This window comes from Pseudoalteromonas sp. H71 (assembly GCF_001468485.1).
Taxonomy (GTDB): Bacteria; Pseudomonadota; Gammaproteobacteria; order Enterobacterales; family Alteromonadaceae; genus Pseudoalteromonas.
In genome coordinates this window covers 200,326-249,442 of sequence record NZ_LODI01000024.1, presented here as the reverse complement: position 1 = coordinate 249,442, position 49,117 = coordinate 200,326, and the positions used below count along the sequence as shown (strand labels likewise).

Sequence of the window (49,117 nt, the reverse complement as noted above, 5' to 3'; positions counted from 1 at the left end):
TTACTTGCTTCATCCTATGTATTAACTCGCTCTAATTCGAGCTGAAGTAATTATGGCTTAAAAAGTTAAGCAAGGATCAGTGTGTTTAACATGACAGTGGGAGTCATACCAACGCCCAAAGCAGCGGCCGAGCGTAGCGAGGTCCAGCCCCGCAGGGGCGATGCTGCCTTTGCTTGTTAGTTGCTTAAACCTCAAGATTAGACACCTGCTCTTTTAGAACTACATTTAATTCTTGTTGACTCATTTTAAACTCTTCATAGGATCTCGATGTTATTTCAAGCATCACATCTTGAAAGCACGCTACATAGTGCGACAGCCCAGAAAACAACGAATCGCTATGTCGGGGATGTACTTTATTTAGTTCAATTTGCTCTTTTATCCATGGAGAGTTTTCAACTTCGTAGAAACCATAAAAACCTAAGCCATACTTAGTCAAAGGATGCCCTCCCCGCGCTTCATCGTTTGGACTGCCATATTTGACCAGCCTAGACCTAAATTTAATACCGTATATGGAGTCATCAGTCCTTTCGATTAGTAGATAAACATCGTGCTGAGTTGCCAGTACAAAGTTTTCATACGAAAAATCATACTCCCGACTCAACTTGATCTCTTTAACTCTAGGATTTTTCTCGAACAATGTACTGAATCCTTATGGGCAACTAACTTTTCAATAACGGTCGCAGGCACGTGGGGCATAATGGGGAAGCCGCCCAGCGTGTATGCGTCCCAGCGAACGAAGTGAGTGAGTTTATTGAGTTGTTAGGCCGTGCTGATAAGTTAGTCATGGCTATTAATAAAACTTTGTAACTCATCTGAGAAGTCACTAATTTGTTTAACTTCTAGAAGGCCGTCTGATTTCATTAATGCAAGTTGCAGCATAGCTTTAGACCTTGCATTGTAATCGAATGTGTTGGCGATACGTTTGTCGCTGTTTTCCATCAATTTATACAAATAAAGATATTTTTCATGATTTGAAAGTTCGGGGTTATCGATTCCTTTACGCACTTCGTCCAAAACTTGCTGGCAGCATTTATCTAATGCATCTGCCTTAACTTGTTTGAAGTGTTTCCAATCTGCCTCTGAAATCATGTTTTACCTCTATAGGCCTGACGCCTCATTAAGAAGCGAGTTAAGGCTTGCTAAACTAAGTGACGAAGGAACTCGAGCAAGCCGTGACGAGTCTTTCTTTAATGACTTATAGTTCGACCAAGCCACTTAATTTAAAAGTAACTGACTATTATATTAAGTGGAATATGCTTCTGTTGGTTACGAATATTGAATGACAAACATCCAATGTTTTTAACAAGACGTTCGAGCCAACAGAGCACCTCGATTTCAAAACGCATACTCAGGGATTGCCGACCAAGACTATCTATAAGACCTGCGAGAAACGAGATTTAAGCACATTCCGTCCTTAACTTTAACCGTAGGCGCTATAAAATGAAAGCATATAACGTTGATAATTTTGCTGCACTCATTGGCATTGATTGGGCCGATAAAAAATATGATATTTGTGAGCATCCAACAAGCACTAATAAATATCATTACACCGTTGTTAAACACAGACCTGAAGCGTTGCATGAATGGGCTATGGATATTAAACAGCGTTATCCAGACCAAAAAATAGCGATTGTTTGCGAACTTAAAAAAGGCCCGCTTATTTATGCATTAGCTAAATACGACCACCTTACTTTATTCACCGTTAATCCTTGTGCTGTTGCTAAATATCGCCAGGCTTTTACGCCCAGTGGCGCAAAAGATGACCCATCAGATGCCTTTCTGCAAGTTGAAATTCTTAAGTTACACATGGATAAGCTCTCTGTCATTGAGCCCGAGTCAGCAGCTATGCGAACGCTGTCTCAGCTTGTTGAATATCGCCGAAGTTTAGTGCAAGACAGTGTCGATTTATCCAATAAAATAACGGCGACATTAAAGAATTATTACCCGCAGGCACTTGAATGGTTTAAAGAAAAGGACACGTATATATTTTGCGACTTCATTCAGAAATGGCCATCGCTCATTGCGGTTAAAAAAGCAAGAAAACAGACCTTACTCGACTTTTTTGAGAGTCATAATTCACACTATTGCACGGTTAATAATGCACGACTAGACAGTATTAAAAATGCGATGCCATTAACTCTTGACGAAGGAGTAATTGTACCTAATCAAATGCTCGTTGAAGTGCTTATCACGCAATTTAAAGTGTTATTAAAGGGCATTGAAAAGCTCGATAAAGCAATAAAATCGGCTTATAAAGCCCAGCAGGATAAAAAGATATTTGATAGCTTACCCGGCGCAGGTCCACAACTCGCCCCACGATTACTTGTTGCTTTTGGGAGTAATCGTGCGCGTTACAATGATGCTGCAGAACTTCAAAAGTACGCAGGTATAGCGCCTGTTATTGAGCGCAGTGGTCAAAAAATGTGGACGCATTGGCGTTATAGTTGCCCCACTTTTTTAAGGCAAACATTTGTAGAATGGGCAGGCTTTTCTATTCGTTATTCATTTTGGGCTAAGGCGTATTATGAGCAACAAAAAGCCAAGGGTAAGCCGCATAATAGCATTATTAGATCACTGGCATTTAAATGGATAAGGATTGTATTTAGGTGTTGGAAAACGAATACACCCTACGATGAATCGACATATTTAGCAGCATTGAAACGCAGAGGCTCACCACTTTTAAAATTTGCAATTAATAGCTAAATTTTACTAGTCGTCCACCTCAGGGCGTGTTGTTATGTAACTATTCCACTATAAACTGAACCGTTACATTTGTACTGTAAGTTATTTTTTCAAATGATGTCTGGGATCGCTCTTCACTGTTAACACTTGAATAATCACTTCTCTTAACTCTACTTCCCGTTACTACAATTCTTTCAATATCGTCATTTGCAAACGAGGCTTGATTAGTAAAAGATATCGGCTTTAGTTTGAGCCCTAAACTTTTAGCGTAAAATTCTTTTTGTTTTAATACTTTATTTAATGCTTTTTCTTTTACTTTTTGTTTATAAAGTTCTTTTTCCGAGTGCCTGTATTCTGTACTTATTAACGTGACTTCATCGTAGGAATCTACAATTTTTGCAATACTTTGTAGGCCTGTTTCATTGTTTATAACAACAGTCACAGTGTTAGCAACTTTATAACTATCAGGTTTATTCCCAAACCAACCATAATCAGGTGAAGTTGAAAACTTTGAGTTTTTAATGTTTTCTAATGGAATTTTATTGGCGGTTAGTGCAGATGATATATCAGCCCTAACTTTAGCGTTTTTACTTAATGATATTGCTAATTTATCATCTTCCGTTGTTACTAACAGACTCAAAACAGCTTCATCTTTGAATGCAATTTCTTCGGCGCTTTCTGTAATAGATATAGTTTTAACTTCAGGGTGTAAAAAGCTTTTAAGCTCCTTAGGGCTACCTTTTAACTCTGTCTCTGCTGAAGCAGAAAGTGTAAAAAGTAATGCAATAGTCATTATTTTAAATTTCAAGAATACACTCCATAGTATAATTAGTTACATAACGCCGAGCTAAGCGGCGTGAAATGGTTGGCTAAATTTTGCGAGGCACGAGCGAAGCCAACCTTTGAACGTCCGTGTTTGAGCGATTTGTTAGGTAACTATTTGAACCAACCAGACAAATTTTCTATGTCTATGAACTCACAACCATTTGACTCTGTTATATGAAGAGTAGAATGCTCTGCATAATCTTTTTTAATTTGAATATGTACACCATGAAATTTAGGACTTAAGAAAGTAACTATATCGCTAGGTGAACGATACTCTTTTTTTGCATATTCTTCATCCCAGTCATAGACAGGAGTTGGAATATATAATTCTGAATCCTCTGTACCTTCAAGATCATAAATTATTGCTGCTGTGTCATATTCCGAAGGGATTCTAATATATAAATCACATAAGCCAGTAAAGCGACCACAGGACAATAGTGCTTCTACCCCAAGCGAATTTTTGTCACCTGCTTTAAGAACAAAGCCTTGCATATCAAAACAACCATTTGAAGCATACGAGCTAAATGCTTGAAGCATTAAAATCCACACTAGATATTTGCGCATGACCTTCCTTAGTTACCTAACGCCCTAATAATGGGCAAAAAATTGTTGGCTAAAATGTTGAGGAACGAAAACAGCCAACTGTTTTTTGTCCTTATTAATTAGCTTGTTAGTTTGCAATTTTAAACTCCGGTGCCCAATCATCGCTTACAGAATGGTGCTTGTAAAATGCATTTATGATCTTTTTAGGGTACTTGGAAAATCGAGCGCTTTTTAAATCACTAAAAAGACTCAGTGACTCAAGTGATAAGTCTTTTGGAACCACACCAAATAGCTCTAGGTACTTTAAATTAGGGAGCATTGATAAGGGACATAGTGAATCAATTATTGTCTTTTTACCCGAGGAGTCCCAGCTTGGCAATGTTTCAAGTGAGATCGTTTCGAGTTGTCTTAAAATAGGGAAAGTTTCAAGGCTTGAAATGTCTGGCAAATGAACAATTGATAACAGCTTTAATTTCGAGCACTTTTCAAGGAAATCAAAATCATCCTCAGGCAATGTCGCTATAGATAGTTGCTCTAAATTCACACAATTAGAGATTTGATTAAGCGACTCAAAGTTACAATGCCAGACCGTCATAGAAATAACCTCCTCAGGTTTTTCTATTTGTGGCATAACTCTACTTTTATCTCTCATGAATTCGATGTGCACGGTGCTTCCTTGCAAACTAACATGTTTATAGCGAGCTAATCGCGCGTATTTCTACCAAAGCGTAGCTCGTTTTCTTATTGGTTTATTTTTAACAAACTTGTCAACTAATTGCCAGTGTTATTAAAATTCATCAGTGCTCGTTTTTCCTCTCAGTATAAAACGAGCGACTGGGTCGTTTTCTTGACTATGCGAGCGACTGAGCTATAACTGTATATGCATACAGTTAAAATTCGACGGATTGAAAATGAAAACTCGCTCTGCGTATTTAAATTACATTGCGGACTATATGCTCACTCGACAATATTCATTAAGAACTATTAATGCTTATTTGAGTTGGATCGCAAATTTTATTCACTTTCACAACAAACGCCACCCAAGCTCAATGGGAGATTCAGAAGTCGAAGCGTTTTTAGACCATATTGTATTAAAACGTAACATGTCAGCTAAAACACAATGTGCAGCTTTAAATGCGTTAGCTTTTTTATATAAACATATTGTCAAAAATGAACTTTCGTTAAACTTGAACTTTGCACGAAGTAAGCGACAGCCCAAATTGCCTGTTGTGATGACCCCTGATGAGGTCAAACAATTGATGGTTCATCTATCTAAGCGATATTACTTAATCGTGGGGTTAATGTATGGTAGTGGCTTGCGAGTGATGGAGGCTGTGCAGCTGCGAGTAAAAGACATTGATTTTGATTATAAATGCATTCAAATTTGGAACGGGAAAGGCAATAAGCATCGTATCGTTACACTTGCAACTGAGTTGCTCCCGTTACTTAGAAATCAAATTATGCAAGTTGAAGAATATTTGCGATTAGATTTACAAAACGAACAATACGCAGGCGTATGGATGCCAAACGCTTTAGCTCGTAAATATCCGTCAGCTAACAAATCACTCGCGTGGCAGTACTTATTTCCTTCCTACAAATTAAGTAGTGATCTAGAAACCGGCGAGATACGGCGTCATCACTTCCATCCAACATGTGTTAGAAAAGCGGTTAAAAAGGCATTAAAGCAAACCAATATTACAAAGATTGTTACGCCTCATACCTTTCGTCATTCTTTTGCAACACACTTGTTACAAAGTGGAGCAGATATAAGAACGGTGCAAGCTCAGTTAGGTCATACAGGTGTTAAAACCACGCAGATTTACACTCATGTTTTACAGCAAGGAGCAAACGGTGTTGTTAGCCCGTTAAGCAAAATTTTCTAGAGTAAGGCCTACTATGAGGCAAACAAATGGGCAAAGCACATATTTTCCAGTAGTAAAAATGTAAATCCATCAATACCACAATATGCATAAAAACATATCACAGAGTATTTCAACATGGCCTTTTAGAGTACTGGAACATTTTTTGGAGGATAGCTATAAAACTTTTTTATCTCACTCTTTTTGTTGCCGCTTACTTTTTCGTGCGTCATAATCTAACGCCTTATTTATTAGCGGACTTTTTATGAACTGGCTTGCGCAATTACCGACTCAACGAACACCTTGGCTTTTATTTTCTGCGATTGTTTTTATGCTAGAAGTAACCGCATTGTTTTTTCAATACAATATGGGGTTAGCGCCTTGTATTATGTGTATATATCAACGAACCGCGGTATTAGGATTACTTGGCGCGGGTATTGTTGGGTCAATTAATCCACAAAGCAAAATAATGCGTATAGTTGCTTATATTGCTTGGGGAGTATCGAGCATTTGGGGGTATTTAATTGCCCGTGAGCACATAGATATGCAAACAACCACCGATCCATTTGCGTTTAGCTGTGAATTTGAGCCTAATTTTCCATCGTTTATGCCGCTGCATGAATGGATACCAAGCTTTTTTGAAGCCACTGGCGATTGCGGTAACATAGATTGGGAGTTTTTATCGCTTAGCATGCCTGCTTGGATGGAAGTTATTTTTGCATTTTTTGCACTGGCATTTTTTATTGTATTGGGTAGTCGATTAATACTAAAAAGAACGGTTTAATAATTATGTTTACATTTTTTTCTAGCCAACTTAAACAGTTACAGCATTTAAAAATACGCGAGAGGCAGCTTGTTATAGCACGGTCTTTATCAATGTTGTCGCCAACAGACCGTGTATTACTCCGTATTATCAAAATATTGCTATTAAGCCCATTATTTTTAATATTTACCCTTTTTGAAGGTTGGTTAATTATTCCCTTTTTACTATTAGGTGGACTTTTTTATCCGTTATTAACCGCCCCTGTTGATATTAATTTTGCACGAAGAAATCTAGACGAAGCACTACAACAACATGAAAAGGGCGCTTAGCGCCCTTTTTTTTAAAGTTTAACTTTACCTTCTAACTTGCTCATTACTTTTTTACCTATCCCCTTCACCTTGGCTAAATCCTCAAGGCTTGTAAATACACCATTTTCATCTCGGTAATTTACTATTGCTTGTGCTTTTTTCTTACCAATTCCAGGCAGTTTAGCTAACATTTTAGCATCTGCATCATTAATGCTCACCGCCTCGATGGGAGCCATAGATTTGCTTACTTCAGGTAATTGCGCGTAAGAGGTCGTAACAGGTAGGATACTTAATAAGCTTGCTATAAGTAAAATTTTAAAGGTTTTCATTTTATCGTCCTTATTGTCCATTTTAGAACATATTTATTTTAATTATTAGGAACCCAAAAATAACAAACGCGAGGCTAGCCACTTTGGAGGTACCTAAATGCATTATCACTTTTCTCCGAAATCCTTAAAATGCAGCTGGTACAACCAAGTGATATATTAAATAAAGTTAAGTTACCGTTTTTTGTCAAATTTAAGACACTTAAAAATTACAACTCTGCGCTTGCATATTTACTTGCAAACCTTTACTGTATATAAAAACAGTAATCTTATGGTTTTTTATAAACCACAGTGCCAAGCAAGTTTGCAGGAGAAATCATGGCTGTTGTTGTTAAATATGTTGTAGAACGAAACGGAGTCGAACGCATGACGTTTACTACTAAAAAAGAAGCTGATGCCTATGACAAAATGCTAGACATAGCAGAATCACTTGAGCTGATGCTAGAAAAAGTAGACGTGCCATTAAGTGAGCAACAAATAGAATCGCTTGCGTTAGAAATAGCAAAAAGCAAAGACGACTTTATGTCGGTACTTAAAGGTGCCAAAGAACCTGCTACTGCTAAAGCGGTAAGTAAAAATAAAAAGTCAGATAACGTTGCATCGATAGACGATAACAACGCCAAACAAGCAAGCTAAATATTTTGCAAAAAGAAAGGGAGCAACTTAGTTGCTCCCTTTTTTACAGCTTTTATAAAAACAAATATTAATTAAAGCTCTTTCTCTACTTCATCAAATAACGTTGTTATATCTGAATTAGGCTCATTGGTTGCTAAACTTACAACTACAATAGCAATACTCGCGAGTATAAAGCCCGGGACAATTTCGTACATTACGCTACTTAAACTTTCACCATTGATTGTGAACGGGCCGTAAATCCATAGTAAAACGGTAACCGCACCCACAACCATCCCCGAAAGCGCACCCGCAAAGTTCATACGTTTCCAGTAAAGGCTAAACAATACAAGCGGCCCAAATGCAGCACCAAAGCCTGCCCACGCATTACTTACTAAATCTAAAATAGAGCTGTCTCTATCGTACGCTAGATAAATAGCGAGTATTGCAACAATAGACACGCTAATGCGCCCTACCAGTACAAGCTCTGCGTCGCTGGCTTCTTTACGTAAAAATGTTTTGTAAAAATCTTCAGTTAGTGAGCTTGAACTTACTAATAGCTGAGATGAAATTGTACTCATAATTGCAGCTAATATTGCAGCAAGTAAAAAGCCAGCAATAAGTGGGTGGAACAGGAGCTCTGAAAGGATCAGGAATATAGTTTCAGGATCATCCACTACTATATTATTCTCGTACGTATAAGCCGCACCAAAAATACCTGTACCTACGGCGCCTATTGCAGCAACAATCATCCAAGACATACCAATACGACGCGCTGTTGGCATATCTTTAACACTGCGCACCGACATAAAACGCACAATTATATGTGGTTGCCCAAAGTAACCCAGGCCCCACGCCATTGCTGAAATAATACCTAGCGCAGACCCTGCACCTATCCAACTAAGCATGTCTGGGTTAACGCTGTTTAAGGTTGACTGCAATGGTTGATCTAATAATGAATAAGCAACAGCGGGCACTAAAATAAGTGCAATAAACATAATACAGCCTTGCACGAAGTCAGTTAAACTAACCGCTAAAAAGCCACCAAAGAGTGTATACAAAACAACAACACCCGTTGTGATATACAGCCCCATTTCGTAGCTTAAGCCAAATGCAATCCATGTGCTACTTAAGCCAGTAACAAACATGGCACCAGGTAAACCCATTAAAATCCAGCCACTCATATCTGAAGCACCCGCTGAAAGTGCTGCAACACTTGGTGACAAGTTTCTACCACCCAGCATATAACCAGAAACATCACTTGTTGACTGCTTATAGGCATATAAACCAATACCTAGCATAACAACAAAATATAGTGACAATGAAATGATCATTCCTGTTTCCAAATTCGCCTCCATAAAACAATTAAAAGTAGCGGGCTTTTGACTCTTAAAATTTTATAATAAAGTCACTATTAGGATAAAAGCATTCTTTCGGACTATATCATGCCTGCCATAAAAATCTCTATTTGTTGTATTTTCTTAGTTTAAAAATAATCATGTTGAAAACGATTGCTAAAAAAAGCGTTTTAACATGTACAAAATAACTAAGCGCATTTATTTAATAATGCTATTTCATTATTTAGCAAAATATACAGCATGCTATTTTGTATGTTTTCTAATATATTATTACAATAGCGACTGACTTGACTGACACGGATTTTTTTATGTATTTTTATGCTGCGCGCCAACCTATTTTAAATCGTGATAAAGAGCTTATTGGCTACGAGCTTTTGTTTCGTGATGGCGTGGATAATGTATTTCCCAATATAGATGGTGACGAAGCAACTACGCGCTTAATTGAAGGCAGTCAGTTTAACTTTGGTTTAGAAGACTTAACCGATAACAAGCCTGCTTATATTAACTTTACACTCGAAACCTTACTTAAGGGTTACCCTACCCTATTGGGTAAAGACACTATTGTTGTAGAAATACTTGAAACAATTCAACCCGGTAAACGCTTACTTGCTATTGTTAAAGACCTAAAAGACAAGGGCTATACCATCGCGCTCGATGATTACATTCACCAGCCGGTATGGCGCCACTTTTATCCGTTTATCGATATTATTAAAATCGACTTTTTAACGTGTGATTTAGCAACAATAAAAACCATTATAAAAGAGCTAAAGGCACAACCGCATATAAAGCTTTTAGCAGAAAAAGTAGAAACATATGAAGCATACAGCTTAGCGTTAGAGCTTGGCTTTGATTACTTTCAAGGATTTTTCTTTTCTAAACCAGAAATGGTTAAAAGCAAAGCGCTACCGCCATCAGAAATGGCCCTTGCAGAATTACTCTACCAAACGTCAAGTGTAGAGATGGATCTTAAAAAAATCACCGATGTATTTGAACGTGATGTAAACCTGTCTTACAAACTACTTAGATACTCAAACTCAGCAGCTTTTACACGACGAGCTGAAATAAGCACAATAAAACAAGCGCTTATTGTTTTAGGTGCTCAAGAAATTAAAAAACTGCTCTCTTTGTTATTTGCTGCACAAGTATCGGCTGATAAACCGGTAGAGTTAATTAGATTATCTCTCACGCGCGCTCGCTTTTGTGAACTATTAGCTATTTCACATGGGCAAATGAAAGATACAGGCATGGCGTTTTTAACCGGTATGATGTCGCTAATGGATGCCATTTTAGATGAAAGTATGCAAAGTGTGATGCAAAAGCTTCCTTTATCTAACGACATTAAAGCGGCATTGTTAGATAACGAAGGATTATTAGCGCAATATTTAAACCTTGTTAAGCATTACGAAAAAGCAGATTGGTCACAAGCAAACGACATTTCTAAGGCACTCAATATTGCCGACCAAGTTCCTGATGCTTATCATGAAGCATTAAGCTGGGTTAACGAGCAAATGAGTTTGATGGTTAATACCTAAATATAACGTAGGGTACTTAGTAAACCTTATTTCATAATAAAAACGCCAGCATTTAGCTGGCGTTTTTACGTTTGATTCACTTATAAACTTTCTAGAAAGTCTTCATCAAAGTCGGCTGGCTCTTCTTTAATTGGCGGATTGCCATCGTAAAGCTCGAATAATTGACGTTGAAAATAAATATCTTTTACAAATAAGTAGGGGTCAAGTGAGTCATTTAAAAGCCCTTCTTGCGCCATTAAAGACGCGCGTGCTTCTACTGCTTTTAAAGCAAAAACTAACACCGTTTGTGGCGTAGTTAGGGCTATTTCTGGTAATACAAAGTTATCTACTACGTCACCGGTTAGGTTTCTTGCTGTTGTTGGCCCCATTGCTGGTAGCATTAAGTATGCACCATCACCAATGCCCCACACGCCCATTGTTTGACCAAAATCTTCATCTACTCGATTTAAACCAAGAGAACTAGCGACATCAAAAATCCCAAAAATACCCACGGTAGAATTCACTAAAAAGCGCGCAAGGCTAACACTTGCATTACCCGGTTTACCCTGTAGGCCCGCGTTTACCATGTCGACAGGTGCCGTAAGGTTATCGGTAAAGTGAACAATACTTTGACGAACAGGCACAGGAGTCACAGCAACATAACCCACTGCTGCTGGGCGAAGTATGTAAGCGTCTAAAACATCCATATTAAAGTCATACAGCGGACGGTTAATACTTTGCAATGGATCTCTTTCATCGACTTTACTTTCTGGTACTTGCGCACAACCGGCAAGTATCAAAAAGCTTAAAAAAGCTAAACTTTGTCTTAACATGTGTCGTCCTTAAGGTATTAATGTATCAATTTGGAGTTGGTATTCACTTACGCTTTCACGCTTTAGTGAAGAAGAATGCCCTTCTAATTCACCTGAACTTGGCATAACAGAGTCATCTAACGAAACACGCGCCGATATAATAATATCTTCTGCGCTAGATAAGTTCATACCTTCAACCATGGCAGTGCTGTCGTTTAATTCAACTGTAATAGGGAATGAATACGAAGTGAGTTTTACAGCAGCAAGTGGCATTGGCGAACCGCTCGCGGCTTTTGCAAATACAAACAAAGTCCCTTCTTGCGGCAATTTACTAATAAGCTCACTGGCAACATTAACGGTAACAGCAATGCTATTGGCCTGAGTAACTGGCATTACAGAACCTTCGCTTTGCATTTGCAGTTCAATATCTGCAATACGCTGAGATATTAAGCCATAACGAGAATCATTTTTTTCCATACTGGCTAGCAATACTTCAAATGCGGCTTTGGCTTGAGGCCAGTCCTTTCGCTCGTAAGCAATCAGCGCTAATAACGAAATAGCATCTAAATTAGTGGGCTCTGCATTTAATACTTTTGACAGCATACCCGCAGCACGTGTCATGTTGGCTTCGCTGCCTTCAAGAAGTAAAATTTGGCTGTAACTTATTAACACCTGTTTGTTCTCAGGGTTCATGCGCAGTGCTTTATCAAATGATTGCTGAGCCATATCAAACTCATTCAGTGACATCGCAACACGACCGAGTAACATCCACGCCATTTCGTCATCGCCTGATCGACTCAACTTAGTGCGCAGTGCCAGTGCAAATGCTTGTAGCTCATTTTGAGTAAGCTGCTCGCCTTTTTGCATCACTGCGCGCTCACCGTATTCAGTCAGATTATCCATGGCATCGTGCCATGCTGATATTTGTTGTTGGCTACCCGTTAAACTATAAAAAATACCGCTTAGTGCAATAACAAATGCCCCCCCTGTCAGGGCAAAAATACGGTTGTTACCTTTACTAATCAATGATTTTTCTGGTGACAGCTCATTAAGTAAGCGGCGTTTTAGTTCAACAATCGATTCAGAGTAGTTAACATCATCAATACGTTGGTTATCTAAATCAGTCTTTAAATCGACTAAACGCTGTTCATAAATACTTATAAGCTCTGCATTTGCGTTATGAGTAATTGTTTTAACACGCTCTTTTTGCAAAAAAGGCAGCATAACAAACGCCAGTGCAATCAGTGTGAGTAAAGCAAAACACGCCCACATTAGAATCATTTAACTTTGCTCCTGACGTTTATTTTGTTCAATTAGCTTATTTAAAAGTACTTCATCTTGGTTGCTCCAGGTCTGCTTTACAGACGCTTTACGCTGACGAATTACAATAAAACCAAAACCAACAATAACAATGAGTACCGGCAATACCCAAAGCACCAGTGTTGCAGGTGTCACAGGTGGGTCGTAATGAACAAAATAACCATAGCGGTCAATCATGTAGTCAATAACTTCATCTTTTGTGTTGCCTTCTTTAACTAGCTCTACCACTCTTTCACGAAGGTCTTTGGCAACAATAGCGTCTGAATCTGCAATATTTTGGTTTTGACACTTAGGACAACGAAGTTCTTTTGTAAGCTCTTCAAAACGAACCGCTTGCTCGTCGGTATCAAATACGTAGCGATCAGCTTGTGCTAATGCGCTTGTCGTTAGTAAAAGGCTGAGTGAAAACAATAGCCACTTCATTATTTAAGCTCCTGCATCATAGGTGCAAATTTAGAACGCCATACTCGTGGATTAATATCACCGGTATGGTGTAGCAAAATGGTGCCGTTTTTATCGATTAAAAATGTTTCTGGCGCACCCGATACGCCCAAATCTAACGACAGCGTGCGGTGTAAATCCAAAATATTAAACTGATAAGGATTACCCGCACGCTCAAGCATGTCTTGTACTTCAGTACGTAGTGCTTGCATGTCAAAAGGACCATCAAAGTCTGCGTCGTAACCTTGCACATAATACAAGCCAATAATTTTAACGCCTTGCTCTCGCAACTTTGTTAAGTAACCCAGCTCAGCTAAACAGGTTGGGCACCACGTGCCCCACACATTCAATAAATAAACCTCGCCTTTTAACGCTTCGTTGGTCCATTGCTTGTTGTCTTGCATTAAATCAGGAAGGGTAAAAGCCGGCATTTCATGGCCAATTCGCCCTGTTTGTATTTCACGTGGGTTTGCAAACAGCCCTTGGTACAAAAATATACAAATAAAAGCAAAGGCTAAAAGAGGCGCTATGGCTAACAATTTACGGTTCATAACACGCTCTCCGCCGCAGCTTTTCGAGCTGTTTTTGCAGATGTACGGTAACGTTTATCAAACAAAATCATAAACCCTGCAAGTGAAATTAATACACCACCAATCCATAACCAACGCACAAACGGCTTATGGTATATGCGAAGCGACCAAGCTCCTTGGCTTAATTGCTCGCCTAGAGCAAGGTATAAATCACGTGTAAAACCAGCATCAATGGCAGCTTCTGTCATGAATTGCATGCCAATGTCGTATTTACGTTTTTCAGCGTACAAACGAGTCACTACGTCATCGTTTTTTAGCACCGTAACAACACCAGCATGGCCACTGTAATTAGGTCCACGAATTGTTTTAACGCCTTCAAAACGGTAGTTATATTGGTTTAGCTGCACTGTATCACCCTGCTTCATTGATACGTCGCGCTCAACCGAGTACGCAGAGGTTAGCGCAACACCCGCAATAACAAATGCCATACCAATGTGGCCCAACACCATGGCCCAATAACTAACACCTAAGCGTTTTAACCCTTCTTTTAATGTGCCATGCACTGCAGCTTTAGTCACTATGTCAATCAAGGTTGAAATGGCAACCCACACACCCAGCGTTGTTGCTAATAGCGTAAGCGGTGTGACTTCATCGTAAGCTGAGAATAACCATACACAAGTAATTGCCACACTGGCCAAAACACCTACCGCGATTTTATTTTGTAAAAACGCCCATTTGTTTTGCTTCCAGCGTAAAAAAGGACCAATACCCATTAAAATAGCAAATGGCACCAGTAGTATTGCAAACATCTTATTAAAAAATGGTTCGCCTATAGAAATACTGCCTAAGCCCATTTCTTTATGCACCATAGGCAATAAAGTACCTAGTAGTACAATTAAAGTTGCCACAACTAAAAAGATATTATTTAGCCATAATGCCACTTCGCGCGATACAAACTTGTATCGACCTTCGCTGTGAACCTGCGATACCCTAAGTGCATAAAGCGCTAAACCACCCCCAACAACTATTCCCAAAAAGGCAAGTATAAACAAACCTCTGTCTGGATCTGTTGCAAACGCATGAACAGATACAATAATGCCTGAACGCACGATAAACGTGCCTAGCAAGCTTAACGAAAATGCAGCAATTGCCAGTAAAACGGTCCACGATTTAAAAATACCGCGCTTTTCTGTCACGCTCAACGAATGAAGCAAAGCGGTTGCAACAAGCCATGGCATTAGCGACGCGTTTTCTACTGGATCCCAAAACCACCAGCCACCCCAGCCAAGTTCTGCATAAGCCCACCAACTGCCAATTGTAATACCTAGGCTTAAAAAGCCCCACGCGGTCATTGTCCACGGGCGTGACCATTTAGCCCATGTATTGTCGAGTTTTCCAGTTAAAAGTGCTGCAATTGCAAACGAAAATGCAACCGATAAGCCAACATAGCCCATGTAAAGTAATGGCGGGTGAATAATCATACCGGGATCTTGTAAAAGCGGATTTAAATCTCGTCCTTCTACCGGAAAGTAAGGAAGTAAACGTTCAAATGGGCTTGATAGAAGTAAGGTATACATCATGAAGCCGACTCCTAAGAAGCCAAGTACACCTAAAACACGGGCACGTAAAACCCAAGGTAATGACTTTGAGCGAGCAGCTACGACAGCAGTCCATCCAGCTTGCATCACTAACCAAAGCAAAATTGCTCCTTCATGGCCGCCCCAAGTCGATGTTATTTTGTAATACCAAGGCAGTGTGCTACTTGAATGATAAGCCACATATGACACGGTAAAATCATCAGTTAAACTTGCGTATATAAGCGCAGCAAACGAAATTAACACAAACGCAAACTGACCAATAGCTAAAGAGGGGGCTGCACGCATTAAGCGAAGATTACCTGTATGTGCGCCCCAAAGTGGAAAAATACATAATAAAACGCTCAGCACCATGGCGAGCGTTAAAGAAAAGTAACCAATTTCTGGGATCATAGCTAATTACCACTATCTAGGTTGTATTTTGGTTTTTCGTGCTTAATGCCTTTAACCGCCTCAGCAACTTCTGCCGGCATGTATTCTTCATCATGCTTGGCCAGTACTTCAAACGCTTCAATGACATTAGGTTCAATTAAAACACCTTGCGCAACAATGCCCTGCCCCTCGCGAAACAGATCAGGTAATATACCTTGGTACTTCACGGTAACTAATGGACCTGTATCAATTAATTTAAAGCTTACTTCTAAGCTTTTCTCGTTTCTATCAACAGACCCTGGGACGACCATGCCACCAATACGCAGTTTTTGGCCGATAAATGGTTTTTCTTTATTCGGGCCTTTGCCGTCAATCAATTCACTTGGGGTATAAAATAAGTTTATGTTTTCTTGTAAAGCGTAAAGCACTAAACCTATCGATGATCCCAAACCGAATAAAATAGCAACAATGACTAATAAGCGTTTTTTACGTCTGGGATTCATGATGCTTGCTCCTGCTTGGCTTGCTTAATACGCTCTTCGCGCACAATTTGTTGCTCTACTGAAGCCATAATACGTTTAGTATCTCTTAAAGAGCCCACTAAAATACCCAGTAAAATAAGTGCACATGTACCAAATGAAAGCCATACATAAAACCCATAGCCTCCCATTGCAATAAAATCAGAAAAAGAGTCAAACTGCATAATTACCCCCTATTAAGCAACTGGCGCACCCATGGGCGATGCTTTTCTCGTTGCAAAATTTCATTTTTAAGACGAATTAAAGTGACGGTGCCAACAAACGCTGCAAAGGCTAAAATATTTACCATTAATGGCCAAAACATGCTTGGGTCAACTGCATTGGTATTGAATTTAGTAATGCTTGCTCCTTGATGAAGGGTATTCCACCATTCAACCGAAAAGTGAATTATTGGTAAGTTAATCACCCCTACAATAGCCAAAATTGAAGCCGCGCGACCTGCCGCCTTTTTATCTTCAAAAGCGTGGTATAACGAAATGACGCCCAAATATAAAAATAATAAAATAAGCTCCGATGTGAGTCGTGCATCCCACACCCACCAAGCGCCCCACATAGGTTTACCCCATGCAGCCCCGGTTATCAGTGCTATTGCCGTCATACATGCGCCAACAGGGGCTATCGCAATTACGGCAAGTTCTGCATTTCTGAGTTGCCATACAAGTGCAACAATAGCTGCAATGGCCATAGAGGAATATGCCCCCATTGATAAAATGGCAGAAGGAACATGAATAAAAATGATACGGTAGCTGTCTTTTTGTTGGTAATCGGCAGGTGCAAAACCAAGCCCCCACACCCAACCAACGAGCATACTAACAACCGTAACTACGGCAAAATAAGGCAAGAACGTATTGCATAACTGGTATGCACGCTCTGCTTTAGCATAGGGATGTAACCACTTCCACATTAACTTATACTCACTTTTAAAGCTGACGATATGGCGATTGGTGCGCTAATAATAGCGATGACTAACATAGCACCAAGGATGGCAAGTTGCCCGCTATAATCCAGCGACATAACACTGGTATCGATAGCCGACGTTGCAAAAATTAGAACAGGAATGTACAAAGGCAGTACGAGTAAACTCATCAAAATACCCCCTTTTTGTAGCCCAACAGTCAGCCCAGCCCCTATTGCACCAATAAAGCTTAATAACGGTGTACCCAGTAATAACGTTAAAACAGTGGCCACCAGCGCATTACTGTCTAAGTTAAGTAACAACGCAAACAGTGGTGTCATGAGCACTAGGGGCAATCCCGTTACCACCCAATGGGCTGCTACTTTCGCAAGCACTGTGAGTGACAAAGGGTACGATGAAGCAATTAACTGCTCAAGAGATCCATCATTAAAATCATCTCTAAACAATTTATCTAAACCCAACATGGTAGAGAGTAAAGCGGCAACCCAAATAATACCGGGCGCCATTCTAGCAAGCAGACCGGGCTCAGGACCTATTGCTAACGGAAACAAAGAAATAACAATTAAAAAAAACAATATTGGGTTTACAATTTCAGCTCGCTGGCGAAAAGCAAGCTTCACATCTTTAATAAAAACCGCGCTAAATAGTAACCAATAAGAGTGTTGACGAGTCATCAGTGACGATACTCCAATGTGACTGTTTGTAAATCACTAAAATGAGCGGTTAAATCTTGGTGAGTAGTTAATAATATGGCGCCATTATTATTTAGATGTTGAGTAAATCGCTGCTGCAAAAATGCAACACCGCTTTTATCGAGTGCGGTAAATGGTTCGTCTAATACCCATAACTTTGCGTCGCTTAGCCACAGCCTAACTAATGCAACTCGTCGTTGCTGGCCTGCCGACAGCATTCTAACAGGCACATCTTCAAGGCCTACCAGACCTAGCTTTGCCAAGATCGGATATAGGTCGGGCTCATTTGAATAGCCGTTGATGCGTAACCAAAAGCGTACATTTTCAACAGCGCTCAACTGTATGTTAACACCCGTTTTATGGCCTATAAAAAGTAAGTCATGAGCAAACTCTTCATAGTATTTATTTATTGAGCGTTCTTGATACAAAACCTCGCCTTCATCAGGCGCAGAAAAACCGGCGATGATACGCAATAGCGATGTTTTACCAGCCCCGTTAGGACCCGCTAATTGCATGATTTGACCGCTTTTAAGGCTAAAATTAAGGTCCGCAAACAAACAACGTTCTTGCTTGATGCAGGAGACGGACTTAATGTGTAACAAGATGACGATTCTCTCTGCCAAAAATTAGGCGTTAGTCTACCATAATGATAGGGTAATACGAATATTGCTTTAAAATCGATTCACTTAAAATAGAGAAAACTTGATTTAAAATAATGAATACGCCAACGCAAATAACATTATCTAATTCATTGGTTATCAATTCATCAACTAATAACCAAACCAATGAGTTACCACAATTACCAGGTGAAGTACTTGCGGCTAAAAACATTCAATTTTCTAAAGACTCCATCACTCTCGATGTACTTATTAATAAGCATTGGCAAACTCTCAGGCTAGGTACAACCCATGCGCCTCAATCTTTAGACAAAATAGCCAGCGCTAATATTCAATTAAGTGCAGATGGTAAACAACTTGCTATTTTACCCAATGTAACAACACTCACAATTAACAAACCCGCTCAATTACAGCGCTTACTCAATTTTATTAGTACCGGTGCCGAGGTTGAAAGCAAACCACTTGCCGTTCAGGTTGCTTTAACGCCGGCACCCAAATTAATTATTGATAAGTTCAATGCCAGTATTGCCATTAATAAAGACGTGGCACAATTGCTCAGCACAGAGCAACCCTTAAAGCTCGTTATGAGCACCAGCAGTAAAGGGGCGCAAATTAATGTTATTAATCGCTTTGCTGATACCGTTCATACACAGCCGCTAAGCCAAACGAAGCTGGTTAAAATGCTAACAAGCTTGTTACCTAATGCACAACTACACGCAACGCCAAAATTAGCCATTTTAACGCACCCTCAAAAATCAGGTTCTTTTACTACACAAGTATCGAACGCGCAGCTAGCTGAACTTCCTCGTTCGCCAGTAAAAGTAAGTCTAACAAATCAAGCAGACAAGCTAGTAATAAAAACACAAGCCGAAAACGCAAAAGTGATGCTAAGTAACTCTTTTTCCAAGCCCTTTAATGAATTACTGACTGCGCAACACGCTAATTTATCAACCTCACCCACACACAATAATAGCAGCATTAAAGTAAGCCCATTGGTGAGTACTCATAGCCCTATAAAATCGTGGCTTCAAACAAGTTTTAGTGATTTAAAAACACGAATTAATGATGCTGTTAGTTATTTTGAAAACAAATCGTTTGCAAACGAAAATAAAGCTCAATTCTCGCCATTACCCACTTTAAACAAGCAGTTAACAGCCGCCCCCCCCTTAACAAATAAAATTAATGTAATTGAGCATGCAGGTATACAAGTTGCTACTAATGCGCAAAAGCCCAGTGGTGATCGTGCTAATATTTTACCTAAGCATTTCTCTCAACTGCCGCCTATTGTGCAGTTAACGCAGTTAATAAAAGCAAATGTCGCTGTTTGGCAATCTCCTAACGACAAAGTTGTGAGTAGTCATTTGCAAATACCTGATGCAAAAACAACAAATACATCAGAAAATAAGCTGCCACAAATCGAAAAAACCACTCAGCAAGGTAAAACAGTGCTAGGTACACAATCAGTTGCACCGTTAAGCACTCAAATAAAAGCAGAACACGCAGCCAAAAATACAGAGCAAGTATTAAAAAGCTCAACAGCCCAAGTTCAAACTACCTTGAATAACGAACCGCAAAAACAAACTAGAGTTAAAGAGCTAAATTCTCTGCCTCTTACAAAAGTGGGGCTTAGTCATGTTCAACAAGCTAACACAGATAATAAACTGGCCACGCTGCCTATCCCCAAGCCTAATAGCCAAACAGCTCAGCAAACACACGTTGTATCTTTAACACCAGCAAATAATAACCTTTTAAGTACAGTTTTTAATAACACAGCGACTATTGCTTCACAAAGCCAAATGCTTCAACCTATTGAAGCTAAAATATTAACACCGCTTTTAAAACTGCCACCATCGCATGACTCAACTCAAAAAATCTCTGAAGAAAAACCCCCATTGAGCAGTCAAATAGCCGATATTCAAGTTAAAGCCACTAAACAAACACCTGACCTAAATGCATTGGTTAATCAGGCTTTTAATCGGATGGTATCAAGCAGTAACGTCAGCCCGACTGCTGTGCAAAGAGAAATACTGGCGACATTGCAACCTCATAGCTTAACGCATGACACCCTGCAAAGTAGCTTCACCAAAGGGCTTGAGCAGCTAGCCGTCAGTATTTTGGCCGCCCCTATTATTAACCAATCTGTAACCCCTATTACTTTTGAGTCAAAAACAGGTATTGATGCATTACTACAGGTGCTTATGCCTACGTTTAAAACTGGCAAAGCAAGTTCAAAAATACTCGAGCAACTGCAACAATCACAAGTTCAAGCGCTTGCTGGAGAGCTTGTTCAGGTTAAAAACACGCTCACACAAGTTAATGTTTCAACACCTAACCAGCAACCTGAGAGTAACCCGCTGGCACAATTTTTATTGCCGATGAAATTACCGCCAGAAGCAGCCCAAACAGAAATAGCTCTTGGGCAATATAAAAAGCCATCGGCAGATAAACTAGAGCCGAAAAACGTATGGTTTGTTAGATTAAATTTTGATTATGCCGAGCTTGGACAACTGCAAATTACAGCCGAGCTAATGGACAAATCACTCGACTGTCAGTTACTCGCGTCAAGCCAAGAAGTGAGTGCTATTGCGCACCCTCACCTTGATAACTTGCGCTCAAAACTTGCTAAACATGGCTTACAAGTTGCCGAGCTAAACCTAAAACGAGGCGAAGCAACCCATGCTGCTTTTTATAAATCTCATGCAATTATTAATATTAAGGTGTAGTTATGAGTGCTCCCCCTAAAAGCAAATCGGCAATTGGCCTTTTATACGAAACCGGAAGCGCCCCCACGGTAAGCGCTAAAGGCTTTGGCGAATTAGCTGAAGAAATCATTGCAGCAGCAAAACAGAAAGGGATCATGATCCACGAAGACCCTGACTTAGCAAAAACCTTATCGCACCTCGAATTAGGTGAGGAAATTCCAAAAGAGCTTTATTTTGTGATTGCAGAACTGATTGCGTTTTCGTATGTATTACGTGGGCAATTTCCACCAGGATGGCAGGACTTTCAGGGTAAGTTGAATATAAAAGCTTAACATTAAGAAAGGCGCTAAGCGCCTTTAACGTTTACTTTGGTAAATTAGTCATTTTTTTCTGCTCAAGCATTTCTTTCCAATGCATTACTTCGCTTGGCAAAATAGGCGCTTTACCTTCAAAGCCAGCCACTTCAAGCATTTCTTCAATACTTATAACGCCTTTTTTGCTTTTAAATACACCACGCACGTAAGCTATAGCATGCAAACCTCGGTCAGAGTGGAATTTTTGCTCTATGTAAAAATACTTATGATCCCACCCTACTAACTTAGTGCTAATGGTGTATTTTTGCATCGGTTTTATATCACGAATATAAGTGATTGCTGTTGCATTAACGATAGGAAACCATCGGCGTTTCATTATTTGCTTAAGTAAACCAACACGCTCGGTCATCCACGTTCGCGACAAGTCCATCATTGCCAAATAACGCGAATTAGTTAAATGCAGATTAATATCACAGTCAGTCGGGAGTGCTTTGTAGTCAATATCTACGGTATCAAGTAAATCTTGATAGTGTTTATTACGCTTAATTTTAAAAAATAATAATAGGAGTCGAATATATAAGTTCACAACAAAGGTCTTACCAGTAAAATTTAATTGAGTGTATCACAAGCACTTGCGAAGACGAATGTTCTCCCTTACTCTTAATTCACTCATATATATAAAAATAAAACGCTTATGAAACCTCTACTACATATAATTACGTTTATTGGATTACTTCTACCAAGCTATTCGGCGCTAGCTGATTTTTCACTGCCAGGAAAAGGGACCATTACCTACTCCACTGGAATACAAAAAAACTTTGAATTTGGTTTTGCATGGCAGCAAAAAGCTGAACAATTTAAAATTGGCGCTAAAAGCTACGCTATGCAAAGCATCCCAAGTTCATACTCAGTGGCTATTACACTATCAAAAGATGAAAGCCAGGTATGGGTGCAAGAGTTTAACAATGGTTTTATTGAAGGGTTTAATTGGCAAATTGGCGAGCATACTGTGTCACTGAAAAAGCAAATGTTTAGTGACCGAGTAAAAGGCGATTACGTTATAGAGTTAAATAACCGTAGTTACTTTTTTACCCGTAACAATGCCAGTATTGTTATAAACTTTAATGAAGACGGTATTGAAACTATTGCTATTGATGGTGTTACAAAAAATATGGGCACTAAAAACTAGTCCCATATTTCTGTTTTAGAAAAATCTAAACCTTAACGGTTTTTCTATTAATACCGTAGTCGCGTAGCTTATTTGCCACTGCGGTATGACTAAGCCCTAAACGTTTAGCGAGCTGCCTTGAACTTGGGTAGGCTGGATAAAGCTTACGTAATAATGTGGCTTCAAAACGTTTTACTGCTTGATCAAGCGATCCCTCAAAGTCTGACTCCAAATACCCTAATTCATGCGTAAACGTAGGCAGTTGTAAATGCTCTAAACGTAACTCACTGTCATCTAACAAAGACACTGCACGGTAAATAGCATTTTCAAGTTGGCGTACATTACCCGGCCATGGGTATTCTTGTAAAAAGCTTAAGCACTCTTGTGATAATAACGGAATGGCGTGGCCATTTTGCTGTGCGTATTTTTGAATAAAGTGCTCTGCGAGAGGCCCTACATCAGCTTTACGATCTCTTAATGGTGCAATTTCGAGTGTTAATACATTAATTCGGTAGTATAAATCTTCTCTAAAAACACCTTCTTGTACCATTGCGGGTAAATCTTTTTGAGTAGCAGCAACAATACGAACATTTACCTTTACTTCGTTCTCATCGCCTACTTTTCTGAAAGTCCCGTCTTGTAAAAAGCGCAAAAGTTTAGTTTGCAATTGGGTCGACATTTCACCCACTTCATCTAAAAATACAGTACCGCCATCGGCTTGTTCTAGTACACCGCGTTTAGGAGCCGCATTTTCTTCATAGCCGGCATAACCAAATAATTCAGACTCCGCTACATCGTCAGGTAACGACGCGCACGAAAGCGCAATAAACGGCTTAACTGATCGATTAGATGCATAATGACACGCTCGCGCAAGTAACTCTTTACCTGTGCCCGTTTCACCCGTAATGAGTATTGGGGCTTCTAGTTGCGCCATTTTTCGAGCTTCACGAACAACACGGCGCATTGCTGTACTAAAGTTATGAATGGTTGCAAAGCTCTCTTGTCCGTAGCGTCTAAATGCACTTACTTGCTGCCCTAAACGACTTTGCGACTTAATATTAATAACGGCACCAGCTAACACATCGCCTTCACTGCCTTGCGGCACGGCAATAGGCAAAATATCAGCAATAAAGTCTTCTCCAGCGACTTCAACCCGAGTGGTTTGGCCTAACACTTCTTTGCCTTCCAACCAACGAGTAAAGTTAAAGCCTTTGAGTAAGTTATTAATATTGGCACCAATCACTTCTTTTTCGCTTAACTGCAGGTCTTTACATGCAGCGTCATTACACAAACGCACCCAGCCCTTAGCGTCAATAGAAATAACCCCATCAGGTAATGCACGTAACAAAGTATTTAATTCGTTATGCTCTCGTTCAGAAGGAAGAAATGCGGTAGTGCGTACATCATGCACACCATCAATAAGACGAATCGAAGGCATGATTTTTTGAAACTGTTCAAACTCAATTTCGGGAAAGCTCACATACATACGGCAATTAACAGAATCAACCTCAATACCTTTTAAATCAACACTGTAGTTAACTAAAATATTAAGGATTTCTTGGGCTATACCGATTCTATCAGCACAGTGAATATCTAGACGCATACATCCTCAAAGCAGGAAAAACTAAATTAGCCGAATAATACGCTAAGTCGCTTTGAGAAGGTAGCTTATTGTAAACATTTTTGGACAAACTTGCATTTTAATTAAGGCATAGGAATAACAGCCTAAATACGCTACGCAGCAGTGCTAGCCTACTGCATAGCTAAATTGTTTTTTAACCTTGAGGATAGGCAGACCATTCTTCGCCATCAAGTTGTATGTAAGGGCGTTTATTAACGTACATCATAATTGTACCCGCATTTTCGGCTACTTTTGATGCTTTAGGTAGGTTTTCTACTAAATTTGCAATGCTGTTGTTGCCACCAAAAACATTTGTTTCAAGTGCTTTAGCAACAATTTCAGACAAGGCAAAGTAGCTAGTCGATTCGTTAATCATAATTTGCGAATAACTTTGAACATCCGGACCAATAAATTTAATAGCCGCCGGCACTGATACAATGCTAGGGCTGGGTATTTCACGAAGGCCAGCAAATTGAACTTTGTCACCCTTTAATGCTGCTCCATGCTCAGGCACTATCATTAACATGACGTTACGACCACGCTTTTCAAGGTTTTTAATAAAGCGGTTAATATCAGACAGTAAATTAGCGTGCCTGATTGGGTAACTTTCAAGGCTATTCATACGTTTTTGATTAGCTAACTGGTTACCATCGTGCAAACTTGTTGTGTTGTAGTACATTGCACATGGCTTACAATCGTCTGCCTCATTTTCAAGCCAGTTGTTCAATACTGCCCCGTCAGAGTATATAGGACTATCGTCAAATCCATATTGGGCCACCGGCATTGAGCTGATATTAAGTGGTTTATTATTCAAACCACCAAATTGATCAATTAAACCTTTAAAGTTATCAAAATGCCCATCATGGTTCATTACCACGCTACTTTGATACCCTAGCTTTTCTAAGTTTTTAAATAAATAGCACTGCTCTGGTGCATCGTTAAATAAAGCGGTTTGACTGGTTTGCCCACAACTTGCTCGAAGCAACCTAATTGCGGCAGGCCCACTGTACGATGTAGCCGAATTAAAGTCTGAAAACAGCACATCGAAGTCACTAAACATATCTTCAACACTGACACCAATGGCATTTAAATCATCAATTGCCATAGAGCAAATATTTAACACAATGACATCAAATAACTCACCATTTACCTGCGAAGGAAAGTGACTCACTAGGTGGCTTTGTTGCTGGTAAAAATCAGTGAGTTTTTGATCAGGTGTTTGAGTGGCGCGAGTAATAACCTGTGTTTGTTGCTCAGGTTGATTATATAGGGTGGTATTCGCTGAGTTGTTACCAGCAACAGTTGACGATTGTTCGCTGTCTCCCTGCCAGCCAATAATGAGTAACCCCACAATGGTGATCGTTGTAAAGCGTAACCACTGCGATGTGTACCAAAAGCAGACTGTGATAACAAATAATGCTAGTAACATATCAACACTAATTACGCGTGCTAAAAGCTCAATAAAATAGCCGAAGCTAAAATCTTGAACATTACCTGCTTGTTTTGTCAGTCTATTTAAAGGCGGTAACCACGAGTCTTGATACAATATAATAATTGCCAAAAAGCCGCCAAATACGTGCTTTGCTTTTTCGATTATTGCTTTTTTAAACTTGATTGCTAAAAGAGCAGCAAGTGCAGCATTGGTCAATACATTAAAATCAATTGCACCGTAGTAAAATAGGGCAAATTTAGCCAGAAAATAAAGGTTCCAAGCTCCTAAACCTGATAATTTCACTGCTCATCCTTTTTTTTGTTATTGGGTGTGTAAGGTTCAAGTACTTCATGTTTAAAAGTAAGCTTGTAATAATATTTTTTTACTCTGGCTAGTATGTAAGTTGCTGACATGCATAGCATAATACCGACGAGCATAGCCAAAATAGCGGTAATAAAAAGCTGATCAATACTCATGGGTTAGGCCTTTAATCTCATCACAAATGATACCGCATCGGGGCGCGCATCATTTGTAAACTCGGGCGTTTCTAATGCCTCTGTAATATTTTTTGACACACTGGGTTCAAATTTATAGCTGTCATTTTCGGTTAACTGCTTAGAATAATCAACAACGGGCTTACCGGCATAAAATCGTCTGAGTTGCTTACACTCTTGCTGTATATGAAAATGGTCTGAAATAACATTTTGCTGCACAAAAAAATCATTGGTTTGTAATTTAAACAAATGCTTAATTGCATTATTTACATCGTTTTCTCTACACGCATGCAAGTACAAATATACTGTGTTATCCGCAAGGCTAAAAACATCTCCTTCACGCTTAATATGGAACAAGTGTAAAGGATGAATCGGATCTATACGTGGCAGTAACTCAAGCTTAACTAACACACCGCTTACCCCTAAATTAACCGCAGAGTCACTATGAACTTCAACCTGGCGTGTAAACTCATCAAAAGGGAGATAGCCTTTTGAGAAGGTGTTTTCAGTAAACTTTAAAACATGTTCAACAGATGGAGGTAATGGCCTCGAAAATTGAAAGCCTTGAATAGACTGGATTTGAGACAATAACCGCGAAGGCTCAGAAAAACTATACAAAATAAGATTTACGCCTAACGTTAAAAATAAGCATTCATCTTGATGACGTATTACGCCATCTACATTTTGTATAACTAATTTTAACCAACGACCACAGCTTTTTCTGAGCTCAAAGCACTGTTTACCTAATTGCGCTAAATCAGTGTAGCGAGTAACAGCAAAAACAAGTGTTGCGGCTTTTAATTTTGGGCCTTTATCGAATAATTCATTATTGTCTTTAGCGGTATAATAGTGTGTGGGTAATTTTGTGCCTATAGGCACCGCACTTTGCACTAACCATACGTCATCTTCATCGGGAAAATGACTGCCATTTGGCATTTTTTGCTCGTTAATATTAGTCTCTGAAACAGCAAACTGATTGTTTTCAATTGCAAGCTGGAATTGTTTTTCAGCAAACACGCCCGTGCTATGCAACCAGTAATCATAATCTAAAACACGTGTGGCAGAGTCATTATCAACAAAAATTAAGCCATCAAAAATAGTATTTAAGCGCCTCATTAAAAATCGGTAATGTGTTACTTCTGGACCCGATATTAAAAACAACAAGGTCACCCCTGATTTTTTAGCAAACTCACTGTAATCACTCAGAATTACACCTATCTTTGCTTCGCTCGTAGCACTGAGTAATTCAGTGCTCAGGTGAATAAACACAAGGGCATTTTTTAAATTTTTGTAGGCGCTAACTTCTTTTATTATACCTTTATTTGTGCGCTCTATTGAGTAGTGTTGGGTTTCAGATGAAAATGAAAACGGGTGAACCTTATTGCGTTTATAAGCGTTGTTAAGTGCAGCCGAATAGGGCGATTCAAAAAATGATTCAACTTCTTGAGAAACAATATAGATATCATTTGAGAGACTTTGGTTAACTGCATGTAAAGCAAGTTCAACAACAAAATTGTCTAAAGGCGCCAAAACAGCATAACTTGAAGCCGATTTTAACTCCTTTGCAGCCGGCTCTAATCCCGGTATGTTAAAGTTATGCACTTAAAAAGTCCTTAAAAAAAATACTTTTTTACTAGTTTTGCCCGCTATTCTATATATAATAGCCAAATATTGTCCACTTTTAATAAAATAAAAATTACGCTTACAAAGGTTGTGATGAACAATTTAGCTACAAAAAGCTCACAAATACTCACATCAAGTGACATAGAAAACCTAGCTCGCCGTTTTGGTGGGAAAAGCGATGACTACATTGAAATTATGAATACACAAAAAAACCAAAAAACAATAAACAAATACGCGCTATTAAAAGAAATTGATGACGCAATAAAAACAACCAATAATAAATAATATAAAGGTAGCGTTCCATTGCAACGGATTTTTGTAAAAGGTATTAAAGGAGGAATTGGCAGCACATCGGTCGTTGCCAATCTTGCGTGCGTCTTAAAAAAATCGGATGTAGATGTTATTGCCATAGACTTAGATGCTAAAAGCGACCTTGGGTTGCATTTTGGTTTAAAGTGGACGAGCACTAAAGGCTGGAGTAACGAAAGTAATTTCGAAGATGCACTACTGCACTTTCGTAAAGACAGCGACGGCGTACTTTTTTTACCCTTTGGTGATAATGAGGTAACGCTAGAAGACATAGTCTCAACCGTTAATCATTGTAAAAAACTGGATTATAACGCATCAAGCTGGTTACTATTTGACTGCCCTGCTCATATTAATATTTCTCACTACCCGTTGAAAGAAGACGATATTGTGATTGAGCTTGTCACCTGCGATGCTATTTGCCATAGCCTTATATATAAACGCCTACAAACGTTAAAAACAGCCGAATCAACTTGGAAGCATTTTTTTGTAGTAAACCGCTACAACTCAGCCTCAGTGTTAGAATTTGATCTATTTTCTCTTTGGCAATCTACATTGCCATTTATGGCGCCGTTTTTCATCAACAGCGATGAAGTTATTAAAGAAGCCACAGCAAACCGAAATGTTGCACTTAATTGTGCACCATACAGCGTTGCTAATGATGACTTTGAAACACTTGCCGGGTGGCTTGTAAGTAAAGCGGCGTTGTAACAATGAGCTTTTCTCTTTTTTACAAAAGACCCATACACAGTACTCTGTATTTACTACTGAGCATATTGTTTACTGATAAGCTTGTTCGCTATATTTTATTTAAATTTCATAGTTACTTTAATCAACACAAAGTTAATGTAATTGAAGCTTTTTTTATGCCTTTTATTACTTTGTTTAGCTCTTTATTTATAAATATAAGCAAAAACAGAGAGCGCTTTGAATTAACCTTATATAATTATTATCCGCACTTAAGGCTTCCTTACAGGACCTACATATACTCTAATATTGTGCGCTTTATAATTCAGACTATTTTTTTATTGTTTACCGTCAACAAACCTAAAAATAAATCTGTATCAATCAAAAAGCATGCAACAAATTATTTTTATGATTCGGTGAGCTACAGCCTAAGACAACTTCGCTGGTACGATCTTAAATTAGGTCGGTTAATAAGGCGCTTTTTTTCTAAAAACAGCAGCAGGCCTAAAAAAAGTGCTTTTAAAACAATGGCTGACGCTCGAATTTGGCAAAATAAGTTAATTAAGTACATTGTAGTTGCGCTTATATTATTTTTGCTCGCAATCTTTGTAACCATTCCATTTAGCCTTGAAGCGCAAGCCGTTTTTATTAGCTTTATATTACTGGTTGCTTACGCGCTCAAACGGGTAAAAGGTCATATGGCCACCATTGTTATGGTCACGCTTTCTGTCACTACATCATCTCGTTACTTATGGTGGCGCTATACCGAAACACTTAACTGGGATGATCCACTCGCATTAACATTGGGTGCAGGTTTATTACTTGCAGAAACATATGCGTGGATGGTGCTTATTTTAGGTTTCTTTCAAACAATTAATCCACTTGAAAGAAAACCCGTGATGCTGCCAAAAAATACTGACTTATGGCCTACGGTAGATATTTACATTCCTACTTACAATGAACCATTAAGTGTTGTAAGGCCCACTACACTTGCTGCGTTAAGTATTGATTGGCCGGCAGATAAATTAAACGTATATATTTTAGATGATGGTAAACGCCCTGAATTTGGTGAATTTGCCAAACAAGTGGGTGCAGGTTATTTAACAAGGCCAGATAATAACCATGCAAAAGCGGGTAACATGAATAGTGCTATGCGCTATACCAACGGTGATTATATCGCTATTTTTGACTGTGATCACGTACCTGCTCGATCATTTTTGCAAATGACCATGGGGCAATTTTTAAAAGACAGTAAAGTATGTTTGGTGCAAACACCTCATCACTTTTTCTCAGCAGATCCATTTGAAAGAAACTTAAATAATCACAGTCAAATTCCAAACGAAAACATGCTGTTTTACGGGCTTATTCAAGACGGTAACGATATGTGGGATGCCACGTTCTTTTGTGGTTCGTGTGCGGTACTAAAAAGAGAAGCGCTTGACGAAATTGGTGGGTTTGCTTTTGAAACCGTAACCGAGGATGCACACACTGCGCTGAGAATGCAACGCGCAGGTTACAAAACGGCTTATATAAATATTCCACAAGCGGCAGGTCTTGCCACTGATAGTTTATCGGCTCATATCGGCCAGCGAATTCGTTGGGCCCGTGGTATGGCGCAAATATTTAGGCTCGATAACCCGCTTTTAGGTAAAGGCTTAAACATTCCTCAGCGACTTTGTTACTTAAACGCTATGCTGCATTTTTTATCAGGTATTCCACGCATTGTGTTTTTAACCGCACCTCTGGCACTCATCTACTTTAATGCGTACATTATTTATGCGCCATTTTTAGCTATTTTTATCTATGTTGTACCGACACTTATTCAAATAAAAGCAACCAACTCGCGAATACAAGGTAAGTATCGCTATTCGTTTTGGGGCGAAGTTTACGAATCTGTGCTTGCTTGGTACATATTAAAGCCAACAACGGTTGCTTTATTTAACCCAAATAAGGGGAAATTTAACGTTACCGAAAAAGGCGGCTTAAACGACGAAGAGCATTATGACTGGGGAATTTCTAAGCCCTACCTTGTTTTACTCGCCATTAATTTATTAGGCATGTTGGTCGGTATTTTGCGCCTGTTTTTTGGCGACCCTACACAGGTTGGTGTGTTACTAATTAGTATGGGGTGGGCGCTTTATAATATTATTATTTTAGGGGCTGCCGTTGCGGTAGCTGCAGAGGCACGCCAAGTTAGGCACTCTCACCGTGTTAAAGCAAATTTTCCAGCGGGCGTTCGTTTAGCAAATGGACATACGTTAAAAGTAAAAATTACAGATTACTCAGACAACGGCGTGGGTATAGAAACCGAGCATGCGCATTCTTGTCGCGTAAACGATAAGATAGAATTATTAATGAGCCGCGGTAATAAGCAGTTTTCCTTCGCTACCCATGTTTGTAACACTCGGGGTAACCAAATTGGCTTAACCATTAAAGATTTGTCTCTTGAAAAACAACGTGCGTTTATACAATGTACATTTTCACGCGCAGATGCGTGGCTTGACTGGCAAAATAACTTTAGACATGATCGCCCATCATACAGTTTTAAAGAAGTGCAAAAAACGAGCCTTAGAGGCTTTAGTAACCTGCTCTTCCACGCGCCAAGAGCGCTTCAACCTACTATTCAGTTCATAACTAATATAGTTGTGTACGTAAACTCATTTACCCCAAAAAGACCAATAGTGCATAATAATTATGATTAAAAAGTTGCTAAATACACTCCTAACATTGTCACTTATTTGTAGTGTGCATATTGCACACGCGGTTGAGCCATTACAAAATAAATCAATGTTTATTAATGGCTATCCTGAAAGTGCTCAGGTATCGAGTTTACGCTTAGAGTTTGAAGCTTTAGGTTTTACTGGCTTTAAGCTCAACGGGGTAAATAACAATTCCCGCGTTGACTTCACAAACCGAATAGATAAATTAAGCACTAATTTAAAGTTGAATTTTTCGTATACAAACTCGCCTTCGTTAATCGCAAATGTATCGCATTTAAAAGTTTACTTTAATGATAATTTAGTGACTGTTTTGCCCATTAATGAGCAGCTAAGTATTGTGAAAAACACAGTGCAACATAGCCTCGATCTAAATGCTAAATATATCCAAGATTACAACCAAGTACGCTTTGAGTTAGTTGGTTATTATGACCTTCGTTGTCAAGATTATTTCAGCCGCACCATTTGGGCTGAAATTAATAGATCAAGCAACATTATGCTCGACCAAAAGCAGCTTGCTATTGATAGCCGTTTAGAATACCTTCCTGAACCGTTTTTTGATGAAAAAGATTACAATAAACTTAACCTACCCTTTGTATTTGCTAAAACACCCAACACCCAAGCAATTGAAGCAGCAGCAACGCTATCTAGCTGGTTTGGCGCACAAGCAGACTGGCGCGGCTTTAATTTTCCGGTAACGCTAAATAAAGCGCCAAACAAACATAGCGTGGTGTTTATTACTAATGATTCGAAGCCTGATTTTTTAAAAGATTACCCAGATGTTGAAAAACCAACGATTGAAATCATTTCAAATCCATTTAATCGTTATTACAAGCTACTGCTAATACTCGGTCGTGATGAGGCTGATTTAAAAACTGCAGTGACGGGTCTTGCATTTGGCCACAAAGTAATGACAGGCAGAAGTGCAAGTATTGAAGCCATTGATAAATTACCGCTGCGTAAAGCCTATGATGCTCCGCGCTGGCTTAGAAGCGATCGCCCTGTGCATTTTGACGAACTTATTGACTACCCTACGCAATTACAGGCGCAAGGCCTTAATAATGGCCCTGTAAAACTAAACATTCGTTTTGCACCTGATTTGTTTACATGGCGTGAAAGAGGGATACCTATTACCCTACAATATCGTAGCACTCCAGAATCGGAAGCTATCGACTCTCGTTTAAATATGTTAATAAACCAAGAATTCATAAGCGGCTTTTTGTTAGACGAAAACAACGATTTATTACAAACAACACAAGCTTTACTGCCGCTAGTAGCCAATACCGATACAACCCAAAGCACTGAAGGTTTTTCTGTGAACGGGATTAATTTAGCGAACAGAAATGAACTTAACTTTGATTTTAGATTTGGGGTCCTCAAAAAAGGGGAATGTGCTGTTGCACCTCCTGGCGGTGAATTTGGTGTTATTGATGGCGACTCAAGTATTGATGTAAGCGGTTTTGACCATTACATTGCTCTGCCAGACTTAAATGTATTTGCTAATAGTGGATTCCCATTCACCAAATACGCTGATTTACAACAAACTCTTGTATTAATTGATAACAACCCAACACCTAGTGCACTTACCGTTTTGTTTAATTTAACTGGCGAATTTGGTGCAATTACTGGTTACCCGGCTCATAGAATGAGTGTGGCTCATTTAAATGAGGACGCTGATTTAGATGATAAAGACATACTTGTAATCGCAAAACCAAACAGTATTGCTAACGACTTAGACGAAGATGCACAAACAAACATTTTGCTTAATAATAATCAACGAGCAATAAAACAAGCTATTTATAATGGCGCTTATGATGAGCAAACTACCGAAAAAGTAGAAGTGAGCATTAAAAGTAGTGGTGATATGGCTGTAATCACGGGGTTTCAATCACCATTTGATTCAAATCGTTCAATTGTATCGTTAAGTGCGACAACTAATAATGCATTTACTCTGCTTGATGACGCATTGATGAACTCAGAAAAACGTGCCCTAATTAATGGCAGTGCAGCCGTTATTAATTCACAAGGTATTAAAACAATACAAGTAGATGAACAATATTATGTTGGGCATATTCCGGTCCATACTTTAGTGTGGTTCCACTTATCTGATCATCCATTTATATTGGCGTTACTGTCTATATTAACGTTGTTACTGATCTCATTTATTTTATGGCGATTATTACAAGCACTAACTTACAAGCGTTTAGCTGAAGGAGATAAATAATGAAATCACTCGTTAATGTATTTTTTACTGTGATTGCACTATTTGCTTTTAATGCAAACGCACAAGCTGAACAATGTGCACCATGGCAGTCGTGGCAGGTATTTAAAAATCACTTTGTAAGCCAAGACGGACGTGTTATTGACCTAGGCAGTGAGGGAAGTATCACAACCTCTGAAGGTCAATCATATGCACTATTTTTTGCACTTATCGCCAACGATAAAGCCGCGTTTGACTCTGTTTTAAATTGGACTCAAGAGCACTTATCAGAAGGCGATTTAAGTACTCGTTTACCTGCATGGAAATGGGGCCTAAATAAAAACCGTGTAGGGGGTATTTTAGACTCAAACCCTGCGTCTGATTCTGATTTATGGATTGCATACAGCTTATCTCAAGCCGCTATTTTATGGGACGAGCGTCGCTATAGTATTTTAGCCGCTGTGCTTGCTCAGCGTATAATCAGAGAAGAAACAGCTTATATAACAGGCCTTGGTTTATCTTTATTGCCGGCACCTGCAGGCTTTGAGTTTGATAATGAGCGTTATAAGCTAAACCCTAGCTACTCGCCGCTATTTATTTATCAACAATTTAAAAAGCTTTACCCACATTCACCATGGCATCAACTTCATGAAGGCTCAGCAAAGCTTATTTTAGATACTGCTAAGCAAGGCGTAAGCCCTGATTGGGTTATGTTTGATTCAAACCGTGGATTTTACTTTGACAAAAAAACCACTGACATAGGCAACTATAACGCTATTCGGGTTTACCTTTGGGCCAGTATGATGGCAAACGACGCACCTTATAAACAAGAGCTGCTTACTCAATTTGCACCATTTATAGAGTCGATTAAAGAACGTGGCTATGTTCCTCTAAATACATATTCTCAATCAGGTAAATCTGATAAACGAGGCCCATTAGGATTTAACGCTGCATTACTCCCTTTATTAGCTGAGCAAGGTAACGATGAGTTAGTAATGGCTATTCAACAAAAATTGATGATTGATAAATCTTTTACACAAACACGTTATTACGACAGTGTATTAAATTTATTTGGTGAAAGTGCTGTAAATAAGCGCTTTAAAATCACTGCTGATGGAACGCTACAACCTACTTGGAGCACTGAATGTCGTTAAGGTTAGCCTTAGCTTGTACATTAGCACTAAGCGCTAGTTTAAACGCCAAAACCATAAATGATATTGATACACAATCTGTTGATTGGTTATTAAGTCAAATTAGTATTGGCGAAGCACAGCAAAACAAAAAGCTAGTTGAAGACAGCCTACAAAAGTTGGTTGCTATTGCCCCTTCTCGAATAGAAACACAATGTGCTTTGGCCCATTATGACTTTACAAATGGCAATGTAAATCAAGCAAACTTACTATTAAGCAAGCTTGATAACCAACTAATGCAACAAACACCTTGCGTAAAAAAACTCAAGGTGATGTCTCGTATACAAGGGCAAGATAAGGCTAGCGTTCAAGAAGCCAAGCTCCTTGCTCGTGCTGGCAGGTATGAACAAGCACGTCAGATTTATAATAAAATTTTTAATAACATTTATCCGACCTTAAATTTTGAACTTGAGCATTTAAGCTGGTATGCCCAAGACACCGGCCAATGGCAAGGCGTTAAAAATAGATATAAGCAACTGTTAAAGCGCTATGACAATATTGGCCAGGTAGAAGTTGCTTATGCAAGGCACTTACTCAGACGTAACCCACGTAATAAAACAGCTATGCGTATTTTGGGTAAGTATGGCTCAACATCTGGTTTTAGTGATGAAGTAGAAGGTATTTGGTTATCTGCATTAAGAAACATGCCGATAAACAGTAATACAGATAAACAGTTTCAGCAGTATTTTACGCTCTACCCTTTTAGTAACAAGGGTGAATTACAATACCAAGATTTTAAAAAGCAATTAAAAGCGCGACGAAAGTTGTTAGCCGATCCTGCTTATCAGCTTTGGTTAAAAGGCGAAAAGTTCCTTGAACAAGGAAAGCTAAAATCAGCAGAGCCCCACCTTTTAAACGCATTAAAAGGCCGCCCTACTGACGGTGCTATTATGAATAGCTTAGGCATACTTTACCTTCAACTAGGTGAAAATGGTAAAGCCTACAATTACTTTACACGTGCACAAAAATACACTGCCGACTTTGCAGAGCGAAATACCCTCAAAAGCATGGCCAAAACGGCTAAGTTTTGGTTTTATATTCGCCAAGCAAGAGACGCTATAGACAGCAGTGAATTTAGAGTTGCCAAATTAAAACTCGATTTAGCCGCCGCATTAGAAGAAGAACCGAATACTGTGTTAGCAAATCGTGGCACCTTACAATTTGCCCAAGGGTTATATTCACAGGCAGCACTTACCTATCAAGTTGTGCTTAAAAGCGAACCTTTAAACGAAGGCGCCCTATTTGGCTTATTTGAGATTGCAGAACTTGAGCAAAATGAAAAAACCCTGACATCTTTTTTTAATCGACTTTCTTTTTCACAAAAAGAAATTTTAAAAGCGTCATATTTAAGTTCAATAAGTAGCGTGTATAGAGCTAAGGCAACAAAGCTTACTGAAGCAGGTGAATTAGAAGAGGCTGAAAAAATATTAAAAGAGGCTATTCAAGCAACACCTGAAGAGCCTTGGTTATATTACGACTTAGCATTTATATACCAACAAAAAGGGCTCACCGACAAAGCTCGCTCATTATTTAATAATGTATTGTGGCAATTTCCGCTAAATTCACAGCTTAGGTATAGCCATGCACTATTTTTGCGCGCGTTAGACGATTATCAAGGCGCGCTTGCTACACTTAAGTATATTCCTTTTAAATCTCGCGACGCTGATATTGTATCTCTTGAACAACAGTTGCAACTTAATGAGTCTTTAGCACAAAGCGAACGTTTTATTAATTCTCAAAATAAAGCGGCAGCTATTTATCACTTAAGTGCGATAGAGGCGCAAAATTTAACGCCAGCAATGAAAGCTGAATTAGCACGAAGCTGGTTTAGCATAGATGAACAAAATCATGCCTTAAAACTAATGCGCAACGCGTTAGTTGAAGACCCCTCATTATCTGCCTATTGGCATATGTTGTACGGCGAATGGCTTTTAGCACAAGACAATAAAGCACCGACTGTTGATTGGTTTAATCGTTATAGGCTTCCTGAAAATGCCTCTGAGAGTGAAATAAATCAGTTCGTGCAATTACAAAATGCTTATTATTCAGAGTATTTTAATGGCAGTGACCTTATTGCCAAGCTAAATCAGCTTGATCAAAAATACCCCAGCTCACCGGCTACAACGACTGCGCTAATAAATGCAAACTTAGCACTTGATCAAAACCAATCAGCCATTATTTTGTATGAACAAAAAGTAAAAAATAATCAGCTAATTGAACCCCAAGCTTTAATGGCAATATCTAAAGCCTACAGAGCACTTGGGGACGATTTCCAAGCGAAAGAAGTAACACAACTCGCCATTGAACAAAGCACAACGCAAGAAAGTTATTTTCAGCGTCAAATTATGGAATCGTTAAACGATTTTAACTACGCAGGTGATGCCCTTTACTTAGCTGAACAACTTATTCAAAAAGCACCTAATGATTTAGAGCTTCGTTATTTAGGCGCGCAAGTTGCGGCTAATTTTAATGAAACAGAGCAAGCACAAACGTGGTACGCACAAACGCTTTCACCTAATCGTCAACTAAATGAAAAAGAACTCTACGCATCACTTTCGCGCATTAATGAAAACGACCAGTGGTATATAAACGGTGCTAAACGAGAACTACTTAATCAGCAAAACAAAAACCAAGCCTACATTGCTGTTGGTGTTAATTTTAGTGGACAAGTAAGCACTGAAAGTGAAGCAACATTGGGCGCTGGTTTAGTCCCTATTGAAGCGTACTTTCCGCTTTGGCAAGGGCAAGGTTTTGTAAAAATAGACCCAACAAGCATTAGCGCTCAAACTACACGATTTGACGAACAATTTGCTGGCAGCCGATACGGACAAGGCGCTTTGTGTATATTTACTTGTGGTATTGACGAAGTAAGTCCTGAGCAAGATGGCGTTGATATTGGCATTGGTTGGCAAAACGAAAACTGGCGCGTAGATATTGGTACAACACCACTGGGCTTTTTAATCGAAGACATTGTATGGGGTGTTAATTACTCGGACGACTTTGGTGACTTTGGTTATAGCCTTGAGTTAGAAAAACGACCAGTAACCAGCTCTGTACTTGCCTATGCAGGTCTTGAAGACGTTAATACTGGTAAAATTTGGGGTGGTGTTCGTTCAACAGGTTTAACCGCTAACGTTTCCCACGATTTAGGCGGCGATTGGGGGTTTTGGTCTAGTGCTGACTTTACATTATATAAAGGTCAAAACGTAAAAGATAACCAGCGCTACCGCTTGATGGGCGGCACCTATTATCGTGTAATAAGCAATCAAGAACGCGAATTTACAGTCGGTGCAAGTTTATTGCATTGGGCGTATAAGTTTAATTTAAGTGAGGAAACGTGGGGGCATGGCGGCTACTATAGCCCACAAAACTATGTTGGGTTATCGGTTCCCTTAACTTACGATGCACGTTGGGGTGATGACTTTGTGTACCGCGTAAAAACGGGCGTGTCGTATTCGCAAACTAAAACGCAAGCCATCGACTTTTTCCCTAATGATCCCGACCTTCAAGCAGAAGCCTTTGCGCGCCAACTTGAAACCGGTGTAGACCCTGCCTTTGACTCAGATACCAGTGCAGGCGTATCGTACAACTTAGAAGGCAGCTTTGAATACAGAATAACCCCACATTGGTTCTTTGGTGGTTATTTAGCTATTGACCGTTCTGACTTTTACGAACCTAATTTTGGCCAACTGTATATCCGTTACTACTTCAATCCTGTTTACGGGACACTCGAATTTCCGGGTACACCTATTATTCCTTATGCTGAGTTCTAACTTAGCATAAGGTGATACACCGCTCAGTACTTCCCCTCGCCTTGAGGTATATGTATACTTGAGCGCAATTGTAGCTAGGATAAGGGTGTGTCTCTTACCTTATGGTGTTATAGCCATACAGCAAATCATTATCTTAGCTACAAATAATATACTGATGGTCGAGCACTTTAACCTTATAAACGGGCTAACTTAGCTAAAGCAAAAAATTATAAGGCCATCACAACAATTCTTTAAGTTAGGAAGTAAATATGAGTTCAGCTCCAGATAGTGGCTGGTTTGGCCACCCTAAAGGACTTTCGACATTGTTCTTCACTGAAATGTGGGAACGAATGAGTTATTACGGTATGCGAGCTATGCTCGTATTATTCATGACAGCAAGCTTACAACAAGAAGGCCTTGGCTTTACTGTTGCATCAGCTGCTGCAATTTATGGTTTGTACACAGGTGCGGTATACTTTTTAGGTTTGCCAGGTGGCTGGCTTGCAGATAGATTATTCGGTGGCCAAAAAGCGGTTTGGTACGGCGGTATTATCATTATGTGTGGCCACATTATTTTGGCCGTCCCGCATGAATATTCGTTTTTTATTGGTTTAATTTTTGTTGCTACAGGTACGGGCTTACTCAAGCCAAATATCAGTGCAATGGTAGGCCAGTTATACAGCGATGCTGATGAGCGTCGTGATGGCGGTTACGCTATTTATTACATGGGTATCAACTTAGGTTCTCTAATAGGTTACTACGTTTGTGGTTACTTTATGGAAAACGTAGGTTGGCACTGGGCATTTGGTGCAGCAGCTGTTGGTATGGCGATTGGTTTAGTGCAATACAAACTTACACTTAATAACTTACCAGAGCACAGCGCTTTACCTGCTAACCCATTAAGCGCTAAAGGCACTTCACGTACATGGGGCGCTATCGCGTTGTTTGTGGCTGTTGTTGCGGGCGTTACCATAGCCGCTATGACGGGTGCCATTACTATAAACCCTTCGATTGTAGCCGGTTATACAGCGGTTATATTCACTGCTATATTCTTTGTGTATTTTGGCCTCATTTACTTTAAAGGTAAATTAACTGGCGAAGAAAAACAAAGAATGTGGGCACTATTTTTAGTGTGTGTTGCGTCTGCGTGTTTTTGGTCTGGTTTTGAACAAGCCGGTTCTTCTTTAAATCTATTTGCCCGTGATTACACAGACCGACTTATTGGTACTTTTGAAATTCCAACTACGTGGTTTCAATCTTTAAACTCAATATTCATTATTGTTTTATCACCGTTTTTTGCTGCGCTTTGGATAAACCTATCTAAAAAAATGATATCGCCTACTTACAGCGTAAAATGTGCATTTGGCTTGATCATCATGGCCTCAGGCTTTTTAGTCATGTTTATGGCAGCACATTATGCAGCTGAAGGCTTAAAAGTAGCGCCTTACTGGTTGGTAACTACGTACTTTTTACACACAGTGGGTGAGCTTTGTTTAAGCCCTGTTGCATTAAGTGCAGTAAGCAAGTTATCGCCACGTCGCTATACGGGCCAGTTAATGGGTGTGTTTGTTTTAACTTACTCTATTGGTAATGTTATCTCGGGTATACTTGCGGGTAACTTTGATCCAAATAACGTTCAAGAAATTCCTACCCTATACTTACAAATTGCATTATTCAGCATTGGTGTAGGTATTGTTTTAGTGCTTATGAGCTTTAAAGCGAAAATATGGGAAAAACAAGGATTAGAAACCTAATTCGGTTAATCCTTTTGTACCAATAATTATTTACTGCATATTCTAAATGTAGTAACAAATAAAAAATGCCCCCATAATTGTTTATGGGGGCATTTTTATACAGCTATGCTCCCATACTTTTAACTGATATTATGCATTAATAAATTGTTAAATTAGATACCCGAGGACTGCTGTATATGTTATTGGATAAGTTATTAAAAATAGCTGCAATACCATTTTTGCTCTTTATATTAAGTGCATGTGGTGGTGCGAGTGATGCAGTAACAGTTAATCCAAATGATCCTGTTGAGCCCGAGCCTACCCTACTTTCTTTAACTGCTGCTAACGGCTTAAACTCAACACTAGATAACGGGGGTTTTGAATTAATTATCCCTGCTAATACAGCTTCATCGAATAGCGAAATCACTTACGAAAAAACGACCTTGGATGACGCTAACACACAGCTAAACATTATCTCTGATTTACATACTCTTATACCCGTTCCTGACATTACATTTTCAGATTCTATTACTATTAGAATAAAAATACCTGAAGACTACGTACTAGGTGGGCAATTATTTATAGCCAGGCAGTTGGGCCTAAATAGTTGGGAAACGATTACTAACTCAACCGTAAGCGATGATTATGTCAGTGCACAAGTGAATCAAGTAGGCACTTATGCAATTCAAATGCAGCGCAAAGAAGCATTCGCCGATATTGGCCCAACATGTGAGGCGAGCGCAACAACACAATCGGTACGGTTTGTTCATGTAGCAGACTTACATGCCCGTTTTGGGTATGAGGAACAATACTTTAGCCGCATTAAAGCGTATTACAACCAAGTTGCCAACCAAACACCACATACCCTATTTACCAACGGTGGTGACGATTATGAAAAAGGCACGGTAGCAGAGCAACTTTCACAAGGCACAGCAACCGAAGAAGCCATTAAAGCAATGCAGTTTGATATCCGCGTTGTGGGAAACCACGACTATGCATGGGGCCCTGAAAAACTGCTGAGTTATTCGCAAGATGATAAAGCGATTGTGCTTGCAAGTAACACTCGCTATGAAGGGGAGCAACTTCAAGACTTTGCCGCTGTAAGCTTTGCAAAAGTGCAAGTTGGCTGTATTACTCTAGGTGTATTTGGCATGACGTCGGTGCCATGGAATGAATTAGATGAGCCACTTCAAGACGATCCAATTCCTGATTTTATAAAACAATTTAAAATGAGCTGGGAATGGCAACAAGTCGCACAAAGCATTGTAAGCCAATACCGTGATGATGTTGATTACATGGTAATGCTAAGCCATTTAGGCGTAGGCCTAGATACCGATATGGCAACTGACGTTGAAGGCATTGATTTAGTATTGGGGGGCCATACTCATGGCGGCGAAAGCTTTGATACACTAGAAAATGGCGCTATTGTTATTCAACCTGACTTTTATGCAAAAGGGATAACCGATTTAACGCTGGAGTTTAATTTAGCTGATAAAACATCCCCTGTTGTGAACTATCAGACAATTGCGACCGAAACAATTACAGAACGTGATGACCCAACAAAGCAAGCCATTGACGAAATTATGGGGCGTTACGCACCTGATGCACAAACCGAAATAGCTATTTCAGAAAACTACCCAAGTGCAATTGAGTTAGCTGAAATAACAGCATTAGCCGCGCAGCACGCAAGCTCAATTACTGCTGCACTGTTAAACCCTGAACTGGTTCAAAAACGGTGGACACCCGGCACGCTTACACAAGAAGATTTCCACGAAGCATTTTATGTAGAAAGGCAACCTTCGAATACACCTGGCTTTAACGCCATATATAAAGTGACAGTTACGGGCACAGATTTAACATCTATGTATGCAAGCCAACCAGACTGGTTTTTACTCACACCCGATAACGTTCAAGCCACCAGCAGTTATGATGTTGCCTTATTTAAAGGTGCAGCGCTTAATCCTGAGTTGTTTTTTAATGGCGTAACATTTTCAAACGTAGAACCCATTGCTGAAGCATGGTGGTTACTAGATCAGTACGCCCGATTTAGAACAAGCCAGTGCTTATACCTCGATACCAACAATCAACTATTTTCATGTACAAACGAAGAAAACATAACGGTATGGAATTTTGATAATACAGCAAGCCCACTCACAGCAGATTTTGGACCTTCAGTACTCAGTTACTTCGATCCTGAAGAAAAAGACTGGGGCCCAGAAGAAACTCAATATAAAACCACTACCGAACTCGGCATTAGCGATTTGAGTGACGGGCCGTCAGGTGTAATGGCATTTTCAAGGCATGCACCAACCGAAGGCCTACATATTAACTTAAACACCCCCGCTAACGGCGATTATGCCGCTGATGGCATGGTTTCAGACTACACACTTGTAATGGATTTATACTGGCCCGCTGAAGGCCAAGATATTTACCGTGCGGTTGTTCAAGCGGATACCGTTAACTACTTAACCGACGACGCCGACATATTTATAGACCCAAGTGGTGGTTATGGTAAATCAACCAGCGACAGTGGCTATTTTGGTAATACACAACCAGACTCTTGGCACCGTGTCGCTTTAGTATTTTATACGGCACCTACCAATGGCGTATTTGAAGTATACATAGATGGCGAACTTGTAGGTGTAAAGGAAGATGGAGAAATAAACAATCGTTGGGCGCTCAAAAACGCCGTACTGTTATTTAACGATGACAATTTCGAAACCGAACCAGGCTACTTAAATGCCATGCTTTATGCCGGACGTGCGATGAGCCGCGACGAAATAAAAAGCTTAGGTAATGCGCAGCAAAAACTGACTTACGAGCAAGCAACACGCGTACTTAATCAAACTATTGAACGCCATTACCAAGCTGCCCCTGCAATAAAGCCTAATTTATGGTTACAACAGCGTAGCAAGTTTTTTGGTGAACACACCAAAAATGTAAACAATTAATTACACTTACCACTATTTTATACCACGTCAAAAAAGAGGGTTTAACCACTTAAACTCTCTTTTTTATTAATTTAAATCATAAACTTAACTAAAAAAAAGTAACGGTAACCGCTTATTTTTACAGCGTAAATGTTCTCCTCTGTATGCACTAAAAGCAAGTTCACCTTAAACGTCCTATAAAATTTACACACAGCCTAAATACTAAATACAGCGCAACGCTTCCCCTAAACCTAATTCTGGTTAATTATCTTGCCATTAACACAACAACAAATAATCACAGTGCTTACATTGTGGGAGTAACTAAAATGAGTGAAGTAACTAACTATTTAGGTTTAGTCGGTATTGAATTTACTGAATACGCCACGCCTGATGCAGATTACATGGACAAAGTATTTACTGACTTTGGCTTTTCAAAGCTTAAAAAGTTTAAAGGTAAAGACATTGTTTATTACAATCAAAACGACATTCACTTTTTACTGAACAACGAGCGTGAAGGTTTTTCAGCCGAATTTGCTAAAAGCCATGGCCCTGCAATTTGTTCAATGGGTTGGCGTGTTGAAGATGCCCAAAAAGCATTTGAAACTGCAGTACAGCGCGGTGCAAAACCTGCAACCGATTCTACACACAAAAATCTTCCTTACCCTGCAATTTACGGTATTGGCGATAGCCTAATTTACTTTATTGACCAATTTGGCGATAAAGGCACTATTTACGAAAGTGACTTTGAAGATTTAGCAACGCAAACCATTGTTGAAGACAAAGGCTTTAAGCGTATCGATCACCTCACTAATAATGTTTATAAAGGCACTATGGAAACATGGGCAAACTTTTATAAAGATGTGTTTGGTTTTACAGAAGTACGTTACTTTGACATTAAAGGTCAAAAAACGGCGCTAATTTCATATGCGCTTAAATCTCCATGTGGCACCTTCTCAATTCCAATCAACGAAGGTAAAGGTAACGACAACAACCAAATTGACGAATACTTAGGTGAATACAATGGCCCAGGCGTTCAGCATTTAGCATTTTTAACTGACGATTTAGTTAGCTCGCTAGACAAACTAGATAAATCAACGATTGCTACGCTTGATATTATTCCTGAGTACTACGACACCATTTTTGACCGTGTACCGTGGGTTAAAGAAGACAAAGACAAAATTCGCGAACACCAAATACTGGTTGATAGCCAAAGCGAAAATTGTTACCTACTACAAATTTTCTCTAAAAACTTATTTGGCCCAATTTTTATTGAAATGATTCAACGCGTTGATGATGGCGGTTTTGGTGAAGGTAATTTCCAAGCGTTATTTGAATCAATTGAACGCGATCAAGAGCGCCGCGGCGTTTTATAACCTTTTTTGAGTAAATTAAAAGCAGCGACCTTCGCTGCTTTTTGTCGTTTTAATATTTAAAATGTATGGCTTAAAGTGCAAGTATGCTTAAATAAATACTCCATTGTTGCCATACAGTTAAACCAAAGGAAATGTAATGAGCCTAATTAACGAAACCCATGATATCAATTTAACAAGCTGGGTAGAGTCAGCAAATGTTGCCAATTGCGACTTTCCTATTCAAAACTTGCCATTTGCCGAGTTTCGTCGCAAAGGTACTAACGAAGAATTTCGTGGCGGTGTAGCGATAGGTGATCAGGTTATCGATCTTGCAAAACTAAGTGAGCTTAATGTATTTACAGGCGATGCTAAAACAGCTCTCGATGCAGCTAGCGAATCAACACTAAATGCATTTATGGGTTTGGGTCAGCAATTTTGGTCAGCACTTCGTATGGCTCTTTCTAAATCGCTACGCGAAGGCGCTGATTGTCAAAAAGACATTGCAAATACATTAATAGCACAAGCTGATATTGAATTTGCATTGCCATGTCGTATTGGTGACTACACCGACTTTTACACTTCTATTTATCATGCAACAGCAGTCGGTAGTTTATTTCGCCCTGATAACCCACTATTACCAAACTATAAATGGGTACCAATTGGTTACCATGGCCGTTCTTCATCTATTGATGTGTCTGGGCAAACATTTCACCGCCCTAAAGGACAAACTAAAGCACCTGATGCTGATGTACCATCATTCGGCCCATGTAAACGCCTTGATTACGAGCTAGAGCTTGGCATTTACTTAGGTAAAGGAAATGCGCTTGGCGATGCAATTGCAATCGAAAATGCAGAAAATCATGTATTTGGTTTTTGTGTGTTTAACGACTGGTCGGCCCGTGACTTACAAGCTTGGGAATATCAACCATTAGGTCCGTTTTTAGCGAAAAACTTTGCATCAACAGTGTCGCCTTGGATTGTTACAACAGAAGCACTCGCGCCGTACAGAACAAGTTGGACGCGTGATGAAAATGACCCACAACCAATGGAATACCTAGAGTCTGCAGCTAATCGTGAGCAAGGTGCATTTGACATTCAAATGGATGTAAAAATTCAAACCGAAAAAATGCGTAGCGAAGGGCACTCTCCTACTCGCGTATCTACCTCTAGCTTTAAGCATTCGTACTGGACTGTAGCTCAAATGGTCACTCACCATACGGTTAACGGGTGTAACTTTATGCCGGGTGACATGTTGGGTTCGGGTACGCAATCGGGGCCTACACATGAAGAAGCGGGCTCTTTACTGGAGCTATCTCGTGGGGGTAAAGAAAAAATAACGCTAAGTAATGGCGAGCAACGCAGCTTTTTAGAAGATGGCGATAACGTTATTATGCGTGGCTGGTGCGAAAAAGAAGGCTTTGCACGTATTGGTTTTGGCTCAGTTGAGAGTACGGTTTTGGCCGCAAAATAATCCCAATCAAGCATAACCAAATGAAGAGGGTTGCTTTTAAAAGCAGCCCTTTTTTATTAATTTTTGAACAGTTACAATTTTTTTCTGGCTTTTTAAGCTCAGATTGATACATTATTCCGGTTAGTAGCCAGTGTTTATATGCCATGTCAGTATTTATAAAGTCTTACAAAAAACTTTTTCCAGCTCGCCAACTTCTTATTCGTCAAAATGGCGAGGTTAAGCATGTTGTTTTAGCGTCTTGGTTACAACTTTTCGCAATAATGCTTATTTTAGCAACAATTGCGTGGGTGAGCATTTCGAGCTTTCGTGTTTATACGCAAACTAATCACATCTCTGACATAGAAAAAAACCAGCTAAACAAACAAGCACTTTGGGAACAAAAAGTTACCGAGCAGCAACGTCTTCACGAACAGCAACTTAAGCAGCTTGTAACGCTTGAGCAAAAACAAGCGCTACTTCAAAGCATGATCGAATCTTTACCTGCTTCAATTAGCCAAGACGTTATTCAGTTAGGTGAAGAGCTTGAGTCCCCTATTAATGAAAATAAAAACGAATTCCATGAACCTTTAGTTGATGAAGATCCAAATGCTAAGCAAGTTAATTTAGGTCAACCTATTAGTTTTGAGGCGCGGTTGGCGCGTTTAAATGACCAATACGAACAAAGCTTTAACTACCTAGACAAAAAAATAAACGAACGACACAATGCCATTTTAGCCATGCTTAAAGGCGCAGGGCTTGATACCGCTTTAGAAAGCCACTTAGCAATTAACGCTTTGCACATTGCTCAAGGTGGGCCATTTGATGTGTTTGACGAAACAAATATACCCAGTCATTTTTTGGCAATAGTCGACAAATTAGTTGCGTTAAACAATCTAGAAAATTTATTAACTGAATTACCTAACACCCTGCCTTTACCCGCCGCTAAATATTACATTTCAAGTAGCTTTGGTTTACGTAAAGACCCAATGAACAATCGTCGTGCATTTCACAAAGGCGTAGACTTAGCAGGTTGGCACAAAACCGAAATTTTTGCTCCTGCAGACGCTGTGGTTCTTCGTGCAGGGCGTAATGGCGGATACGGTAACTTTATTGAACTCGAACACAAAAATGGCTTAGTTACTCGCTTTGGCCACTTAAATAAAATAAAAGTAAAAAAAGGCCAGCATATTGCTAAGCACGATGTGATTGGTTTAATGGGGAGCACTGGAAGAAGTACCAGCACTCATTTACACTACGAAGTATTGGTTAATGGCGAACAAGTCAATCCTCTAAAAATAACAAAGGCGCTCTCTCGTGTTCGGTAAAAAAAAATCAGCAAGTACTAACCTAAGAAAGGTTAATCACACCCCCTCTATAATTTCTGAAGATGTGCGCCTTACTGGCACTTTAATAAGCCAAGGCGAAGTTCAACTTGATGGACGAATAGATGGTGACATAAAAGCCGAACAATTAGTCATTGGCTCCTGCGGTGTTGTTGAGGGAATTGTTGAGGCCGTGGGTATTGTTGTTAAAGGCACGGTTATTGGCTCTATCAATGCAAGCGAAGTAAAAATACAAAGTGGTGCCCATGTACATGGCGATGTGTTTCATGACTCATTGAGTATTGATGCGGGCGCTGTAATTGAAGGCAACTTAAAGCAACGCACTGAAAAAGAAACAGTAGAATTAACTGCTGAACCAATTGAAACAGAAGTAAAAACACTGATTGAAGAAGATGACAGCGGCTTGTCGTTTGTAAATAAACAAGCCACCGATAAAAGCTAGCGCTACACTAGCGGTAGGCTATTTTTTCTCAGTAATATACATTGTAATATCTGCAGTGAACACGAGTTCGTTGCGGGTATTATAAAGCTTCACGGGTACAACCAAGTCTTCTTTATCTATCCACTGGCGTGGTAAATCAATCTCAGCAATGGCCGTAACGTCTGTATCAACCTTTGCCAAATATTGTACGGTCATCCCCTTTGGGATCCAACGGTGGGTTTTTACCGGTACAGTCGCATCAACCATCACACCTGCACACAACTCAGCTAGGTTACACTGCGCAATTGCATGAATGGTTCCAATGTGGTTATGAACACTTCGGCGGTTTTTAACAACAGCACTGCAGTGCCCTTCTCGCAGGTCTAATACGTAAGGTTTCATAGAGCCAAAGTAAGGGGCTTTAAAACAAACCGCCTTAGTAAAAAGCCAATTACCAAGGGGTAAGTTTTTAAATTTATGCCACGTTTTTACAAGTGGTGATTGATTTGCCATTATAGTTTTCCAGTTACAGTTACTTTATTAACGCTAACACATCAGACCAGTTTAAAAAAGCCGTTTTAATCGCTGCTTTTATCACATGTTTAATAAAAAATACGAATGACGACGTATGCATAGGCCAAAAGCCCTTTCTTTTTTATGAGTGCCCCCCTAAAATACGCGAAAAAGGAGACTCAATGCATACACAGCCCGCAAAACCTAATCTAACTTTATTACTTATCTTAGCGTTGCTTGTTATTTTTTGCCCTATGGCTATTGATATTTATCTGCCCGCCTTCCCTACCATAGCAGAGCAATTTTTGGTAACTGAGCAACAAGTGCAGCAAACCGTTGCCATTTTTATGTTAACTGTTGGATTAGGTCAATTAATAGCAGGGCCTTTAGCTGATAGATTTGGCCGAAAGCCTGTCGCATTAGTGGGTATTAGCTTATATGCAGGCTCTGCGCTACTTGCTTACTACGCCCCTTCGTTTGAAGTATTACTTTCTGCGCGTGCATTACAAGGGTTAGGCGCATGCGCCACATTTGTTGTTGCTTTTGCG

Annotated in this window: 45 protein-coding genes; 22 read left to right on the top strand and 23 right to left on the bottom strand. The window is 39.5% G+C overall.

Annotated elements, in window-relative coordinates; translation table 11 throughout:
* Positions 1-184: 184 nt before the first annotated feature.
* A complete protein-coding gene (locus ATS71_RS12345; protein ID WP_152995681.1) occupies positions 185-601 on the bottom strand; it encodes a hypothetical protein in 417 nt (138 codons plus the stop codon).
* 176 nt (positions 602-777) lie between these two features.
* On the bottom strand, positions 778-1,089 hold the full coding sequence (locus tag ATS71_RS12340) for a hypothetical protein (protein ID WP_058405096.1): 312 nt from the start codon (positions 1,087-1,089) through the stop codon (positions 778-780).
* Positions 1,090-1,440: 351 nt separating this feature from the next.
* On the opposite strand from ATS71_RS12340, the gene ATS71_RS12335 reads away from it, so the two are divergent.
* On the top strand, positions 1,441-2,703 hold the full coding sequence (locus ATS71_RS12335; protein ID WP_058405095.1) for an IS110 family transposase: 1,263 nt from the start codon (positions 1,441-1,443) through the stop codon (positions 2,701-2,703).
* Between the two features lie 40 nt (positions 2,704-2,743).
* On the opposite strand, the gene ATS71_RS12330 is transcribed toward ATS71_RS12335, so the two are convergent.
* The 3 genes from ATS71_RS12330 to ATS71_RS12320 form a co-directional block, all read right to left on the bottom strand.
* Positions 2,744-3,490: an SIMPL domain-containing protein gene (locus ATS71_RS12330; RefSeq protein WP_138527440.1), complete on the bottom strand. Its 747-nt coding sequence runs from the start codon at positions 3,488-3,490 to the stop codon at positions 2,744-2,746.
* A gap of 128 nt (positions 3,491-3,618) precedes the next feature.
* A complete protein-coding gene (locus ATS71_RS12325; RefSeq protein WP_058405093.1) occupies positions 3,619-4,071 on the bottom strand; it encodes a hypothetical protein in 453 nt (150 codons plus the stop codon).
* Between the two features lie 106 nt (positions 4,072-4,177).
* Positions 4,178-4,717 carry a hypothetical protein gene (locus tag ATS71_RS12320; protein ID WP_058405092.1) on the bottom strand — a complete coding sequence of 180 codons (540 nt, stop codon included), beginning with the start codon at positions 4,715-4,717 and terminating at the stop codon, positions 4,178-4,180.
* A 244-nt stretch (positions 4,718-4,961) separates the two neighbouring features.
* On the opposite strand from ATS71_RS12320, the gene ATS71_RS12315 reads away from it, so the two are divergent.
* The 3 genes from ATS71_RS12315 to ATS71_RS12305 all read left to right on the top strand — a co-directional run bounded on the left by ATS71_RS12315 (position 4,962) and on the right by ATS71_RS12305 (position 7,001).
* Positions 4,962-5,933, top strand: a complete 972-nt coding sequence (locus ATS71_RS12315; RefSeq protein WP_058405091.1) for an integron integrase — start codon at positions 4,962-4,964, stop codon at positions 5,931-5,933.
* Between the two features lie 241 nt (positions 5,934-6,174).
* Positions 6,175-6,693 carry a disulfide bond formation protein DsbB gene (gene dsbB / locus ATS71_RS12310; protein WP_058405090.1) on the top strand — a complete coding sequence of 173 codons (519 nt, stop codon included), beginning with the start codon at positions 6,175-6,177 and terminating at the stop codon, positions 6,691-6,693.
* Positions 6,694-6,698: 5 nt separating this feature from the next.
* On the top strand, positions 6,699-7,001 hold the full coding sequence (locus tag ATS71_RS12305; RefSeq protein ID WP_058405089.1) for a hypothetical protein: 303 nt from the start codon (positions 6,699-6,701) through the stop codon (positions 6,999-7,001).
* An 11-nt stretch (positions 7,002-7,012) separates the two neighbouring features.
* On the opposite strand, the gene ATS71_RS12300 is transcribed toward ATS71_RS12305, so the two are convergent.
* Entirely contained in the window at positions 7,013-7,309 is a 297-nt protein-coding gene (locus ATS71_RS12300) for a ComEA family DNA-binding protein (protein ID WP_058405088.1), read from the bottom strand.
* A 315-nt stretch (positions 7,310-7,624) separates the two neighbouring features.
* On the opposite strand from ATS71_RS12300, the gene ATS71_RS12295 reads away from it, so the two are divergent.
* Positions 7,625-7,942, top strand: a complete 318-nt coding sequence (locus tag ATS71_RS12295) for a YebG family protein (RefSeq protein ID WP_058405087.1) — start codon at positions 7,625-7,627, stop codon at positions 7,940-7,942.
* A gap of 71 nt (positions 7,943-8,013) precedes the next feature.
* On the opposite strand, the gene ATS71_RS12290 is transcribed toward ATS71_RS12295, so the two are convergent.
* Complete coding sequence (locus tag ATS71_RS12290) at positions 8,014-9,264, bottom strand: sodium:solute symporter family transporter (RefSeq protein WP_058405086.1); 1,251 nt, start codon at positions 9,262-9,264, stop codon at positions 8,014-8,016.
* A 320-nt stretch (positions 9,265-9,584) separates the two neighbouring features.
* Between ATS71_RS12290 and ATS71_RS12285 the strand changes: the two genes are divergently transcribed.
* Positions 9,585-10,808, top strand: a complete 1,224-nt coding sequence (locus tag ATS71_RS12285; RefSeq protein ID WP_058405085.1) for an EAL and HDOD domain-containing protein — start codon at positions 9,585-9,587, stop codon at positions 10,806-10,808.
* A gap of 80 nt (positions 10,809-10,888) precedes the next feature.
* Here the strand turns inward: ATS71_RS12285 and ATS71_RS12280 are convergent, their stop codons facing one another.
* Genes ATS71_RS12280 through ccmA form a run of 10 tightly spaced genes read right to left on the bottom strand, consistent with a single transcriptional unit; the run spans position 10,889 to position 18,606 of the window.
* Positions 10,889-11,620, bottom strand: coding sequence for an MlaA family lipoprotein (locus ATS71_RS12280; protein WP_008127611.1), 732 nt, complete (start codon positions 11,618-11,620; stop codon positions 10,889-10,891).
* A 9-nt stretch (positions 11,621-11,629) separates the two neighbouring features.
* The gene (gene ccmI, locus ATS71_RS12275; RefSeq protein WP_058405084.1) at positions 11,630-12,880 is read right to left on the bottom strand and encodes a c-type cytochrome biogenesis protein CcmI; all 1,251 of its coding nucleotides are present in this window, start codon (positions 12,878-12,880) and stop codon (positions 11,630-11,632) included.
* Positions 12,881-13,342, bottom strand: coding sequence for a cytochrome c-type biogenesis protein (locus ATS71_RS12270; RefSeq protein WP_058405083.1), 462 nt, complete (start codon positions 13,340-13,342; stop codon positions 12,881-12,883).
* Positions 13,342-13,911: a DsbE family thiol:disulfide interchange protein gene (locus ATS71_RS12265; RefSeq protein ID WP_058405082.1), complete on the bottom strand. Its 570-nt coding sequence runs from the start codon at positions 13,909-13,911 to the stop codon at positions 13,342-13,344. The genes ATS71_RS12270 and ATS71_RS12265 overlap by 1 nt, the downstream gene beginning before the upstream one ends.
* Positions 13,908-15,878 carry a heme lyase CcmF/NrfE family subunit gene (locus tag ATS71_RS12260; RefSeq protein WP_058405081.1) on the bottom strand — a complete coding sequence of 657 codons (1,971 nt, stop codon included), beginning with the start codon at positions 15,876-15,878 and terminating at the stop codon, positions 13,908-13,910. Before ATS71_RS12260 ends, ATS71_RS12265 begins: the two co-directional genes overlap by 4 nt.
* 2 nt (positions 15,879-15,880) lie before the next feature.
* Entirely contained in the window at positions 15,881-16,360 is a 480-nt protein-coding gene (gene ccmE / locus ATS71_RS12255) for a cytochrome c maturation protein CcmE (protein ID WP_058405080.1), read from the bottom strand.
* Positions 16,357-16,560, bottom strand: coding sequence for a heme exporter protein CcmD (gene ccmD, locus ATS71_RS12250; RefSeq protein WP_058405079.1), 204 nt, complete (start codon positions 16,558-16,560; stop codon positions 16,357-16,359). Before ccmD ends, ccmE begins: the two co-directional genes overlap by 4 nt.
* Before the next feature lie 2 nt (positions 16,561-16,562).
* Entirely contained in the window at positions 16,563-17,300 is a 738-nt protein-coding gene (locus ATS71_RS12245; protein WP_058405078.1) for a heme ABC transporter permease, read from the bottom strand.
* The gene (ccmB, locus tag ATS71_RS12240) at positions 17,300-17,986 is read right to left on the bottom strand and encodes a heme exporter protein CcmB (protein ID WP_058405077.1); all 687 of its coding nucleotides are present in this window, start codon (positions 17,984-17,986) and stop codon (positions 17,300-17,302) included. The genes ATS71_RS12245 and ccmB overlap by 1 nt, the downstream gene beginning before the upstream one ends.
* Entirely contained in the window at positions 17,986-18,606 is a 621-nt protein-coding gene (gene ccmA, locus ATS71_RS12235; protein WP_138527445.1) for a cytochrome c biogenesis heme-transporting ATPase CcmA, read from the bottom strand. The genes ccmB and ccmA overlap by 1 nt, the downstream gene beginning before the upstream one ends.
* A 113-nt stretch (positions 18,607-18,719) precedes the next feature.
* Here ccmA and fliK point away from each other — a divergent pair, with 113 nt between their 5' ends.
* The gene (gene fliK / locus ATS71_RS12230) at positions 18,720-21,344 is read left to right on the top strand and encodes a flagellar hook-length control protein FliK (RefSeq protein WP_058405075.1); all 2,625 of its coding nucleotides are present in this window, start codon (positions 18,720-18,722) and stop codon (positions 21,342-21,344) included.
* Positions 21,345-21,346: 2 nt separating this feature from the next.
* On the top strand, positions 21,347-21,655 hold the full coding sequence (locus ATS71_RS12225) for an EscU/YscU/HrcU family type III secretion system export apparatus switch protein (protein WP_058405074.1): 309 nt from the start codon (positions 21,347-21,349) through the stop codon (positions 21,653-21,655).
* A gap of 31 nt (positions 21,656-21,686) precedes the next feature.
* Here the strand turns inward: ATS71_RS12225 and ATS71_RS12220 are convergent, their stop codons facing one another.
* The gene (locus tag ATS71_RS12220; RefSeq protein ID WP_058405073.1) at positions 21,687-22,223 is read right to left on the bottom strand and encodes a thioesterase family protein; all 537 of its coding nucleotides are present in this window, start codon (positions 22,221-22,223) and stop codon (positions 21,687-21,689) included.
* A 108-nt stretch (positions 22,224-22,331) separates the two neighbouring features.
* Between ATS71_RS12220 and ATS71_RS12215 the strand changes: the two genes are divergently transcribed.
* Positions 22,332-22,826: a hypothetical protein gene (locus tag ATS71_RS12215; RefSeq protein WP_058405072.1), complete on the top strand. Its 495-nt coding sequence runs from the start codon at positions 22,332-22,334 to the stop codon at positions 22,824-22,826.
* Between the two features lie 25 nt (positions 22,827-22,851).
* Here ATS71_RS12215 and tyrR read toward each other — a convergent pair whose 3' ends face one another.
* The 4 genes from tyrR to bcsE form a co-directional block, all read right to left on the bottom strand.
* Entirely contained in the window at positions 22,852-24,408 is a 1,557-nt protein-coding gene (gene tyrR / locus ATS71_RS12210; RefSeq protein ID WP_006791402.1) for a transcriptional regulator TyrR, read from the bottom strand.
* A gap of 172 nt (positions 24,409-24,580) precedes the next feature.
* Positions 24,581-26,161, bottom strand: a complete 1,581-nt coding sequence (bcsG, locus tag ATS71_RS12205; protein WP_058405071.1) for a cellulose biosynthesis protein BcsG — start codon at positions 26,159-26,161, stop codon at positions 24,581-24,583.
* A complete protein-coding gene (locus ATS71_RS18710) occupies positions 26,158-26,334 on the bottom strand; it encodes a hypothetical protein (protein ID WP_201020874.1) in 177 nt (58 codons plus the stop codon). Before ATS71_RS18710 ends, bcsG begins: the two co-directional genes overlap by 4 nt.
* Before the next feature lie 3 nt (positions 26,335-26,337).
* The gene (bcsE, locus tag ATS71_RS12200; RefSeq protein WP_058405070.1) at positions 26,338-27,954 is read right to left on the bottom strand and encodes a cellulose biosynthesis protein BcsE; all 1,617 of its coding nucleotides are present in this window, start codon (positions 27,952-27,954) and stop codon (positions 26,338-26,340) included.
* 114 nt (positions 27,955-28,068) lie between these two features.
* On the opposite strand from bcsE, the gene bcsR reads away from it, so the two are divergent.
* The 12 genes from bcsR to ATS71_RS12140 all read left to right on the top strand — a co-directional run bounded on the left by bcsR (position 28,069) and on the right by ATS71_RS12140 (position 48,077).
* Complete coding sequence (gene bcsR, locus ATS71_RS12195) at positions 28,069-28,260, top strand: BcsR/BcsP family cellulose biosynthesis protein (protein WP_058405069.1); 192 nt, start codon at positions 28,069-28,071, stop codon at positions 28,258-28,260.
* 18 nt (positions 28,261-28,278) lie between these two features.
* Positions 28,279-28,992: a cellulose biosynthesis protein BcsQ gene (gene bcsQ / locus ATS71_RS12190; RefSeq protein ID WP_058405068.1), complete on the top strand. Its 714-nt coding sequence runs from the start codon at positions 28,279-28,281 to the stop codon at positions 28,990-28,992.
* A 2-nt stretch (positions 28,993-28,994) separates the two neighbouring features.
* Positions 28,995-31,670 (top strand): UDP-forming cellulose synthase catalytic subunit, encoded by a 2,676-nt coding sequence (bcsA, locus tag ATS71_RS12185; protein WP_058405067.1) that lies wholly within the window; start codon positions 28,995-28,997, stop codon positions 31,668-31,670.
* Positions 31,663-33,909, top strand: coding sequence for a cellulose biosynthesis cyclic di-GMP-binding regulatory protein BcsB (gene bcsB / locus ATS71_RS12180; protein WP_058405066.1), 2,247 nt, complete (start codon positions 31,663-31,665; stop codon positions 33,907-33,909). The genes bcsA and bcsB overlap by 8 nt, the downstream gene beginning before the upstream one ends.
* Entirely contained in the window at positions 33,909-35,039 is a 1,131-nt protein-coding gene (gene bcsZ / locus ATS71_RS12175; protein WP_058405065.1) for a cellulose synthase complex periplasmic endoglucanase BcsZ, read from the top strand. The genes bcsB and bcsZ overlap by 1 nt, the downstream gene beginning before the upstream one ends.
* Positions 35,030-38,848 (top strand): cellulose synthase subunit BcsC-related outer membrane protein, encoded by a 3,819-nt coding sequence (locus tag ATS71_RS12170; RefSeq protein ID WP_058405064.1) that lies wholly within the window; start codon positions 35,030-35,032, stop codon positions 38,846-38,848. The genes bcsZ and ATS71_RS12170 overlap by 10 nt, the downstream gene beginning before the upstream one ends.
* Before the next feature lie 248 nt (positions 38,849-39,096).
* Positions 39,097-40,581: a peptide MFS transporter gene (locus tag ATS71_RS12165; RefSeq protein WP_058405063.1), complete on the top strand. Its 1,485-nt coding sequence runs from the start codon at positions 39,097-39,099 to the stop codon at positions 40,579-40,581.
* A gap of 176 nt (positions 40,582-40,757) precedes the next feature.
* Positions 40,758-43,511 carry a metallophosphoesterase gene (locus ATS71_RS12160; RefSeq protein ID WP_058405062.1) on the top strand — a complete coding sequence of 918 codons (2,754 nt, stop codon included), beginning with the start codon at positions 40,758-40,760 and terminating at the stop codon, positions 43,509-43,511.
* 305 nt (positions 43,512-43,816) lie between these two features.
* Complete coding sequence (hppD, locus tag ATS71_RS12155) at positions 43,817-44,863, top strand: 4-hydroxyphenylpyruvate dioxygenase (protein WP_058405061.1); 1,047 nt, start codon at positions 43,817-43,819, stop codon at positions 44,861-44,863.
* Between the two features lie 136 nt (positions 44,864-44,999).
* A complete protein-coding gene (gene fahA / locus ATS71_RS12150) occupies positions 45,000-46,313 on the top strand; it encodes a fumarylacetoacetase (RefSeq protein WP_058405060.1) in 1,314 nt (437 codons plus the stop codon).
* 143 nt (positions 46,314-46,456) lie between these two features.
* Positions 46,457-47,617, top strand: a complete 1,161-nt coding sequence (locus ATS71_RS12145) for a M23 family metallopeptidase (protein ID WP_058405059.1) — start codon at positions 46,457-46,459, stop codon at positions 47,615-47,617.
* The gene (locus ATS71_RS12140) at positions 47,607-48,077 is read left to right on the top strand and encodes a bactofilin family protein (protein WP_058405058.1); all 471 of its coding nucleotides are present in this window, start codon (positions 47,607-47,609) and stop codon (positions 48,075-48,077) included. Before ATS71_RS12145 ends, ATS71_RS12140 begins: the two co-directional genes overlap by 11 nt.
* A gap of 18 nt (positions 48,078-48,095) precedes the next feature.
* Here the strand turns inward: ATS71_RS12140 and ATS71_RS12135 are convergent, their stop codons facing one another.
* Complete coding sequence (locus ATS71_RS12135) at positions 48,096-48,569, bottom strand: hotdog fold domain-containing protein (protein WP_058405057.1); 474 nt, start codon at positions 48,567-48,569, stop codon at positions 48,096-48,098.
* 182 nt (positions 48,570-48,751) lie between these two features.
* Here ATS71_RS12135 and ATS71_RS19095 point away from each other — a divergent pair.
* Positions 48,752-49,117: MFS transporter (locus tag ATS71_RS19095; protein ID WP_235591480.1), on the top strand; the 366-nt coding region annotated here is incomplete at its 3' end.

What these genes read in the sequence shown, in the direction of transcription:
- ATS71_RS18710 (WP_201020874.1), bottom strand. Translation starts at nt 26,334, where the DNA reads ATGAGTATTGATCAGCTTTTTATTACCGCTATTTTGGCTATGCTCGTC.
- ATS71_RS12225 (WP_058405074.1), top strand. Translation starts at nt 21,347, where the DNA reads ATGAGTGCTCCCCCTAAAAGCAAATCGGCAATTGGCCTTTTATACGAA.
- ATS71_RS12145 (WP_058405059.1), top strand. Translation starts at nt 46,457, where the DNA reads ATGTCAGTATTTATAAAGTCTTACAAAAAACTTTTTCCAGCTCGCCAA.
- ATS71_RS12280 (WP_008127611.1), bottom strand. Translation starts at nt 11,620, where the DNA reads ATGTTAAGACAAAGTTTAGCTTTTTTAAGCTTTTTGATACTTGCCGGT.
- dsbB (WP_058405090.1), top strand. Translation starts at nt 6,175, where the DNA reads ATGAACTGGCTTGCGCAATTACCGACTCAACGAACACCTTGGCTTTTA.
- ATS71_RS12335 (WP_058405095.1), top strand. Translation starts at nt 1,441, where the DNA reads ATGAAAGCATATAACGTTGATAATTTTGCTGCACTCATTGGCATTGAT.
- ATS71_RS12160 (WP_058405062.1), top strand. Translation starts at nt 40,758, where the DNA reads ATGTTATTGGATAAGTTATTAAAAATAGCTGCAATACCATTTTTGCTC.
- ccmB (WP_058405077.1), bottom strand. Translation starts at nt 17,986, where the DNA reads ATGACTCGTCAACACTCTTATTGGTTACTATTTAGCGCGGTTTTTATT.
- ccmI (WP_058405084.1), bottom strand. Translation starts at nt 12,880, where the DNA reads ATGATTCTAATGTGGGCGTGTTTTGCTTTACTCACACTGATTGCACTG.
- ATS71_RS12270 (WP_058405083.1), bottom strand. Translation starts at nt 13,342, where the DNA reads ATGAAGTGGCTATTGTTTTCACTCAGCCTTTTACTAACGACAAGCGCA.
- ccmE (WP_058405080.1), bottom strand. Translation starts at nt 16,360, where the DNA reads ATGAATCCCAGACGTAAAAAACGCTTATTAGTCATTGTTGCTATTTTA.
- ATS71_RS12135 (WP_058405057.1), bottom strand. Translation starts at nt 48,569, where the DNA reads ATGGCAAATCAATCACCACTTGTAAAAACGTGGCATAAATTTAAAAAC.
- bcsB (WP_058405066.1), top strand. Translation starts at nt 31,663, where the DNA reads ATGATTAAAAAGTTGCTAAATACACTCCTAACATTGTCACTTATTTGT.
- ccmD (WP_058405079.1), bottom strand. Translation starts at nt 16,560, where the DNA reads ATGCAGTTTGACTCTTTTTCTGATTTTATTGCAATGGGAGGCTATGGG.
- ATS71_RS12215 (WP_058405072.1), top strand. Translation starts at nt 22,332, where the DNA reads ATGAAACCTCTACTACATATAATTACGTTTATTGGATTACTTCTACCA.
- ATS71_RS12340 (WP_058405096.1), bottom strand. Translation starts at nt 1,089, where the DNA reads ATGATTTCAGAGGCAGATTGGAAACACTTCAAACAAGTTAAGGCAGAT.
- ATS71_RS12305 (WP_058405089.1), top strand. Translation starts at nt 6,699, where the DNA reads ATGTTTACATTTTTTTCTAGCCAACTTAAACAGTTACAGCATTTAAAA.
- fahA (WP_058405060.1), top strand. Translation starts at nt 45,000, where the DNA reads ATGAGCCTAATTAACGAAACCCATGATATCAATTTAACAAGCTGGGTA.
- ATS71_RS12325 (WP_058405093.1), bottom strand. Translation starts at nt 4,071, where the DNA reads ATGCGCAAATATCTAGTGTGGATTTTAATGCTTCAAGCATTTAGCTCG.
- ATS71_RS12165 (WP_058405063.1), top strand. Translation starts at nt 39,097, where the DNA reads ATGAGTTCAGCTCCAGATAGTGGCTGGTTTGGCCACCCTAAAGGACTT.
- ATS71_RS12315 (WP_058405091.1), top strand. Translation starts at nt 4,962, where the DNA reads ATGAAAACTCGCTCTGCGTATTTAAATTACATTGCGGACTATATGCTC.
- ATS71_RS12285 (WP_058405085.1), top strand. Translation starts at nt 9,585, where the DNA reads ATGTATTTTTATGCTGCGCGCCAACCTATTTTAAATCGTGATAAAGAG.
- tyrR (WP_006791402.1), bottom strand. Translation starts at nt 24,408, where the DNA reads ATGCGTCTAGATATTCACTGTGCTGATAGAATCGGTATAGCCCAAGAA.
- ATS71_RS12295 (WP_058405087.1), top strand. Translation starts at nt 7,625, where the DNA reads ATGGCTGTTGTTGTTAAATATGTTGTAGAACGAAACGGAGTCGAACGC.
- ATS71_RS12260 (WP_058405081.1), bottom strand. Translation starts at nt 15,878, where the DNA reads ATGATCCCAGAAATTGGTTACTTTTCTTTAACGCTCGCCATGGTGCTG.
- bcsR (WP_058405069.1), top strand. Translation starts at nt 28,069, where the DNA reads ATGAACAATTTAGCTACAAAAAGCTCACAAATACTCACATCAAGTGAC.
- ATS71_RS12245 (WP_058405078.1), bottom strand. Translation starts at nt 17,300, where the DNA reads ATGTGGAAGTGGTTACATCCCTATGCTAAAGCAGAGCGTGCATACCAG.
- bcsA (WP_058405067.1), top strand. Translation starts at nt 28,995, where the DNA reads ATGAGCTTTTCTCTTTTTTACAAAAGACCCATACACAGTACTCTGTAT.
- ATS71_RS12265 (WP_058405082.1), bottom strand. Translation starts at nt 13,911, where the DNA reads ATGAACCGTAAATTGTTAGCCATAGCGCCTCTTTTAGCCTTTGCTTTT.
- bcsZ (WP_058405065.1), top strand. Translation starts at nt 33,909, where the DNA reads ATGAAATCACTCGTTAATGTATTTTTTACTGTGATTGCACTATTTGCT.
- fliK (WP_058405075.1), top strand. Translation starts at nt 18,720, where the DNA reads ATGAATACGCCAACGCAAATAACATTATCTAATTCATTGGTTATCAAT.
- hppD (WP_058405061.1), top strand. Translation starts at nt 43,817, where the DNA reads ATGAGTGAAGTAACTAACTATTTAGGTTTAGTCGGTATTGAATTTACT.
- ATS71_RS12170 (WP_058405064.1), top strand. Translation starts at nt 35,030, where the DNA reads ATGTCGTTAAGGTTAGCCTTAGCTTGTACATTAGCACTAAGCGCTAGT.
- ATS71_RS12300 (WP_058405088.1), bottom strand. Translation starts at nt 7,309, where the DNA reads ATGAAAACCTTTAAAATTTTACTTATAGCAAGCTTATTAAGTATCCTA.